Here is a 55,696-nt window from a genome sequence, read left to right as displayed (position 1 = left end):
GGAATCTCGACCGACGAGCGAGGCGAGTCGGTCGGTGACCCCGACCCGCCAAGCACCGCAACATGTGAGGAGCGCAGGTGCGGTCGCGGGACCGGAGCCCGCGGGGGCTTTCACCGCGTTCTCACGACCGGTCACCGAAACAAGCAAGCAGAGCCAGAGACCAGTCGAGATTCGTTCAATCCGCCCGCGACCAGTCTGCCATCTGCCTAGACACCTTGGCCTTGAGCTTCGTACGAGTGAGCCCACCGTTGTCGGCAAGCCGATGATGGTTGGGACAGAGGACGATCAGGTTCTCGGGCTCGTTTGGCCCACCCTCGGCACGCGGTTCGATGTGATGGACTTCCGGATTGTCCGTGTGCTCCTCGCACCACTCACACTGCTGGCCGGCACGATCGAAGATCAGCTCGTTCTTCAGGGTCTCCGGCGTTGGCGGTGTCCGGTCCGGGTCGTCGGCATCCGTTGCTCCCGACCCATCATCATCGCCAGTCGTCACGAGGTAGTCCAGAGCCGCTCCAAACCCGTCCTGCTGATACTCACGGTATGCCAGCCCGGAAACGACGATACCAACCCCCAGCAGTCCCACGCCAAGGAAGAAGACCGGATTGCTGGTATCGAAGCCGGTCTGTGAGAGGAAAAGACCACCGGCGATCACCCCGACCAGGAGCACGCCGCCTGGTGGCAGATCCTCCCAATCCGCGTCTCCCTCACCCTGTGACAAATCCAGATCGAGGCCACTACTACCGGCCATCGGTTGCGCAGTACCGAGTCCACCACCCGCGGACCGGCCAGCAACCATGTCCTCGAACAGTGCCTCGGCGTCATTGAACGATGACACCTCACGCACTGGAACGGTCATATCGTCCCGGGCATCGCCAACGCCAGTCGGCCGGTAGTCGTCGGTGACGATCTTCAGTTCGATACGGTCCTTGTGCGTCACTTCGTAGACGCCCTCAGCCCGTTTGTGCAACCGCCACTGACCCTCTCGCCGAACGACGCCCATGCCGGATACGTGTCTCTCACATTGATTATTCTTATGTCACAATCGGGCAGTGATACCAATCGAGAACCGACTACTCAATACAGGGGGATCAATTGGGACAGAATGTTTTTTGAAATCCAAGTTAGACGTGGCGTGTGAGCACTCTATACACATTCACTGTCGAACTCTCTGACCCTGGTGCTGCAGAGGATGTTGTATCTTTTGTAGAAGAGTGTGATGAGCTGGTTCGCCCAAAACAGCCAGACGAGTGTCATGTAGTTATTCATTCAGGTGTCCATCCATCTGACAACCGGTCTATTGTTTCTGACTTACTAACCGTCAGTAATGCTGTCTCAAGAGTTGGGTTCATGTCGTCGTGCGATACCACAGATACAGCATCGGGAAGCGTCTACTGGCTAGAAGATGGGGAACTGAAGCGATCTAAAATCCACCATGATTCACCTGAAGATGGGTCCTTAAACGAGCAACATGGTAGTGGTGCGGCCAGGCGTATCAGAAGACATCTTGATTTTGAGATCTACTCATGGTGGGACTATTCGGTTGGTGGTATGGAAAAACGATATCATCGATATCTGGTAGAAGATGTTCATCAAGAAATGGTCGAGAAAGGATTACTCTGCAAAGATGACGAATCAGGTAATGGTCTGTCTTGAAGGAATACTATGTGGAAGATTATTGAGATATGCCATATACGCATACCCAGTGAACACTCACCTTCTGCCAACTAGTCTTCAAACATAATCTCTCCCAACTGATCGCCGAAACCCCTCCGACCAACCACCGTTATTACCAGCCACAGATATATCACCACTAATGGCAGACGGCGCGGGTACCGACGACCCTCACGACGACCAGCCCACGCTCCCACCGGACGTCACCGACGACCTCCCCGACGACGCCGACGTCGTCACGGTTGCCGAACTCAGCAAGCAAGTCGAAACGCTCGTCGACACCAGCGATGGCCTCCACCACGACTACATCCTGGGCGACATCTCCGGGCCCTCCGAGAGCAGCAGCGGCCACCTGTACTTCACACTCGAAGGCGAGAACTGCGAACTCCAGTGTGTCGCCTTCAACTTCCGCCGTTCACAGCTCTTCGATGACCCCGACGACGACATGCGGGCACTCGTCCAGGGCGACCTCCAGTACTACGCTCCCCGAGGACAACTCTCATCGCAGATATTAGATTATTACGCAGTCGGGGAAAGCATCCACGCTCAGGTTTATACGTGATGACGGGCACAATGATGCCCGGGACGGTCTTACGGCACGTCCTCGGTTGAATAAAGAGATCGAATTACCAACAACTTGGCGACGATCGACGAGAAGGTGGCCCGCGTCGAGGAGATCATCGACCAACTGGAAGCCGGGGAGGTCTCGCTGGGCGAGGCCAAGCAACTCCGGGACGAAGGCAAGGAGCTGCTCGCGAGTCTGGAAAGCGACCTCGATATCGGGGATGCCGAGATTCTGGAACAATAGCAACCAATGGCAGGAGAGGTGCTGCCCGCACTGCGATGGGAATCTCGGAAGCCGATCGAGGAAGTACCGCTGTTACCGCAATGCACCGTGAAGGTCGACGACAGCCTGCATCTCTTCGCTGTCCATCTTTGCGCGGTAGTAAGATGCGCCACCCTTATCACCAGTATGCTCGATGAGATTGTGCTCAAGCAGGATATCACGACAGTTCCGAACTGTGTTCGGCGAAACGTCTGCCTGGCGGGCAAGCGCACTGACGGACATGGCCTCATACGCAGGGATCAACACCGAGAGGATTTTCGAGACCGCTGGCCGTGAGAACACGTGGACGAGTGGTTCATCTGCTAAGAGTTCCGTCCGTCGCGCCTCGATTTCGTCCCGGGTTGGATCCGCGCACCGATCAGCATTCGACATACGTGAGACATTGCTCGCACCCCACAAAGGTGTTACTCAGGTGCCACAATTGAGTGGGCAGGCTTTAACAGGGTTTTAGCTCGTCACAGCACCGAGGAAGGCTGTACAACGAAGGAAAGAGTGCATCGAGACGGCTTTGGAGAGTCGTTCCCGGACACACACATCACCTAAAGAGGATATCAGCACTTACTCCTCGTTTGACGACGGCCGTTCGGACAACTGGTCGAAGCGCGACTGTGCGTCTTCTGCCCGCTCAGTCGTCTCCGCCTCGTCGTACGCCACGTCGTCCAGCTCCCCGTCTTCAACAACCACCGTCAGGACTGCATCGACGTGCTGCCCATCGGCGGGCAACGACTCGGTCTCGACCACCAGCTCCCCGACCAACTCCTCCTCACCTTCCACAAGCACCACTGCCAGATCCTCCTCGAAGCGATCCACCACCGCCGTGTACGTGCCATCCGTAATCTCGGTCATGAGTAGCTCTCCTCGATCACCACGTCCCCGTTCGCATCGCGAACGGTCACCGTGTCACCGCCGTTGTTCCAGACCGGCGCGTCCGATCCCCAGTACAGGTCGGTCGCCGAGTCCGTCCCGCTCCCCGTATGGACGGTCACCGTCGCACCCGGCTCCAACACGAACCCATCCGGGAACGTGTAGACGTGATCTGCGTCGTCCGACAGCGTCCACCCGGAGAGATCCACCGACTGCTCACCCGTGTTCTCGAAGACGACGTACTCGTCGTTCAAATTGTCGTACTCGTCACCCGAAGCGTCCGCGTGGATCTCGGCGATCGACAGCGCTCCCGACGGGGCCTCATCGGTCGACGGTGCCAGCTCAGTGGGTGTTGCAGTCCCGTCCGCATCCGGTGTCGCCGTCCCCCCGTCAGTGACGACCTGCTGGCCACCAGCGACGTCGACCACCGTCCGCACCGTGACGTCACCACCCGTCTCCGGTTCGATCGCCGACCCGTCCCGCAGGTCGAGCGGCGCCGTTGGCGCCTGCTGCTGGGTGGCCACCGAAATCGCCGAGCCGTTACTCGTCAGCACGATATCGCCGTGGGTCGCCGTCCAGTAGGTCGTGACCGACCGGGCCGCCAACCGTTGGAGGACTTCCTCGTGGGGATGCCCGTACTGGGAGTCGTACGGACTCGAAATCACCGCGACGCGTGGCGCGACACCGTCCAGGAACTGCTCGCTGGAACTCGACTTGCTCCCGTGGTGGCCAGCCAGCAACACGGACACGTTCAGTGCCGTGCCGTACTCCGACGTGAGATACTCCTCGCCGTCCGTCGCTGCATCCCCGGGCAACAGGAAACTCGACTGGCCAAACCCGAGCCGGAGGACGATGCTGTTCTCGTTGCGGTCCCCGCTCGCGAGAGATGGCTCCGGTGGGGCCAGTACGTCCAGCTCGGTGCCGGCCATGGGGATCGAGTCACCGGCCCGCGTCTCGTACAGCGTCACGTCGTACTGCTCGATCGCGTCGAGATACCGCTCGTACGTCTGCGTACTGGCCGTGATGCCGGGATCGTACACGGCGCCGACGCCCTCCCCTTCGGTCTCGACGTACTCGATGACCGCCGCTTGCCCGCCGATGTGGTCCGCGTCGGCGTGGGTCGACACGAGGTAGTCCAGGCGATCGATGTCGTGGGCCTGGAGATACGCGAGGACGTGCTCCCCGTCGTCCTGCCAGTCGCCAGAGTCGATGAGTAGCGTCTCGTTGGTCGGCCCGACGATGAGCGTGCTCGTCCCGAGGCCGGTGTTGATAAAATGCACGTCCAGTGTGCCGTTCGGCTCGTGTTGTATCAAGGGATTCACCGGCGCCGTCGGTGTCCCATCGCTGGCCGTCTCCGCTGGTGTCGTGGGTGCCGTGCCCGGTGCGGTCGTGGTGGGCGCACCCGGATCACCAGCACAGCCAGCCAGAGCGACCACCGCGACCATCGCAACGACCACGATTGCACGTCTCGACATGCGTGGTAGTTGAGGCCGGCGCGAATAGGTTTGACGGAGGCACCATCCAATACCGCATATGGGATTTTCAACCCCGATAGCCTCAGAGGCAGCACAGTATGTCTGCTTACTGAGTATGTCTATCTACGGGTTCCAAAACTTGGTAGAGATGGGTCGTCTGTCTCAAGAATCAATTCGAGTACAGTGAGGAACACGAGGACTGTTCCAAAACCGAATAGATAGACACCAAAACCAGGTTCCATCCATGAGGCCAGAGGCAGTTTCGTCACTCCATGGATTTTGTCATAGGCCGTCACCGCGACGTAGGAGTTCGCAAGCCCGACGAGACTGAACAGACCAATCAAAAGAGGACGCCATGTCACACGGAGGACTGCAATTCCGGCGACCACCGCCAGGAGTGCCAGCCAGAGGCCATACTGTTCATGAAGGCCAATCACGGTTCTGTGACCGACACCAACGTGATACCGCCAGGGCACTAGGAGACTGATCAAGATCACCAGACATGCGATAATCCCGGATCGCTGGCCAGAATCAAGCGAGTTTGGCAATCTATCATTTAGCAGCATTTTATGGAAAATGAGAGAGGTATCATTTGACTGGCGAGTGTTTTCCTTTACGATTCATGAGTAATGTCGGTACTTATGGTATTGGGTAGCAGTACTAATGTCAGGCCTTCAACTTCAACGATCCGCTGTTGGAGTACTCATTGAAGAACCTATACTGAGCGCGTCAGCAGAGGTGAACCGGCAGTTCTGAGTCAGTCGATGCACTCCACGTGCCGACCAGGAGTGCCGAAGCCGTAACCCGAACGTGCAGAAGACACTTATTGAATAACCAACATTCCCCGATACGCATGTCTCGCACCGCGGCTCCCCTCATCCTCCTTGTCACCTTCGTCTTCCTGCTCGGCGCTGCACCTGCCGTCCTAGCCAGCCCGCAGCCAGACCCGGTGTGTGGCGCATGTGGCTCCTCGTTCGAAGAAATCGCCGACGAAGAGGCGATCCAGCTCAACGTCACCCAGAGCACGGCCACCATCACCGTCCACGAGAACGGCTCGGCCACCTGGGTGGTTCGAAACCGACTGGCCGCCGCCAATGCCACTCGTCTGGCCGACCATCCCGACCGCGTCGAGTCACTTGGCCAGCGGGCAGCGGCCGACGGCTGGGGCCTCCCACACGTGTACGAAGAGGGGACCGTCACGTTCCAAGGCGCCCACCTCGCGAACCGAACCCTTACGATTCGGTTCCGCGATCCCGACGCCGGGACCCGCCACCTCGGCATTCTCGTCGTTGACTACCTCCATAGCGACGGGATCCGTGGTGGCTGGCTCTCGACTGCTGACCGGTTCACTATCGTCGGGCCACCCGGAACAGCCGTCGTCAACAACCCCCAGGCACCGTTCGAAGGAGAGTACAGCGAGCCAGAGAGCAAACCTACGGTTGAGAATCGAACGGTGACCTGGCCTGGCGCCACAGGTGACGACCGGTGGGGCTTTTATGAGGACGTCTACGTCGCGTTCAGTGACCCGTCGACGCACGCCTATCACGCTGACGCAGCGCTGGCGCTTGCGACGGCCCCCATTTGGCTGGATAACGTGATGGCGTTCGTGCTGCCGGCGGCCGCCGTCTACGCCGGATTGCTCGTCGGCGTCTCGGCTCTCACCTGGCGAGTCCGAGCGAGTGCCATCCCGCAAGACGAATTCGCGCTCGGGATCGTCGGGCTCGGTGTGCTCGGGCTGGTTATCGCCGGGTTCGGTGCTCTCGATAACGGGCCGGTCTGGGTGGCCGGCCCGGCACTGATCTACCTCATCACCGGGAGCGTTGCAGCCGTCCGCCCAGCGTGCTTGCGAACGCTTCGTGGCTGTCTGGGTGTCGCGGCTGCCAGCATGGTCGGCGTCATCGGACTCACCGTTGGCTACGGCCTGGGTGATCCGGCGACCGAGAAGGTCATTTTAGGGGCGCTCTACGGGGCCACCTTCCTCCTGCCAGTGGTCATCGCCCCTGCATTCGGCCTGGAGATCGCCCGTGACCGGCAGGTGCACGCCATCCTTGGCGGAACCATCGCCTTTGCACTCGCCGGCATGGTGTTCGTCCCCTACGATTCACGGCCATGGATGCTCGTCCTCATGCTCACGGTGGGAGGGGCCATCGCCGCGGCCGTCCTTTCCCTTCCGCTCGCAGCGCTCACTGCACGGGTGTCGACGGCCACCGAATCGAACCCAGAGAGCACGACCGACGAAGCCACCGCTGATTGAAACGTCACCGGCGGCAGTGACGCCAGTGCGATCCCGTAGTATGTCCCCTGTTCAGTCTAGAAAGAGCCGGTCGTTCGGTCCCTAGATCAGGATTCGACACCCGTCACTCCGAGCCCAACACCTCGGCCTCGAACTCGCTCGCCCGCACCCGCAGCGGGAACCACCCTTCCTCGTCGATCCCGAGCAGCGCCTCGGAGTAGTTGTCATCATCGTTGCCCGCTTTCGCAGTCCGGACCCAGTTGACCTCCCGCTCACTCAAGCCGAACCACTCGGCGACCTTCTCGGCCTCTTCGTTCACGCGATGAAGCAGCGTCATCGAACAGAGGTTCGCGATCGTTCGTGCCTCCGGGGTCAGTGTGAACTCCCCGCCGGTCTGGGTGATGAACTGGATCGACAGGTCGTAGTGGCGACTGTGCCGGACGGCCATCTCCAGGAACTCCAGGGAGGTGGCGTCGTTCATCAGGTAGTGGGCCTCGTCGATGGCGAACAGCACGCGCTTGTCCGTCTGCTTGGCACGCTCGTACACCGCGTTGAACAGCACCGACATCATGAGGCTGGTCTCGGTCCGGCCACGCGCACCCTCCTCCTGGTGGAGATCGAGATAGATCACCGGCGCGTCGAGGTCGAACTCCGTCTCCCGCGCGAGGTTCGCGAGGTCTCCATCCTCACGAAAGGACGGCCGCAGGTCGGTCAGCAACGACTGGGCGTCGCTCCGGACCCGCTCCTGTTCGCCCGGCGTCGGATAGCCGAACGCCGTGGGGTCGTCGAGCATGTCCTCCAGCACGGCGATGACGTCCCGGACGGTGGGTGAGTCACGATCGTGCGTCGACGGATCACGCGTCAACCCGCGGCGCTCGTACGCCTCTTGCACTGCGCGCCGAAGCGTCTGCTTGCGCTCACCCAGCGGGTTGCTCGCGACGTGTGTGAAGAACGTCTCGAAGAAGGTTAGCACCCAGGCGATCTGCTCGGCCCACGGGTCCAGGTCCGGCACGTCCGCCAACACGTCCTGCGGAGTGGCCTGCAGATCCAGTGGGTTGAACCCGCGACGCCCGCCGACGGTGATCCGTTCGCCACCGAGCGCGTCGTTGACGCCGTCAAACCCGCGCATTGGGTCCAGCATGACGAGGATCGTGTCGGGATCGTACATCGCGCGGCGAACGAGCTGGAGTTTCGTCGAGAAGGACTTGCCTGCGCCGAGTTGGCCGATCACCATCGTACAGTAGCCCGTCTCCCGGTTGAATCGATCGAGGATGAGCGGGCTCTCGTTCAGTGCGTACGTTCCGTACTCGATCCCCTGCTCGGCGAACGCCCCGGAGATGAACGGAAACATCGCCCCCACAGCACCGCCGAGCATGGGCGTCGTCGCATCAACCGACTCGTTCAGTTTGTCCACGCCGATCGGGCTCGTCGAAACCAATGCGTCACGCTGTGACCACCGGGGCGTCACCGGCGTCAGGTTCGCCGGAGCGCGCCGGGCGGTCTTCCGGACCGGATCGGCATCCAGATCGTCGCGGTCGTCACTTCTGACGGTGAGGTACATCGAGACGTCGAACGCTCGCATCGACGTGTTCCGCAGCGTGTCGTACAGGTCGCGATAGTCCTCCAGATCACGTTGGATGCCACGGGCACTCGCCCGGTGTTTCTCCTGGAGGTACTCGTACTCGGCCTCCATGTCCTCCAGGCGATTCTCCAGGGAGGCGAGCGTCGCCTGTGTCTCACGCGGGTCGATGTGAATCGAGACGTCCGTCGACCGCGTCTCACCCCTGGCGTACAGTTGTTCGAGGAAGCCATCGGCCGGGGCGTCGGCGAACTCCCCGATCCAGAGCGTTCGCGTCCAGTCCTGGCCGGTCCGCACCACCCCTGGCTGGACGTCCAGCGACGAGGGTGCCACCACCGAAGCGTGCGAGTCCGACACCGACTCCAGCCCCGCCGTGGAGAAGTCGTAGTCGAACGAGATGGACGGCGACTCGTCACTGACGTCCTCGGGAATGGGCGACTGACTGCCCCTCTCCGCGTCGTCCTCCACGGACTCCGCTGGTTGTTCGTCCTCGTCGACGGTTTCACCGTCTTCCCGCGTCAGGCCGTCACTGCTCATTGTCGACCACCGCCGACGATCGGTTGCGAGCGGATCACCTGCTCGGTCGCATCGTACCGGACGTCCTCACCGGCCCAGTAGGAGGCGAGGAGTTCGGTGGCCTCCGATGCAGCGACGCGACTTGACCCACAGCCGTCGATCTCACGCAGCCCTCGCCGCACGCGATCGACCCGCTGGCCGAGCTCCTCGATCATGGCCGCCTGCTGGGTTTCGGCGGCAGGCGCGAGTGCGGCCCGTACGAACAGTCCCACCACCGGCAGCCCCGCGAGGTTCCAGAGGACGCTCGCCCGGTCGAACTGCACCTCGTCGGGCGTCACTGGTACGATGACGTAGTGGTCGCGGATGGTCATCTGCCGGCGTTCCAGATCCGCTCGATACCACTCGACGTAGCGGTCGATCAGCGCTTCCAGCTGTGGGTTCGCCTCGACGTCCGGATCGTCGAGGCGGGCCTCGTAGTGGGCGAGATACTCGTCGACGGGGAACTGCTGTGTCGTCGAGTAGATCTGGATGGGGAACTCCACGACGGTGTTGAGGAACTCCTGGAAGGCGGTCGCCTTCTGGGCCCACTCCTCGTTGGTCGCTAGCGCCATGTTCGGTGGGTCGACGTGGACCAGCGCGACCAGCGCGCCGTCCGTTCGTTCGATGGCGTCGTGGTCGGGATGGATTCGCTCGACCTGCGTGGCAGCCGCCGCCTCGTGGTGCTGCTGGTCCGTGTCCGAGCGAACGTACCCGAGCAGCATCCCCAGCCAGTCGAGACTGTCCGTGTAAGTTGGCGTCGCCGCGACGAGGATTGCCCCACCGGCGATCGCCAGCCCGGCGACCGGGAGCGTGAGTGCCTGCACGGGGTAGCCCGCCACCTGCATGCCAGGCGGCAACACCACCTGCGTACAGAGGACGACTACCACGCCAGGCAGGAGGGCCACCGCCACGTCACCGAGTGAGAAGCGGCCAAATACCCTGGCGTCAGTGTTCAACGAATTCGGTACGCGTTTCGCAGCAGAACGATCCTGTGACATCAGTTGATGTAGCGCGGTCGGTCGTCGTCCGCCCCGTCGCGGCCGCCCGAGCCGCCACGGTCGCGGAGCGTCTCGAAGTTGCTCGTCCGATTGTACCCCTGGCCGTCCCCAGCGTCCGTGCCAGCCGTGCCATCGCCGCCACCGGTCCCACCCGAGCCACCGGAGCCGTCGCCACTGTCGCCATCCTGATCGAATACCGACACCAGCCGCGTCGTCGACTGCGACACTTTCGCCCCAGCCGCATGGGCACGGGAGTCGCCGTGGTCCAGCTTGTACTGGCCGTCGCGATCGACTGCCGGTTTCCCCTGTGCACCGCGGACGAAGTTCCGGCCGCCCTGGACCGTCTCGGCGCCTTTCTCCCGGGCCCGTGCCGTTCGCTGCCGAGCGCGTTCTCTGGAGAAGTGCCTGGACGCCCGGTCGGCGACGAAAAAGACGGCCCCAGCCTGCCAGACCAGGACGATCGGCGAGAGCACTGCAAGGAGTGGGATAACCAGTGCCACCAGCCACTGGCCGACGCCACCCATCGAGAGGTCGGCCCCCAATCCAACCAGTTCGCCCAACCGGAAGAGGACCGCCACCGGCACCGTCATGAACAGGAACGGGACGTAAAATCCCGCGAGCCGGCGGACGAATCGCGAGACGAGCGTGAACGGACCGACCCCTGGAATCCACAGCGCGATCAGGATCGGCATCAGCAGGACGAACAGATAGAGGACGAGTTCGCGAGTGAGATAGATCAGGCCTAACAGCGCGAAGAGGGTGAAATCAGCCATCAGCGCAAAGACCGTCCCGAGGACGCTCATCGACGTGAACGACAGTGTCTCGAACAGCGTGACGTTCGACAACTCCGGAGAGATGAACGTCGCCAGCGCACTCACGAACCGCAGCGAGAGTGCTGCCATCCACCACCAAGCGAGGATACCTAAGAGCCCAGAGAACGCCCGCTTCTTGAGTTTCGTGCGGTGATAGCTGGTGAACAGGTGACTGGTTGACTCGAAAAAGATGACCAGCCCGATCGACATGGCCCAGAGGAACAGAGCCAGCGGGATGATCGAATCCCAGTAGTAGGTGTAAATGCCGGGCCAGGATCCGTTTGACGGCGCAGTGTAGATTGCGTCTGGATAGGGCGTGTCTACGATTAATTCGACTAACTTGCTTACATGCTGTTCAATAACATTCGTGACCGGATTGAACAACTGCGTGAGCAGCTCTTTTATTGCCGCGACAATCACGTCGCCCAGGGCACCAAAGTCAGGCATATCAAGAGTCCCCGGTTGTCGGAAGGAGCGTTACCTCGTTGTCGCTGCAAGTGAACTGCCCTCGAAATCCCGTGGAGATGTCAGAGCCACCAGAAGATACCTGAACCTGTCTCTGAATTGCACCTCCAGACCCAGTCCCGACGTGAATTGTCAATTGATAGGAGCCACTGCCACAGGATGAATGGTCTTTCTCAGAGAACAGGAGTGGCGTCGATGTTCCAATATAGCTCCTGGTCTCCCCAGGTGGAATAATCAGCTCAGTCGGCTCTCTCGTCTCCTCGAACGTGATCAAACCCGGGTTATCAGCCAGGTCATGGTTGGCGCCATAATATGGAGCATTCGAGTATTCAACGTCGTGGACCCACGTCGGTGCACTGCCTCGGTTCGCGACAGTCACGGCGAGGCGTCCAGGATCGCCAGAATACTGCTCTCGCTCCGGCTGTTGGACATCGACGATCTCCAGATCAGGTTGCAACTCGATCTCGATCGACTCGGTCTCGTCACCAGAGACGAGGACCAGCTCGTGGGTCCCGGGCGTGTAGTGCTCCGAGGTTGCCAGGTCAGGAATGACTTCCATCAGCTGGAGGCGAGCGGTCGTCTCCCCAGTTGCCACGAAAGTCTGCGTGTACAGACTCCCATCCGGGCCGATCAGGTTGAGCTTCGACACCGAATGGTCCTCACGAAGCCGGACGACCAGCTGCTGGACGTCGAACTCGATGGCCTCGATCACGTCCGGCCGTGGAGCTGTCGTCGCGGTGGCCGACGAGTCCGGCGAGTCACCAGAACAACCGGCCACCCCGCCAGCCACCGCCGCTGCACCGAGCCGCAACAGTGACCGCCGGGTACTGACGGGCGCACCGTCCAGTCGTCGATTCCCGTCCATCTTCAGACACCCCGCCACGGTGGCCAGATCCGCCACCCGGTGATCCGATCGATGAAATACACTCCCAGCAGGAACATCCCCACCGGAACGAGGAACTGATACAACAGGCGCAGCCAGGCGAGGTCGCCCGTGCCGATAGCGACCACGTCGGAGGCAGCCGTGTAGCCAGGCGTGTTGCGCCACCAGGCACCGGGCTCGTAACGGGCCGACACGGCGTCGGTCGACGCCGGCACCACGACCCGAACGGTACCATCCGCACTGGTGTTGACCCGCTCGCCGGCGATCACCAGATACCCCTCACGACCACGCGTGTCGATCGGCGCACCGGTCGCGGCGTCCACCAGCGTGGCTTCGACCGTCCGTCGCTGCTCCGATCGGTTGACGACTCGCAGTGTGAGGTTCGTCCGGTTGATGGCGAGGTCGTCGAAATCAGCGGGCTGTGCCTGGGCGGTCACCCCGCGCACCAGCCCCGTTGCGACGACGGTCGACAGGTTGTGGTCGGTCGTCTCGGTCCGGCTCGCCAGCCCGTACGTCGCCGCATAGCTCTCGTTCAGGACGTCCAGATTGACGTGTTCGGGGAGCGTCGGCGGGGTCGTGGTGACACCGTAGCTGGCGAGCAGGGTGATCGTGTCGCGCTGGGACGGCGTCGGCCCTGGCTCGAAGGGATAGGCGTGCACCTGGAGGGGCTGCAGTGGCGACGCCCGCTGTGACTGCCCGTTCGCTGTATACCTGCGCAGCGTATCCCAGCGGGCGTCCCGGGCCGCGTAGAACCGCCAGACGCCGCGGACCCAGCCACCGGGAAGGGAGTGCCCCAGCCACGGCTGGTTCTTGTAGACGACCAAGCCGAGATCGCCGTTCGGATAGCGGGCACGGAACCCGGAGACCGCCAGATCGTACGGGACGACCGTGACGGTGTCGTTGACGGTCACCGATTCAGTGACGACCGTCACGTTCCGCTCGATGTCCGTACACGTGTCGTTGTCCCACTCGTCGCAGGTCTCCGCGGTGCGTTCGAGCGTCGCCTCGACGTCTGCGGCGAGCGTGAGTCGGCGTCGATTATCGACGTGGCCCGGGAGATGCGCATACGCCAGCGCCGGCGTCCGCGATCCTTCACCGGACGCGACGACGCTCCCGTTGACGAGCAGCCGTGTGTCGGTGATGCTGTGGTGCAGGAGCTGCCAGCTGACGCGATCACCCGGCTGGCCCGTCGTGGCAGGTACCGAGACGCGGTAGTCGACGGTCCCACGAACCGTGCCGTTCGGGGCGACGTACAGCGGCTGCTCCGCCGCCGACAGCCGCGCCCGTGTCGAGGGCGTCACCGCGAAGATGGTGGCGCCGGCGTCCCGGATGAATCGCCCGTCGGTAAGCGACGCGTGCGGCGGATGCACTGCCGCGGTCCGCCCCGTCGCTGGGAACTCGTCGTGATCGCCCCGATTCCACTGGGCGACGGCCCCCGGTGGCCGGTCCAGAGGGATGTCCGTCCCGTTGGCCAGCGCGGCCAGTGCCGAGCGGTTCGCTGTCAGCATCTCGTCGGACACGTACTCGTCGCGGTCGCCGGCCCAGAGCGTGTGGAACGTCTCGTTCGAGACGCCGTGATCCGTCTCGTTCGGTGGGCCGCTCGCCGCAGCCGGGACCGTCATGGCCCCACCCACTGAGCAGACCACCGTCGTTGTGCAGGCAAGCATGAGCAGTGTTAGAACCCGCAACTCGACCCACCTGCGACGACGTTGTTCAACAGGAACTGCAGGATGACCGTCGCGAGTGGCGCCACGAGCACACCCCAGACCAACCCCTGGTTACGGAGTTCCTTGAACTCCTTTTTCAGGTCCGACCGCCGGACCACCGGGATCGCCACAGTCGCTCCGAGGAAGACCGTTCCCCCGATGAGCGGTCCACCGAACTGAATGACGGTGAAGACGTTGCGGGCGGTCTCGGCCATGTCGGAGGAACAGAACGCCGACCCGGTCGACTGGGCCAGGACAGGGTCGACTGCGAGCACCCCCAGGAGGAGCCAACTCAGGGCAGCGGTCCGCCCTGACCACTGGAGGCGACGGTCAGTTCGGGCTGCGGTCGATACGACAGCAGTTGAGAGGTCACTAAGCGTGCGCATGGATAGACTTGGTCGCTCGCGTCCCCCACCCACCTCGGGGTCCGATGCGAGCGCACTCATTATTGTACGCCCACATATTGGGAAATAAATCTAACTGTGGTGGTTGTATTTGAGGGAGTTTCTGCGTTTCGCCGGAGAGTGGCAGTTGGCGACTGGGGTGTCGGATTCAGTGATGAACGAGAGAATCAGGCTCTCACAGGATGGGGCATGACTCCATAACAGCGTCGTGAATACGGACTTTCTAGTCATGGAGTCGAAAGCAGTGCTCGGTCAGTACTAGACACGGGACGAAACAAAGCAGCATGTCGTAGAAAGCGTCCCGCGAAATCCTTGAGGCGATCAGTACAGACCGTCAACGTATCAGAAAGTACGCCTGGGCACAAATTCACTATTCGTGTGACGATGGATAGATACGAATTGGTCCAAGTCCTTACGCTCTGGTTCGTAGTTATGACCTTTATTGTGACAACCCCCGGAACTGACAATCCGGTATTCAGCGCAATCGAAATCGGCTCAATTTTGCTAATGTATCTCCTTCCGTTGTGGATCATCATCGAACTCATTTCGGACTTCGTTGGGGATCAGTGAATCGGCGGCAGTGGTGTTCAATTCGCAGGCACAGTGAGCAGTTCCAGATCACATCCGGTTCTTGGGCGAGGACGGTCAGTACAGAGGTTCTATGCAGCAGAGTACTTACAGCAGGTCCACGGTTCGATTGGAGAGATTTTCTCAGTGCTACACTGAGCTCATCATGACATCCAAGATCCCGATTGCAAATCCAACTGCTGTTGCCTCAACAGCAAGGGAAGATCCAAGACCGGCAACAGAGACGAGATATAGACCAATCATAGCCACTGAAACAGCGGGTACTAGCGCGCGAACCATCACACGGTGGGTACGATCGTTTTTCGGGTCAGTCTTCCCCCTGGCCAGTATGATCCCTCCGATAAGGGCAATGAGAAGCGATAGACCAGCGAGAAATATACTAGCGAGACCAAGAGGCGGTTGGAGGCCAATAACGGATGGTGGGTATGCGATGACAACTGCAACAATTGCAACCCCAATTACTCGTCGGCCGACGAGACGTAGTTGCTGCTTCGTCTCATCTGCCCCACGTTCGGTCATGTTGGAGAATGAATATTATCCAGCGATAAGCTTTGTGTGATCACTACACAGTCTCTACTGACCGAATCAGACGACCCCGATTCTCCGTATGCGACATGCTGAATACGCACGCATATTGAGCACCGGATCTGCTGCTCGCCTGGTCAATATAGGTAGTTCTCATTACACTTGACGAATCCAGATAGAGGACAAGATACTACATCACTGAAACGACAAAGGTGAGTGAGCTTGTATGAATTGGTACCTCGGCCTGAATCGAGACATCCGCTGGCGGAGGGCGGGGATCCTTGGTTTGTTCAGTGTCTCCTGTCTCTATCTACTGTCTATTCTCCAAGAGCCACTGTCAATTGTTGTGGTAGCTTACACAATCTTTACGCTTGTTCTGTTGAACATCATAGGCGAAGCCACCGGATTCAACGAGTGGTTTCGAGACTTGCCGAATACAACACAGTTCCCGCTCGTCCTGTTATTGATAGTGGTCTTACAGGCGTTGGACTCGATGGCCCCCGATGCTGTATCGTACAGCGTGGCTGTGGGAATTGCTCTGATACTGCTGGCTGGAACTGTCGCGAGAGTAGTTGTGTCAAAACATATGAAGACGGAGACAGCGGATTCGGTCGTGGATTAAGGGCCACTCGGACTGCTCTCACTCTCAGTGGACAATCTACTTTGGTTGCTCAGTACGCAGCTCTATTGAGCAGTTCCAGATCACACCCGGTTCTTGGGCGAGGCCGGTCAGTACAGCTCATGTACCGGTCAGACCTTTGTCTTTAAACTCCAACGAGCAAAATGTCCGGTCATGAACCGGACTGCATTGTACACGATGATCGTTGGATTATCGCTTAGCCTTGCAGTTTCAGGAACCAGTGTCTCTGGGGTTTCTATGTCGACCGCCCTCCAATTTATCGGAGGATTACTTGCTGTCGGCAGTGGCGGAGTTCTCCTGAGAGGGGTATTCGCGCAGTCGACGACTGGCGAGTGAGCATGCGAACTGCGCGGAAGAGTCCGTTTTTCCTTAGCTATTAGTAAGCAAGAGTTGAGAAAATGCCTATGGAACGGTTGTACGTCTACAACAGCGCACTTTCAGTGATCGGACTTTCACTGGGGTTCCCAGCAGTGCGATCGCTCATTGCTGGCGACCATAGTATTCCGGTACTGCTTATGACAATCGGTGGGGGTGGGATGATTGTCAGTGCTGGCTACCAATCACTGCGAACCGATCCTGATGAGTTTGAAATCTCCGCTGCTGCCCTATTTACGTTAGTCGGTGCCGCCTGTCTGACTCTGCTCGGAACTGTTCTCTCTGCGGTGCCTGGCATCTGAACAAAATGTATTGATTGGACAGCAGCCAACCCGGTGCTTAACACGCACGCATAGTGAGCACCGAGGCTACTGTCCGCCCGGGTAGTTCAGTGTGACTACGTGGTGTCGGCGCTCTCCACTGCACGTTCAATTCCGCGGAACAGGCCTGTCACGACGAGATACGACCCAATCGCAAACATCGCGGTAGCCCCCAGTGCGCCACCTGTGCCCGTGTTCCCGAGCCGAGACCATGACGGGAAGTAGGTGACAGCGAGATGTTTCACAGTTGTCAGCGTCACGAACGCGATGAGAAGGAGTCCACAGACAACGCGGACGGCATCTGTATCCACGGGAAGCGGGAACTCATAGGGCATGGAGCGTCTGTTCTCGTCATGTGAAAGTACGTGTTTTGATTGACTCATCCACAAACCAATTGAGCAAGTCCTCCGGCCGTGTTCTGAATCAAGAAATTGTACTCACAGCAACTGAAAGGGACTGGTCGGGGGCCGTCCCCGCGACGAGTGTCTCGGTCGTGGGACGGCCACGCCCTGGGGGCTGCCCGGGCGAGGGGTGCGAGGTGTGACCGGTGCGAGGTGCGAGCACAGCGAGTACCTCGGCATGGCGAGCGGGACAACCGCGAGCCACGGGAGCACCTCGCTGCGAACGGGGAGCGACAGCGATCCGTAGCCGCTCGCGCCATCGGCGCGTCGCTGGACGGGCCCTCTCCGCGCCAGCGAATATCTCGTCCAGCGGCCGCGAGCACCCCGAGGGCGGGCCTCGACTCTGCCCTCCCACACATTTATTTCGTTATTTAATTTCAGGCAATAAATGAGTCCAATCCCTGGCCTTATCTCGTCGGTTATGGACACTCTCGACTGACACGACGCAGCAATGGCTCGCCCGTCATCGAATCCGAACCCCGACGACCTCCCCGTACCGGCCACAGAGGACCGCCCGTACCTGAAGATCCAGCCAACAGCGACACCACTCGACCCACAACAGGTCGCCGCCCAGGCCCGCAATCTCCACGGGCTCGACACCGGGGCCGACGAAGGGGTCCTCTCCCGGCTCCGTGGCTCACCACGACCGACCATCGAGTTCCTTCTGATCACCGACCACACGGCCAGCATCGAGTACTACGTCGGTATCGACCCGCCCGAAGCCCTGGACGCCCTCCGATCGATCCTCCGGCGTGCGTTCCCACCCTCCTACGAGGTGACGCGGACGAACTGGCACCCTGATCACCTGCCGACAGCCGGCGAGCACGTCGCGACCGTCGAGTACCTCGGTGATCCGGACCGCACCAAGGACTGCTACACGCAACTGACGCCGTTCGCGGAGTTCACGACGAGCGAACAGGCGACGGTACCGCTGGCAACCGTTGCCGAGGCGATGGCCGCCAGTGACGTCCCGATGGTGTACCAAGCGCTCATCGAACCACTGGCAGACCAAACCGCCGACGCCCAGCTCCGCGAACGGGAGATCGAAGCCGGGACCGACACACTCGGGGGCCAGCTCGTTGAGGTCGTCTTCGGGCCACCCGACGAGGAGCTGGATTTGACGGCGGCGGAGGAACAACGACTGGAAGAACTCCACGAGAAGGAGCTCCGGCACGCGTTCGCCGTCAACGCGCGTGTCATGGCGTGTGCCGACTCCGAACCGCAGGCCACCCACGCGGTCCGCCCCTGTACGTCCGCGTTCGGTGACGTCAGTCACACCTGTTACACCGTTACTGGCACCCTCGGCACCGACGAGGGGCTCGCCGACAATCCAGTGTATCAGCGCCTGCAGGATCGCCAGCTCGTCGGCGTCAACGAGGACGGCCTCCCCGCCTGGCTCCCCGGGACGACGACCCGCTCGCGTGGCATCCTCGCCGATCCGACGGAGGTGGGCAACTTCTGTTTCCTCGCCGGTGATGCGGTCACCCCGGACGCCAAACGGGCGCTCGGCACCGTTCCCGAGTCCCAGACGAGTGTCCCCAGACCACCGGCGGCACAGCTCGAACCGTTCCAGCAGCCGGGGCAGGCACTCGGCTACCCGCGCACACATGACGGGGCGCTCACCGAGCCGGTCGCCATCCCGCCGGCGCTCCAACCACTCCATTCGATCCTCATTGGCGGCACCGGGTCCGGGAAGACTACGAGCGTGATCAACATGAGCCTCGCCAATTTCCACGCGACGAGCGGCCCGGAGATCATCATCGACCCGAAGGGTGGGTCCATGCCCACCGAGTATCTCCGGAGCTACTACGAACGCTACGGCACCCTGGAGAACGTCCTGTACTTCGACTGCGCCGAGTGGCTGCCCGCCCTCTCCTTTTTCGACATCCACGCCGAACTCGAGGCGGGCGTCCCGAGAGCCGTCGCCGTCGAGGATCGCGTCGGCCACTACCAGGAGGTCCTCGCCCAGCACATCGGGCAGGAACAGTACGAGCGCGCCCTGCGGTCGACTGACATCATCGAGAACGTGCTCCGCGCGCTGTACGACCCGGTCCACGGCAACGACGTCCTCTCCAACCGGGAACTCCACGCGGCGCTCCGGCGACTCCACGATCGGGAGACGCCACCGGCGGTGGGTGACAGCGACCTCGAAGAGCGCCTCGACAGCATGGTGTCGAACGTCAACTCCCGGACGTTCAACGACATCATGCACGGTGCGCTCAACCGCGTGGAGAAACTCAGTACGCCGACCCACCTGAACGAGATCTTCAACCACCGGCCCAGTGGGATTCACGCCGACCAGTCCATGTTCGATTTCGCCGACTGGCTCGACGAGGACGTCGTCATCATCTTCGACACCGGCAGGTTGCGCCCGGGTGTCAAACAGGGGTTGACACTCACGCTGCTCTCGAACCTCTGGACGGCGCTCCGACGACGACGCCGTCGGAATCCCGAGGCGGACCTGCCGCTGGTCAACGTCTATCTGGAGGAGGCTGCCAGCGTCGCCCCCAGCCAGCTCCTCCAGCGCCTGCTCTCCCAGGGGCGCGCGTTCGGGTGTGCCCTGACGCTGGCGATGCAGTTCCCCGGCCAGGTGGCGGAGGCGGATAAAGAGGTGTACAGGGAACTGCTCAACAACGTCGGCACGTACGTCACCAGCTCGGTTGGCGTCGATCACGATCTCGCCCACCGGTTCGCCACGGAAGTCATGGGCAAGGAGACGATGGCCAACCGCCTGCGCGGGCTCTCCCGTGGGGAGTGGCTGGTGAACCTGCCCGGTGAGTTCGGGGGCCGGTCCCCCCAGCCGTTCGTCGTCGAGTCACTGCCACTTCCCGACGGCCATCCCGAGAGTACGGCCCCACGTCCGACCGGCTATGACGACGCCTACGAGGCCATGTGCACGCGGACCCGGACGGACTATGGACTGTCGATCGCTGACGAGCCGGGCACCGAACCCAACCACGCCGAGACGGGACGCGACGCCACGCCCGACGCGACCACAGCCGACGAGTCAGACGGGACGTCCGAGTCCAGCGGCCCACCGACGGTGTTCGACTGGACGACGCGAATGCCCACGCCAGTCACCTACGACGACCAGACGGAGACGCTCCTGTGTCTCACGTGTAACAGCCGCCACGACCCGTCGGTCGCTGGCATGCAGCAGGCGATCGAGTGTTGTCACAGTCTCGACGAGGTCGACCGTGACAACGTGCCGATCTGCGGATGTACGCTCAAGCTCGGGCCAGCCGAAGTCGCCGCCAGCGAATGGAGTCGCCGGCAGCTCTGCTTTCTGCAGGCGGTGTGCAATGCCCATCAACAGCGGTACGACCCGATCGAGTACGACATCGTGCGCGACAGCATGATCCGGCTCAAGGAGTACCTCGACGTCGACGAAACAGCGATCGACGAGCTGCTGGATGCAGACCTACTGCGACACGACGGCGATCACCCCCATCGCCTGTACACCGTGACGGCGGCCGGCCGGGACGTCATCGCGGAACACCAGCGCCAGGGCGTCGAGTACGGCCACGCCAAGGGCGATCTGGGGGAGTCCAGCCAGCACGTGTTCATGGTTGAACTCGTGCGTCGCTGGCTCGTCCAGAAGTACGCAGAGGATTCGGACTCGGACGTCGAGGAAGTCGTTCCCTATTACGAACTCCGGCAGGGCAGTGTCGACACGGCCGCGTTCATGGGGAGTGAGGAGGACGTCGAGGAGGCCACCCAGGACTACGAACACCACCGGCTCGATCTGGTGGGGCTCGACGCCGACGGGGAGATCGTCGTCACGGTCGAAGCCGAACGGATCAACAACGACGTGAACCGAGCCGTCCCGGAGGACTACGACAAGATGGCTGCCTGCGACCCGAACGAGGCGATCTGGGTCGTCATGACGCGTGGGGATGGCCATACGGTGCTGGAAACGCTGAACGATCCCCCTGCGGAGGAGCCGCGCGTCGAGAAGACGTACAGTGAGAACACGCCGCCGCGCCAGTTCAACATCGACGAGCCCGGGTTGACCGCCGTGTACCCCGTCAAGTACATCAGCCAGCAGTTGGACGAAGAGGAGTAGTGCGAGGGGACCGCAGTCGTCTCGGTGAACGGTCCGTGGACTACGCCGCCTCGGAGGAGCGGAGAGAGAGAGACGAAAGTGGCCAGTACAGGCGATCGATTCAGCAGACCGACTGCTGACCGCGCAACAGGGTATCATTGAGACGGTGGTGAGGACGGATCGCCTGCTCAGTAGACGTGCTTATCGACCGGTTTCGGAATTATTGAAAACCAAGTTCGAGAAGAGGTTCCCAACAAACACTCCAACTGATATTACGATAGTGAGTTGGACGTACGTTGCTGTACCAAATACAATCTGTTCAGCCATACCCACCATGAAAGTTCGTTTCAATTATAAGTTCCTCATCAGAGCCCCTCCAGGATAGCTACACGATAAGTTCCTGTACTGAGCGAATCGGGGAGCGAAGCACAGCTATGTGAGCCGTTGTATGACTCCCTCGAGACACCAGAGACGAGGTTCGACCTCGTGCTCGGTGAAAGGGTTCCCAGGCAACTAGCTCACCGACCGAGACGCACCGCGGAACGGACCGGACGACAGCGCAGGCGAAGGTGTTTCCGTTCCATCGTGTTCGATTATCTATGGGTTGTGCACGAAGCATAACTGTCCGTCGCACCCAGCGGGAAGTCCCGGGTATGAAGACAGAGTTACACCGCCTGCCGAGTCACGATCGCTCGGACGCACGTCGGGAACGGTGCCGAGCAAGGACACGTTAGTTCTGTCCATCGCGCACAAGTCCGCGAGAGCGCAGCGCAAGCGCGGGCGGCGTCGCTCGATGGCGCAGTCTCCCTGACGAAAGCCGAGTGTGAACGGCGCCATCCCCGCAACCCCCCTTCGTTTCGTGTCCACACTGCGTTTCAGTACCACGCACACCAGGAGCGGCGCGCTCCCGACCTGTCGAGGGCGCACGGTGAGTTCACACACGGTTCACACGGCCGGAAGAAGACGGTGAACGGTGCGATTCACCCGTGTGTGACCGGCGTGTGTGACCGAACGGCCGACGTCCGGGCGGAGTGCGAAAGTGCCGATAGCAGGCAGTTCAACCCGTCTGTATGGCGAGTCGGCGAACCAGTAGCGGCACCACGACACGTGGGATTTCCACACGCGGTTCGAATCGCCAGACGGCAACCGTGTGTGAAGGTTCGGACGAGGGGACAGTCCCAGGCACCACGCCCAGTGGGTCGTCAGCCACACTCGGATTCCGAGGGTTCAGCCCCGCTATTGCTGTGTGTGTCGGGTGTGCTATTCGGACGGGGAGTTCCCCCTGTCGCGCTCGGGGACTTCACACACGGACTGAAACCAATGACACAGGGTTTCTTCCGGACGAAAACACCGAGTGTGAAGATCCGGTTGGCGTTCGAGACGACACGAACACCGCTCTCACGTCCCCTCAGTCGCTGACCAGTGCTGTTGAATGACGGCCGTCAGGACAGTCCCTGATCTCCTCGTTCGTGGCATCGGTCTTGTATGAACCGAGCAGGAGCGGGCAACCATTCATGGACCACGACGGGACCGCACAGTCCCGTGGCCAACGATCACACTGGCGGCGACGACCCAGGCGTATCGGACGCGGTGACCAGTCAGCCAGGACGCGATCCGGGCAAGCCGGACGGCGGAACCACAGAGCAACTGTCAGAAAGGCTCACAGACACGTCCGGGGCGTCGATGGTGCCTGGCATCCGGTCGTCGACCGCCGGAGTGCTGCCCGCTGGAAACCACCGACATGAGAACGTGTGGGGGATCTGATTTCCGTCGGCAACCGGTCCCGGCACGTGCCAGCAGTACGGCTACACAGCCCAACCACAGACTGTCGAGAGATGGCCATCACACGCGGCAGGGACGAACCGAACACGACGAACGTGGACGCGGCGATCGAAGCGGTGAACGAGCACGCGCGACCGCTGTCCGACGCCCAGTTGGATCAGCTCGTCGAGCGATTCCAGGATCGCCAGGTGATCTGCATCGGCGAAGCTTCCCACGGCACGAGCGAGTTCTATCGCTTCCGGGCGAGTCTCACCGCGAAGCTCCTCCGGGAGTGCGAGCACGCGTTCGTCGCCGTCGAAGGCGACTGGACGGACTGTTACGAGGTGAACCGCTTCGTCAGAGGCCTGTCGGACCACGAGGACGCCCTGGCAGTCCTCTCGGAGTTCGACCGGTGGCCGACCTGGATGTGGGCGAACTGGGAAGTCCAGGCGTTCGTCAGGTGGCTCCGCGCCGAAAACGAGGATCGTGACGGGGACAGTCAGATCGGCTTCTACGGGATGGACGTGTACAGCCTCTTCGAGTCGATGGCGGCGGTCGTCGAGTACCTCGACGCCAACTACCCGGAGGCCGCCGAGCGTGCGCGGGCCGCCTACCACTGTTTCGAGCCCTACGGCGAGGACGCGCGGGCGTACGCCCGCTCGACGCGGCTGGTGCCCGAGAGCTGCGAGGACGAAGTCGTCTCCGTGCTCGCCGACGTCCGCAGGAACCGGCCGACGTACGACGCGGATCACGACGAGGCACACTTCAACGCGGAGCAGAACGCCCTGGTCGCAGCGAACGCCGAGGAGTACTACCGGGCGATGGTCCGGGGAAACGTCTCCTCGTGGAACGTCCGCGACGAACACATGGTCGAGACGCTGGATCGGCTCAGAGACCACCACGACGACGCGACGGCGATCGTCTGGGCGCACAACACCCACGTCGGCGACGCGCGGGCGACAGACATGGCCGCCCGGGGCGAGGTGAGCGTCGGCCAACTCGTCCGCGAGGCGTACGGCCCCGACGACGTGGCCCTGGTCGGCTTCGGCACCCACCGCGGGACCGTCGTCGCCGGCGAGTCCTGGGGCGCTCCGATGCGACGGATGCGCGTCCCGCCGGCGCGCGAGGGGAGTTACGAACACGTCATCCGGCGCGCGGACCAGACAGACTGTCTGCTCGTCAGCGACGACGTCCGCGAGACGGCCCTGGACGACGTTCGCGGCCACCGGGCCATCGGCGTGGTCTACCACCCCGAGCGGGAGTTTGGTAACTACGTCCCGACCGATCTCCCCGAGCGATACGACGCTTTCCTGTTCGTCGACCAGACCGAAGCGCTACATCCCTTCGACGTCGAAGCCGACCAGCGGGAGGTTCCGGAGGCGTATCCCTGGGGTTTCTGACGCGGTGCCGTCCGGCACTCAGGCCTCCAGCCACCAGCCGAGGAGTTTCTCCTGTGCTTCCCGATCGCGGTCGGAGCGGGCGCGCGTCTGGGCGTGTTCCTTGTCGTCGAGGACGGCCCGCTCCAGGTGATCGCGGGCCTCTCGTATCGAGGGGGCGGCGCCGTACGCCTCGCCGGTGCCGGAGAAGCGACCGCGGTCGGTGAACAGCCGGATCGTCGTGCGGATGAGCGGCATGCCGCGGAGCGTCTCTTTGTGCTGGTGGAGGATGACGTACGCCTCGATGACGTCCATGTCCGCGTACTTCTCGTCGACCGCCTCGATCATCTCGGCGACGTCCCGGCGGCTCACGCCAGTGAGCAGGTCGATGCCGAAGATCTGGATGCGAATCGACTCCGTTTCGGTCCAGGTCAGCGAGCGCAACACGTCCGTCAGCGTGACGATGCCCGCGGGTTGGTCGGTCTCGTCGACGACGACCAGCGACGCGTACTGTTTGTCGAGCATCTCGGCGGTCGCGTCCCCGAGCGAGGCGTCGAAGGACACGGTCGCCACGGGGACGTTCATCACGTTGCGGGCCGGCAGGTCAAGCAGTCTCGCCTCGAAGCCGGCGCGCTCGCCGTAGCCACCGTGGGTCCGGAACTTCGGGAACGATCCCTCTCCGCCGTGGAAGTCGAACCCACCGGAGTCCCCGCCTTTCTCCTGTGTGGTCTCCCGGAGGATGAACGCCAGGAGATCGTAGATGCTCACCATGCCGAGCGCCTCGCGGGTGACGCCACCGCCAGTCGACGCCTCGTTGATGACCGGGAGCCGCGAGATGCCGTGTTCTCGAATCCTGTGGAGCACTTCTCCCAGCGTCGTGTCGGGGTTTGCAGTCACCAGGTCCTGGGTGTACACGTCGGCGACCTCGAGCGCGTCCAGGTTCGAGCGGACTGCCTCGGCAATTCCCCGGGCGGTGACGACCCCGTCGAACTGGTCGCCCTCGAACACCGGGAGCAGCTTCAGCTGGCTCTCGACCATGAGCCGGGCAGTCTCGCGCACGTCCTCGGTCCGGCTCACTCTGGGCGGATCGTCGCGCATGACGTTCCGGACGCGCTCGTCCGGCGCGTGCCGGGAAGCGAGCAGCTGGCGGTGCGTGACGACGCCCGAGAAATCGCCGTCCGACGTGACGACGAGGACGCGACGTTCCTGCTCGGCGAACGCGCCGAGCAGTTTCGAGACGCGCTCCGCCTCGTCGATCGTCTCGTACTCGGTCGTGACGATTCCTGTAATGTCCATTGTGAACGTCTGGCAGGCACGGCGTTTCAATTCGCTGCCGTCGCATGCAAACACACCCAGCCATCGCAGGCAACGTGACTAACCTCGACAACTGCGAACGTCCCGCTATGCACTTCGACCAGTTCCTCGGCGCCGTCCAGAACCGCGCGCAACTGGATTCGAGCGGGCCGGCCCTGCGGGCGACGCGGATCACGCTGACGACCCTGAGCGAGCGCATCCAACCCGACGAGGCCGACGACATGGCGGCCCAACTCCCGATGGAGATCGACCGGTTCGTGAGCGAGGTCGACACCGTCGAGTCCTTCAGCTTCGATGAGTTCGTCGACCGCCTGCTCGAGCGCGGCGGGTACGACGACGACGAGCGCGCCGACGCCGTCTTCCACGCACAGGCCGTGATGGCCGTCGTCAGCGAAGCCGTCGACGAGAACGAACTCCAGCAGGTTCGGGACCAACTGGCGGAGAAACAGGGCTGGGACGAACTGTTCGAGGTCGCAGAGCACGAGGAGGGTCTCAGCCCGGGAGAGGGGTGATGAACCGAACCCCTCGACGCCATCGCCGACCACGGCGGCCGTGCGGTGCTCCAGGACGCCCGTGAGCAACTCCCCAACGAGTTCGCCACCATCTTCGAGACTGACGATCGACGAGGGGAGTGAGCACCCGGCTCGACGGCCTGCACGTGCCAGCCAACTCGTTTTGCTGCCACCGCCCCAACGGCGACCATGGCCGAAGACCTGCCGACGCGCGACGAAATCGACCGGGGCATGACCGTCGAAGTCGTCCAGGAGCAGGACAACAACCCGGGCGAACCGCTCATCGGCGACGTGCGCGTGATCTTGACCGACGAGCACAGCCACCCGCAGGGCATCAAGGTCGAACTCGACGACGACGTGACGGGGGGCGTCAAAGAGATTCACCCGGACGAAGACGACCGGGACCTCCCCCAGGGCGGCGGGTAAGAGCGTCACGGAACGGGGTACGCGCGCGCCAGTCCGACTGCCGGCACCAGAAACGCGAGCGTCGCGAGTCCCCAGAGCGGGGCAGTCACCGCAGCCAGCGCTGCCTCCAACACGACGAGTGCGAGCACGCACGACTCGCCTGCAGCCGTGACGATCGCAGGGAACGGTGCGACGTACGCGGTGACGATCGTGCGAGCCGTCCACAGGAAGAACGCCAGCAGAAGCGCGAACGCCGTCGCCGCGCTGAACAGCGATGGCGTGCGCGCGGCGACGTACCAGCCGGTCGCGACGGTCGCCGCGGCCGCCCCCAGCCCAGCGACGACGATCGGACCGCGGTGGCGCCCGTCCGGCTGGCGTCCAGCCATCCCCGTCACCGCGGCGGCGTACCCGCCCGTCACTACCGGCGCGACGACCAGTGGCCAGGGCAGCCCTGCTGTTCCGCCGGCTGTCACTCCCAGCACGACGTTCAGTCCACGTGTCGTCCCCATCCCCAGCGATCCCAGCGGCGTTCGGATCAGGAAGCCGTCGTAGAGGACGACCGTTGCCACGAGGAGGGCGGTCACACCGGCAGCCAGCGGCGAGACTGCTCGCGCGCCCAGGACCGCGGCCGCGAAGAGCACCCCGCCGAGACCGAAGCCGGCCCACCGGGAAAGGTACCCCCGAGGGATGGGCCGTTCGGGGTTCGCGACGGCGTCGCGTGGCGCGTCGACCGCGTCGTTGAGCGTCGCCCCGCCGGCAGAGACGAGCATCGAGACGGCGATAACGCCGACCAGGTGTGTGAACGGCACTGATCGACCGGCAGCGACGACGAGCGCCGCCCCGAGCACCACGTCCGGCGGCGCCGTGAAGAGAGTCTGGAGGCGAACGAGCGAGGCAACGGTGACGACCCGCCGACGCAACCGCTCACCGACTGCCACCCTACTCCCACCCGCGTTCGTCGAGCCAGCCCAGTGCGTCACGAACAGTGAACGCTCCCTGTCGAGCCAGTTCGACGCCGTCCTCGCCCGCCGCCTCGGACTCGTCGACGACGTCATCGCCTCCCCGGCGGCTCAAAATCGTATGCGAGTCGATACTCATCGTGCCTGCCGACCCCACTACACAGGCATCGTGTTTTGTTATGGTGAGCTAGGGAAGCGTTCGCACCAGTAACCACACCTGAAAGCGGTCGGTTCGCAGACACTCCGACGCGTCGCTGTCGCGGTCGGGACCGAAGCCCGAGCGAACGGCAGCGCGGTCGGCCGTCAGTCCCGCTGCGACGAGGATTTCGTCGCCGGAACGATCGGATTCACCCCGGTCGGCCGAGCGTCGCGCGGCGAGACGCGCGGGCGGCGTCCGCACGACCGGACACAGACGGCCGCTGTCCGGCAGTTTCACTTTCACTCCGCATGGCTCGGTTACAAATCCCTCCACCTCCCATACACGTGTAGAGGGCGATCAGCCCTCCTAGTGTCACACGCTCCAATTCCCCTTTTCCCGGCCCGACGTCACCGAGAGCCATCAGTGGCCGGTGCCGTCTCGCAGCGAGATTGAAATGCGAGGCCGACGTAGTGACACATAGTCGTGAGCTCGCCCTCCCATCGGTGCGACGGCTGCGGTGCGACGCTTCAGTCAGTCGACGAACTCGACAGACGATCCGGCACTGCGGGCCGGTCGTGGTCGTGTACCTACTGCGGCACGTCGGTCCCGGCGATCGTCGCAGAGAAACTCAGCCACCACCGCGACGGCTCCGCGACCGACCGCCGGTCCTGAGCGCCACCGCGGCGCTGTCGGACAGGACGCCCCTCGTTCATTCGCACGAAGGAAATAAGTAGGACGCCCGCGAGATGTCATTCGAAATGGCAGAACCAGGTCGCGAGACGGAGTTCACAGAATCGGAAGTGATCGATGTGTTCAAGACGCGCGAGGATTACGCCGAACCGCTCACTGCGACCGAGATCGCGGACCGGCTGGACTGTTCACGGCGGACCGCACTGAACAAGCTCCACGCACTGCAGGAAGACACCGACATCACGAGCAAGAAGGTCGGCGGACGGAGCCGAGTCTGGTGGATTCCAGTGCCCGTCGATCAGTGAATCGATTCGCCCCCAAAACCGCGAGCCGCTCCGTCTAGTACGCCCAGTCCCCGTGTACGTCCCTGGCGTGTTCGAGGAGTTCCTCCGTCGTGTCGAACTCCTTGCCACAGCTACACGTGTGGTATGCCGCCGACGGCTGGCTTGTCGCCATGACCACTACAACGGTTCGGAACCTAATAATTGTTTACGAGGTGCGTGAACGCAACGCACACCTATCGCGGGAGCCGAGCGGCGGGACTGCGGGGAGGAGCGACGCTACTCGCAGACGTCGTCGAGTCCCCACGCTTCCGCACGTTCGCGGGCTTCCTCGCGGGCCTGTTCGCGGATGGCCGCGATCTTCTCTTCGTCGTCGAGGAACGCCTCGACAGCGCTCGTGGACCTGTGTCCGTCGTCGTTGTCCTCGGTCGTCCGGGACCGGTCAGTCGGTGCGAGTTGTCGCGTGCGCTCGGCGAGCGATTGGTCACCCGCCAACCGCTCGGCGGGCATCCCCGGCGGCACCAGGAGGTCCGTCGTCTCGTGGAGGTCTTCGACCGTCGCGACCGGGAGCGAGACGAGTTGCAGCCGGTAGGGACCGGGAACAGCGAGATCGGCCAGGGCTGCCGGACCGCCGCGATCCGTGTCCGTGTGATAGGCCAGGACGGGCACGCCATTCTTCGTAACGGGGTGCGCACCGACTGAGATTTTTATGAGATGACGGGGGAAGGGTGCATCATCATGGGAAAACCACGCATGTCGGCGGATCCACGGGATCGAATGGGCGTATACAAACGAATAGCGCAAGTCCCCGACCGCTATCGGCTTTCGAGTTACGCTGCTGAGTACGAGGGGAGAGAGACCTGGGCCGAATATGTGGACGAGGAGATACCGGACGACCGGCGAGAACGGTTCATGGACGACACTGAACGGGTCGAACGGCGATGGAAATCACATATGGAGAGCCGGGACCGTCACCATGCGCTTGCCACGCCAACGGATGTAGAACAGTGGTGTTCCTGGTTAGTTACTGAATTCAGTATCGGGCATGCCTACCATCCATACTGGTGTCGTGTCGAGGAGTTCTATGACTATCTGTATTGGCACACGGATCATTCCCATGTCTACAATCCGTTCCTTATGGCCGCTGCCGAGTATCCAGCAGCGGGACGGATCTGGGAAGAAAAGACGAGTTCTCTCAAGTGGGTGGCCGAAGATGAGTGGTGAGACTCCTTCTGAAGACGGAGCGCGCGCTCGCCAAGATCTGGCCGACGCAATTGGACGATGTCTCGACCCGCTCGCCGAGTTTGAACAGGAGATCAAAACGACATTCGCGACACGGGAAATCGACCCGCTTGATATTGCGCAGACCAAGGTGGTGGAATCCCGCTGCTTGACAGAGCGTACCCGAAACGAGTACGACCGTGTATTCAGACAGTGGCGCGAACACATGCACCAGCAGGGTCGATACCTAGCCTGCCCGAGCGAAGAGCATGTTCACGCATTCATCGAACGTGAGCGTGAGACGAAGGGAAACGCCGACAAGACGGTTATCTCCAAGTTAGAGCGTCTAAACGTCGCGTACGAATACTGGCAGAATGATCCAGCGTTCCCCCACTCGCAGGAGTACAATCCCTTCCGACTCGCGAAGCAGCAAACCGATTTCTCGGGGGACTCGCCAAAGGAGGTACCTCGAATTCCCATCACGGAGTTGCAAGATATTGTCGGGGCCGTGACCGACATTCGCGATCTGGCGATTCTCACGCTACAGTTGAAATTGGGACTGCGAGCCACAGAATTGTGTAATCTCCGGCTGAGCGACCTCTGCCTCGAACACGATGAGCTTAATCGACATTACGAAAGTCTCGGCGAGTGCGCTGTGCTTGAAAACAGACAGAATGCGGTCTACATTCCACACGACCGTGATGGCAACAAATCCCCGTGTCCCCGGATTCTTCCGCTCGATAATGAAGTCCGTCGAATAGTGAGTCGGTATCTATTGCTCCGGCCGACAAGAGACACGCCCGAGATATTCCTATCGAAAGCCCGACATCTGCCACTGAACAAGCAAGCAGTCAACGACGTGTGGAAAGAAACGTTCCATCCAACATACAGTGAGACCGACGAGTACAGGGCCGTCACCAGTCACTTTGGACGGCACAGATTTACAACGTATTGGCGTGTTGAACAGGGAATGAACCGCGAGCTGATCAAGTATATGCGTGGGGATCGTTTCGGGAGTACCCAGGCTGATGATCGAGCAAGTATCCATGACTATATTCACACCTATTATGAGGATATCGAGCCGATCTATCGGGATCAAATCTTTACTATAACAGAATAAGGAAGGGACTGCGTAACGAGAGGTACTCAGTGCTGTTTTGATGGATTCTACAATATATGTCTGGGTGGGATGTGATGGCTACAGAGGGTGAGTTCAGCACCTCGACTTCATTTCTTTCAGCTCCTGCCCAATGAATCGGTTGCTCAGTGTGCGTGCGGGCTGAGAATCATCCACTGTAGCAATCGGTAGTTTGCTGTATGGGCTTACCCGGTGACGACATCTGCCCGCTATTCCCCTTGAATGATACTCCGTAGTGCCGTCCCAGTCCCGAACCCAAGCAGTCCGACGACTACTGTATTCGGGAGATCGATCCACACTATCTGCCGCAGTATCGTGACCACTCGCCTCAAGAGTGGAGTACTGGTGAGAAACAGGCCATACTCAACTGCTGCTGGGAGAAATACTGAAAATGCGACGACCAGGCTGATGAGAACGCCGCCGCGTCGGTATGCAACAATCCCAGCCGCGACATAGGCAACACTGTTCGCCGCCACGCGGATCTGAAGGTACCCTCTCCTGAGCATTGGACTGGGTGCGACGATGTAATACCCTAGAAATGCGGTGAAGAGTATGGCTGCGCCGATGAGGTGCCTTTGCCGACGCTTCCCGTGATTTCCAATCAGTACTCGCTTCCAAGCGCCACCCATGTCTGGACTCTCATAATGAGCGCTATTCTTTCGTTATCAGCCTATTGTTGTACGTCGGTGAGATATTCCCCCTCTACTGAGCGAAATTGAGTGGGAACTAGCTGGTCGAACTGCCCAGCGCGTCTGCAGATATATTAGATAGATGCTCGATATGCAGTGAACATCCTCCAGAGAAACACGCTGAGGACTGCCAAGAATACTGGACTGCTTAGGTGTAAAAATGCGAGAAATCCAGTGAATTCTGGTTGAATACTTGCTGTCAGGAAGAACCAGAGAAGCCCCCAGAGAAGCGTTGCACCGAGAATCTGCCGTATGGCACTCATTGTTTGCGCGGCTTTATCCGCTGGGGTCAACGAGTCGGTCGCCATAGTGTAGATTCACGATTGTCAACAATAACGCCATCGCCTTCCTCGGTTCGGGACTACTGTTCGTTCTCCCTGTACTGATCGACCGGAAAACATACCATTTAACCGGAATTAAAGCGCTGCCGTGAAGCGTTCTCGCCGTCAGATCCTTGCGCTCTGCATGGGTGGGGCGACAGCCCTCGCTGGCTGCCTCTCATTCGCCAGCGGTCCAGAACAGACTCGACTCCGGTGCTTAGAGGTCAGTAATAATCACGCTGACTCCCACACGCTCCACGTACGCGTCACGTCCGACGGTGAAGTCGTTCACCGCTCCACACATGAGCTCCGGTCGCGGATGGGGCCAAGAATCGCGGTCAATCAAACATGGCCAAACGAGTCCGGCCAGTACTCAGTATCTGCGCGTCTTGACAATCGCTCGGAGTGGGTTCGTACCAATCTCACACAGGACCAAACGGAGGACGGACATCACATTATCGTGGAAATCAACTCCTACGACTCAGAGACTACCAGTGAGCGAGCAACTCCCGAAATAATGCTGTGGGACTCGGAAAATCCCAAAGAGACCTGCGAAGACGAGGTGTAAGCCTCGACAGGCTGGACGCTGCCAACCAGTATTCTTGATGAGTGGTCTGACTGATCACCGGCTATTCATTCTGATCGGCAATCTGGCGTGCTGACTATGCGCCCTGTTTAGCACATCAATTCTTACAGACATAATACAGGTTGCATGACCTGTGCCCTATAGGGAATGTTGACATATCCCGACGGACGAACTCATCACATCGGTCACGGACCAGGATTGGGCTCCTTGGGAATGACGGCACTTCGGAAGCGGTCGGCGACGGCCCCCGCCTCCCCGGCGCGGACGTCGAGCGTCCGGGCAGCGTTCCGATAGGCCTCGGCGGCGGCGGTCGCCGGCGCGTGCGCGAGCAGCGGTTTCCCGGCTCTGCGTGCCGCGCGGACGGCGTCGCTGTCCGGAACGGTCGCCAGCGTCGGGCCGTCGAAGTAGCGCTCGCTCTTCTCGGCGACGCGCGTGACGTCCTCGGAGTCGCTCACCTTGTTGAAGATCGTCCCGGCAGTGTCGGTCCCGTAGGAGTGGGCGTACTCCTGGACCTTCAGCCCGTCCGAGAGCGCCGGAATCGTCGGCTGGAGGACGACCACGACGCGGTCGGCCAGCACGACGGGGAGGACCGCCGACTTCGAGGCGAGCGTCGCGGGCGAGTCCAGCAGGATGACTTCGGTGTCGGCGGCCAGCGTCGCCACCACGTCGCGTAACCGCTCTGGGTCCGCGGCCTCGAACCCCGCCAGACTCGTCCCGCAGGGCACGACGTCCATCCCGAAGCGCTCGTACACGGCCGCCTCCGCGGGCGCGCCGCCCGCGACGAGCACGTCGTGCAGCGTCGTCTCGACCGATTCCAGCCCGGCGTGAAAGAGCAGGTTCGCCATCCCCGTGTCGGCGTCGATGACCGTCACGTCGTGCTCTTCGGCCAGTGCCATCCCGAGCGCGAGCGTGCTCGTCGTCTTGCCAGTTCCCCCTTTCCCACTCGCCACCGCGAACGCCTCGACCATTCACCCAACTGTCTGTGCGATATCAGATTTAAACCTGCGGTTGGCCGTTCAGAATCCGAGCGGGTCGAGATCGACGTTCGCAGCGACGAGAGCGGCGGCGCGGTCGTACGGGTCGTGCGCGTCGCGGTCGCCCTCCGGACGCTCGCGATCGGCAGCCGCGAACACGTTCTCGACGAACGCCTCGCGCACGCACGCGTTCTCGAAGATGCCGTGCAGATACGTTCCTACCACGCGCTCGGTGGCGGCGCCCCCCGGATCGTCGTTACGCGCAGCGGGAAACGGCCGGTCGATCTCGCCGATTGCCGTCGTCCTGCCCATGTGAATCTCGTACCCAGTGACGGGACCGCTCGCCCCCGAGAACGGACCGACGCCCGCGAGGTCTCGCGTGACCGGATCGACCTGTTTGTCGCGTTCGAAGTGGGTCTCGACGGGCAACAGTCCGAACCCGTCGACGGTCGTCTCGTCGCCGGTCCCCTCGACGTCGGCGTTCGTGATGCGTTCGCCAAGCATCTGGTAGCCGCCACAGAGCCCGACGACGATTCCCTCGAAGGTATCGATCGCGGCGTCGAACCCGGCCTCGCGGAGTGCCAGCAGGTCGTCCACGGTGTTTTTCGTGCCGGGGACGACGACGGCGTCGGCAGCGTCCAGGTCGGCGTCCAGCGGCAGGTACGCGACGCGGACCCCGGGAACCCGGGCCAGCGGTTCGAGGTCGGTGAAGTTCGAGACGCAAGGGAGCCGCGGCACGGCGATCGTGACGGTCCGGTCGTCGGGCGCGCCGTCGTCGGTGCCGTGGACCGCGCGCCGTCCCGCGGGCGGGAGCGAGACGCTGTCTTCGGCGGGCAGACCGGGATCGTCGTGGGGAATCACGCCCAGGATCGGCACCCCGGTTCGGTCTTCGACCTCCGCGATAGCGGGGTCGAGCAGCGAGCGGTCGCCCCGGAACTTCGTGATGACCGCGCCCACGAGTCGGTCCTGGAGGTCCTCGGGGAGCAGTTCCACGGTGCCGACGAGCGAGGCGAAGACGCCGCCGCGTTCGATGTCCGCGACGAGCAGCACGTCGGCGTCGGCAAACCGCGCCGTCTCGACGTTCGCGAGGTCGCGCTCTCTGAGGTTCGGCTCCGCGATGGAGCCGGCCCCTTCTGCGACGATCACGTCGTACCGGTCAGCCAGCCTCTCGTGAGACTCCCGGGCCGCTGCCAGCGCCCGCTCCCAGTAGTCCTCGTAGTACTCGCGGGCCTCGTAGTGAGCCACGGCCGTTCCCTGGATCACGAGCTGGGACTCGCCCTCGCCGCGGGGCTTGAGCAAGACGGGATTCATGTCCGTCGTGGGCGAAACGCCCGCCGCCTGGGCCTGGACGTACTGAGAGACGCCGATCTCGCCCGTGTTCCCGTCCGGGTCCGCGACCGCGCGGGCGTTGTTGCTCATGTTCTGTGCCTTGAACGGTGCCACGTCCACGCCGCGGTCGCTGAGCAGCCGGCAGAGGCCAGCGGCGACGGTGCTCTTTCCGACGTGGCTGGCCGTCCCCGCGATCAGGAGCGTCCGACCCATTCGTTCCGTCCGTTCTGACGCGTCGGCGAAGAATCTGCCGTCCCGGCCCCGGCGCGGCCGAGGGTCCGGTATTCATAACAGCGGGCGGCATACTCACCGGTACACCCAGACGGGACGACGATGACCCTCCAGAAAGACTTCGAGACGCACCTGTCAGTCGGCGACGTGACGGTGACCGAACGCGACGTCGAGATGTTACGCGCCATCGACCGCTACGGGTCGATGCACCGCGCCGCCGAGGAACTCGGGCGGTCCTATCCGCACCTGCAGCGGCGTCTCGTCGAGATCGAGGACGCCGCCGGCGAACTCACCGAGCGCTCGCGCGGTGGCGAAGGCGGCGGCGGAACGACGCTCACGCCGGCGGCGCGCGACCTCACTCGCCAGTTCGCGCGCCTGCACGCCGAACTCCACGGCGTCGCGTCCGTGACCGAATCGGTCCTCGCCGGCACCGTGACCGATCGCGACGGGGAGATCGCGACCGTCGCGACCGACGCCGGCCCGGTGGCCGCACTGGTTCCCGACGAGGCGTCCGACGTGGAAGTGTGCATCCGCTCGGACGCCGTCGTCCTCCGTGACCCCGACGGCACGACCGACGCCGCCGACACGAGCCTTCGCAACGATCTCACCGGAACCGTCACCGGCGTCGAAACCGGTGACGCCGTCGCGCAGATCACCGTCGAACTCGACGGGACCGACAGTCCAGAACTCGTCGCACTGGTCACCGAGCGGAGTCGCTCGTCGCTGGCCCTCGAACCGGGTCGCCGCGTCGTCGCGTCGTTCAAGGCGACGGCCGCTCGGGGGATCGACGCGACGGCGTAGCCACTCGAAAGGTATCGACACTGAAAGGGAACTGTGTGTGACTCCTGGGGACCAGGAGCGTGTGACCCATCCTCCATCTGCAGCCGGAGAGGGGATCAGTAATGAGCTTTCTGGTGGCGTTCGCCGCCCGTCGGACGGTCGTCTGCCGGGTTCGCTCAGAACTCGGTCCCCTTCCGCGCCCGCTGGCCGGCGTCGATCGGATGGGCCTCCTTCCTCACGTTCGTCACCAGGTCGGCGTGATCGACGATCGCCTCGGGTCGCTCGTGGCCGCCAGTCAGGACGAGTTCCATGGTCGCCGGTTTGTCCTCGATGAGAGCGATCACGTCGTCGGGGGGGATCAGGCCGCGGTTGGCAGCGTACAGCACCTCGTCCAGAATCAGCATGTGGACGCCGTCCTCGGGGTCGCCGTCGAGCGGCAGTGGCTCGGTGAGGGCCGCCCGGGCCGCTCCATCGATCAGCTCGCGTGCGCGGGCGAGCGCACCCCGGGCGCGGGCCTCGTGTTCGTCGTCGTCGCTCCCGTCGAGGAAGCCGTGCCAGCCGTAGTGGCCGGCGTTCTCGTAGCTCATGCCCGGCATCGCGGCGATCGCGTTGTACTCGCCGCGGACGTCCTCGACTGAGGCGGTCCCGCCCTTCATGAACTGGAGCATGTGGACGCGGTAGCCGTGTCCGGCGGCACGGAACCCCATGCCGAGCGCTGCCGTCGTCTTGCCTTTGCCGTCGCCCCACCAGACCTGCACGAGGCCGAACTCGTCGGGTGCGGCGGCCTCGATCGCCCGCGCTTCGAGCGGCCTCGTCTCGTCCGCGTCGTCGGCGTCAGTCATACCTCGATTTCGGGGCGCCGGCACCTATGTCTCCCGGTGTTCCGTGACCCTCAGACGGTCGCTCGATCTCGAATCGCGTCGAGTTCCGCCCGCGTCACGCGGACCTCACCGAGCCGGTACTTCCCCGAGTCCGGACCGTGGCAGTCCGAGCCCCCGGTCGCGAGCAGATCGTTCGTCTCGGCGAGGTCGGCAGCCGTCTGGACGCCGACCTCGTTCCGTTTGGCAGGGCCGCTGTCCCCGCCGTACGGGTACGCGACCTCGATGGCGTCCAGTCCCGCGTCGGCGAGGGTCGCCACCAGCTCCGGGACGCCGTCCGAGCGGATGCGACCGGGGTGCGCGAGCGACGCCACGCCGCCGGCAGCGTGGATCGCGTCGATGACCGCGGTGTAGTCCTGCCGCTCCATTTCGACGTACGCGGCGCTGTCGGTGCCCAGATACTCCGCGAACGCGGCGTCGATCGAGTCGACCAGCCCGGCGTCGACCAGCGCCTGTGCCACGTGCGGGCGGCCGAGGCTTCCCCGCGCCGCTGCCTGCAGGTCGTCGTAATCGAGCGAGAGCCCGGTCGCCGCGTTCAGGTTCTCGATCAGCGCTTCGTTTCGCTCGTGGCGAAACTCGCGAGCGCGGGCGAGCAGCTCGCGTAACCGTTCGTTCTCCGGCGAGACGTAGTAGCCGAGAATCTCGATTTTCGTTCCCTCGACGTCGGCTCTGGCCTCGACGCCGGTGACGACCTCTAACCCGTCCCGGCGGGTCACCGGCTCGGTGAGCGTCTCGCTGATCGCGTCGTGGTCGGTGATCGCGATCGCTTCCAGGCCGCGGTCGGCCGCCTGGGCGACGCGTTCCGCGACCGAACTCGTCCCGTCGGACGCCGTCGTGTGTACGTGCAGGTCGGCGATCCCCGCGCTCGGCTCCATAGAGCCACTTTCGGACGCTCCGGAAAAACGACATCGGCTCGCCCGTCTACGGCTGGAAGACGTCGGCCGTCCGCTCGGTCCGGACGCCGTACTCGGCGTCGGCCACCGACCCCGGACGCGTGCGGTCGGCGTACCGCGCGTCCAGACTCGCACGAAGCGCCTCGCGGACGCACGCCCGCGTCGCCGCCCCGACGGGGGTCGCGCTCCCCGCGAACGCGGCCCGCTGGCCGGTCGGGTCACAGCCGACGACGACCGCGTCCGAGGTCGTCCCCGTGAAGCCGGTCTCGGCCACCAGCGTCGCGGTCTTCGCCTCGACGGCGGTCGACAGCAGCGTCGCCAGGGCGCCGTCGGACAGCGCACGGGTCGTCCCGACCAGGAGGTTGACCGTCCCCGGCGGGGCGGGGTCCTCGCCGGGGGCGCTCGGCTCACCCGTGGGCGCCATCGGCAACGCCGCGGGATTCGAGACGCCGGCAGTCGCGAGCACCGTGACCGGGCCCGCGCGTGCGCCCCGAGCGTGCGTCAGGTCGACCCCCGTCAGGAGCGTCGGCCCCGCTGTCGTGAACCCGGCGTGCTCGCGGCGCTCGGTGCGGTAGGCGTCGAGGTCGGTCCGGTCGAACCCCTCGGGCACGGAGACGTTGTAGGCGGCGTCGGCGGTCCGGTAGCCGCCGTCGTGCCCGGTCGCGAGCCAGCGCGTGTCCGGTCGGTGGGCCTGCAGAACGCCCGACTCGACGGTCGTCGCGAACATCAGACGCCCAGCGCCGTCAGGAGCCGATCGTTCTCTTCGGGCAGGCGCACCGCGACCCTGAAATGCGAGTCCAGCCCGCGGAACGTCCGGGCGTCGCGGACGGCGATGTCCTGCCGGCGGGCCCGCTCGATAGCCTCGTCCACGGCGTCGCTCGACCCCGCATCGAGGAGGAGGAACGGCGCGTCCGACGGCCGAACGTCGAACCGGTCGGCCAGGCGGTCGGCCATGCGAGCGCGCTCGCTCGCCACCCGTTCGCGCGTCTGTCTGACGAACACGGTCTGGTTCATGCAGTAGGTCCCCACTGCTTCGGCCGGGACCGACAGCGACCAGGTCCGGCGCGCCGCCGCCAGTCGGTCCCGGAGCCGGCCGGTCGCGACGGCGAAGCCGGCGCGCAACCCGGGCAGGCCGAACAGTTTCGTCAGCGAGCGCGCGACGACGACGCCGTCCTCGCCGGCGAGCGACGGCTCGTTCGTGAACCCGAGAAAGGCCTCGTCGGCGAGCACCACCGTCTCCGCGTCGCGACACCGCTCGGCGAACGCGCGAAGCGCCGCCGGGTCGTAGCTGTCTCCGGTCGGATTGTTCGGGTTGCAGAGGATCACCATCGCGTGGTCGGCCGGGTCCACCGAGAACAGGTCGTCGTGAGCGTGGAAGACGGGTTCGGCGCCCTGGAGTCGGACTTCCCGCGCGTACTCGCCGAAACTGGGCGTCGGGACGACCACCGACTCGCCGGATCGAACCGTCGTCTGGATCGCCAGTCGGATGGCGGCCAGTCCGCCCGGCGTCGGGACGACGCGCTGTGGGTCACAGCCGACGTAGTCACCGGCCGTGATGCGGTAGGAGCTGTAATCGTCGGCCGGGTAGCGCCGCGCCGTCGGCAGGACGGTCTGGTACACTCGCGTGGCCCCCTCGGGGACTTTGGGGTTGATATTCGCACTGAAATCCAGTATCTGGGGGTCGTCGGTGCTCCCGTGCGGGACGCGCGCTCCCTCAGCTAACGAGTCGTCACCGGTGTCCGGGCCTCCCTCGGCATCGAGGAGCGAGTCAACCGCGTCGGGGTCCATCGGAGTAGGATACACGAAGACACCAACATAATACTTTAGGGTCGTGACAACGGCCGGACTACTCCAGCAACCGTTCGGCGACCGACGCGTCGGCGGTCCGATTCACGTTGACCGCCAGTCGCGCATCGTACGACAGTCGGACGGCGTCGCCCGCCGATCCGACGACGTTCAGCCCGACGGGCGCGACGGTCCGGCCCTCGTGCGGTTTCGTCGTGTCCGAACTGACGCCCAGACACTCCTTGAGCGCGGCTGGGACCGCGACGGTCAGCGATTCCCCGTCGCGGTCGTGCGCGGCAGCGAGCGTCTCGTCGACGAGGGCGGGCGCGAGCAGCGGCAGGTCCGCGACGCACGTGAGGACGGGTTCGGCGATCCGGTCGTCGTCGAGGACGGTCCCGAGGTCCGCTACGTATCCCTCGCCCGGCGTCTCGATAATCGTACAGTCCGTGCGCTCGCGAACGTGCTCGCGCGTCGCGGGCGCGTGCGGTGAGACTGCAGTGTAGACGGAGTCGGCCCGACTCGCGGCCAGCGCGTCACAGACCCGGTCGACCATCGGCCGGCCTGCGACCTCGAACAGCGGTTTCTCCGCGTCGGCGCCGAGGCGCGTGCCGCGACCGCCACACATCACGACAGCGTCCACGCCATCACCCCCGCGTGGAGCGCGACCAGGCGCGCGAGTTCGTTCGCCGCCCCGAACACGTCGCCGTTGACGCCGCCGAGATTGGCGGCGGCCCAGCGTCTGAGTGCGAGGGCGGTCCCCACGCCGGCGACCAGCGCGACGAACGCGACGGGCGTGGGAACGGTCGCGAGGACGGCCGGAATCGCCACCAGCACCGGCTCCAGCAGGTCGTCCTCGTCGGAGACGCGGGTGAGCTGTGCGCCGAGCCCGTCGAACGGCGCCTCACCCAGACAGGCCAGCGTCGCCATCCCCAGTTTCGCGCTCACCTCGCTGGCGACGACGAGCCCGATCGCCTGGAACGTGGGCATCCCGGCCAGTGCCAGCCCGGCCAGGACGAGACCCGCGACGAGGCCCGCGAGGGCGATCGTCCCGCCGACGCCGACCGCGCTGTCTTTGAGGACGCGGCGGCGCGCGGCGAGGTTCGCGTCGTCGGCCGCCTCGCCCTCCTCGTGGACGACCGCCGCGTCGGCGAGGTCTGCGACGCCGTCGGCGTGATTGATCCCCGTCACGAGGACGAGCGCGATCGGAAAGAGGAGTGCGACCGTCGGCGCGGGCAGCCCGAGCGCGAACGGGACGGCGGCGAGCGCCCCGACGAGATAGCCCACGGGAACGAACGCCGCCGGCCGCCGCCGGAACGCCTCCCAGGACTCCAGCTCAGTTCCGACGGGAAGTCGCGTGAGGAAACCGAGCGCCCCGCGCGAGGCCAGCGCGAACCCTTCGCCGACGCTATCTCCCGAGTCGAGCGTCTCGTCTCCGCGTCGCTCTGCCCGATCGTCCGTTGCTCGGTCGCCGTCGGACGGGGAAGCGCCCGCGTCGTCCGTAGTCGGTCCGTCGGTCACGTCCTCGGGCCGGTCAGTCACGAAAGCATCACCTCGGGGAGGGCAAGGACGGCGGCGGCGACCACGTAGGCGAGCAGGCCGGCGACCGCGACGGTCCGGACGCCGCGGCGCGCCAGCGCGACCGACGGTAGCGCCCCGTCGGGGTTGAGGACGTAGACGCCGGGTTTCTCCAGTCGGACGTCGAGCGCGGCGGCAAGCACGCCCATCGGCCAGCCGGAGTTGGGCGACGGCACCCCTGGCACCCAGCGAGACGCACGCGTCAGCGACGTCGGCGCGAGCGCCGCCGTGGCCAACAGGAGCGCGCTCGCCCGGGCGGGCACCCACATCACGAAGTCGTCCAGCCGCGCCGGCGCCCAGCCGACCGGCTTCGAGCGATAGCCCAGCATCGAGTCCATCGTGTTGACGGCTTTGACCCAGACGGCGAGGGCCGCGCCGGTCGCCAGCGCGAGCGCGGGCGACGTGCCGATCGCCAGCGGAATCGCACCGCCGACCGCGAGAGCACAGAGCGGGGCGACCAGGCCGTCGGCGAGGTTCTCGGCGGCGCTCTCGACGGCCGCGCTCCGAACCTGGCCGGCCGACAGCGAGGACGCGTCCCGCCCAGCGAGCGCGCGGAGGTCCGCTCGCGCCCGGGACAGGTCCGTGTCGGTCGCGGCGCTCACTGTTCCCGCCGTCGTCAGCAAACGCCGGAAGCTCGTCGTGAGAAACAGCGCGGTGCCGGCTCCGGCCGCGCTCGCGAGCAACCCGGAGCGGCTCGCCACCGCGACGACGCCGCCGACAGTCCCAGCCGCACCCAGCGGCAGGACCAGGGCGCCGAGCAGTCCGAGCAGTCGCGGGTGCGCCCAGTCCCGATCGAGGGGCGCGACGAGCCGACCGAACCACGCGACCGGATGGAGCGCCGTGGGCGGCTCGGCGACGACCAGGTCCAGCGCGAGCGCCAGTCCGACGACGCCCGTACTCGCGGCCACCCACTGTCCGGTCACGGCGACGCCCTCCGTTCGAGGGCGGCAGGGATCTCCGACAGCGGGACCTCGGTCAGCAACAGTGCAGTCCCACCGGCGTCGGCCACACCGCCGTCGGTCGGCGGATCGTCGCCGACGTGGACGAGGTCGGCGGGGTCGACGTCCAGCGCGTCGGCGAGCGTCTCGAAGGCCCGCGGGTCGGGTTTCCGCCAGCCACTCCCCACGCTCGTGACGACGGCGTCGAACGCGTCGGCAGGGATCGGCGTGGCCGCGAGCGTCCGTTCGACGAGCCCCGGGACGCTGCAGTTCGAGAGCAGTCCGACGGGACCGTGCTCGCCCGCAGCAGCGACCGCGTCGACGGCCCCCGGACGGACGGACACTGGCCTGTCGAACGCAGCGAGCACGGCCTCGCGGGCGCGCGCCGTGGTGATCGACACGGTCCGGCTGGCGAGCGCTGCTTCGACGTGATCGACGAGAGAAACTTCGCCGCCAGTCGGTGCAGTGACGTGGGACTCACAGTAGGCCTGGCCCCAGTCATCGGGAACGGCGATCCCGCGCGCCGAGAGTTCGGTCGCGACGGCAGCGGCCGGATCCGACGGTCGCTCGGCGGCGACGAGCGTTCCGAAGAGATCGAACGAGACTGCCACGGTGGTTGCATTCGGACAAACACACTTGAACACCGCGATCAGCCGCGTCGCGTGGAGCGCTCGAAAGTGCGTCCGACGATCGTGTCAGACACTGGTACCGCGCAGGTGCGACCCCGTGTCTCGGGAGCCATCACGCGGTTGAACGGTCAGCCCCTTTCACTACCCTGGGACTCGTCTGTCCGAGACATGACTGCAGCCGGGAGCCAGAGGCAACGAGCACGGGTGAGACGGCACGGCGTCGGCTCGGTTCGCGACGGGGGACGGTGAGATGGGGGCGCTCGTCCGGATAAAGCGGCTCCTACGGGGAGCCGACGGGTGCCAGCGCCGCCAGTACGAGTGTCTCACCTGCCACGCCACATTCGAGTACCGACGACAAGCTTGTCCGGAATGCGGCGGCTACGACATCCGTTCGACCGAGTGGCTCGACGACGACGAGCGACGACTGCCAGAAAACCATCGGTGATCGAGCGCGATCGCGCGGAACGATCTAGACTTCTTCTCGGAGTTCGACCTCGCCGTCGCTGTGGATGATGACGAGGAGTCCTTCGTATGCAAACGAGAGCGATCCGTGCGTCCCTGCCTTCGTCGCCGTCGGCCCGAAGATCGAGTTGAGTGCGTCAGGATCGACGTACTCGTCGAGCGGATCGAGATCCGTCGGATCGACGTTCCTGATCGCCGCGACGGCTTCGAGGACGCGGACGCTCAGGCTCTCGGCTTCGATGTCGTAGGTCGTCCGATAGATACCGGTGTCGGCGTCGTATTCGATATCCCCGTTCTCAGCATGTTCAGACATGTCCTCCCTCCAGATTGCTGGCCGCCCTTATCTCACCGCCAACGGACGGAAGCGTCAGTTATCCGTACTAGTGGGTCGCCCTACATAAGAGGTCGCATACTGACCAGCAGTGAAAGGGTCAGACCGACGCCGCTGCGTGAGGTGTGCGCTAGTTTCAGAATCGAAAGTGGTGACGAAACGTGGACGACAACGCCGAGACTCGAACGACGCCATACTCGGAGTGAAACGGAAAATACCGTCGCAGAGAGCGAGACACCAAAATAAACAGCTCACACACGTGTCGAAGGTTCTCTCTACGGCCCGTCAGGAGGCGACTATCAATAGTCGAAGTCGGCGATGACCTTTTGTATGTGTGTTGTTAACGAGGAGGCAGTTGGTCGTGTATGAGTTTGTTTCCCACGGAGCAGTGGCTTGACGAGTACAAAGCGCTGTTGAACGAGAGTAGCGCGCTCGACGACGTCGCCGCTGGCTGGGGCGTCGGCTTCAACGGCGCGATCCTTCTCGCGATTACGGACCTTCCCCTCGACGACACCACGGTCCGGGAGCTCCCGGAGTCAGTGCTCGCCGACGTGCCCGACAGCATCTGCGAGGGGCTGACAGGCCTCACCTACGAGGACGCGCCGGCAGAGATCGACGACTCCGTTCGCGCGGAGCTTCCTCCGGTCGTTCAGGATCTGCTCACACAACTCGAGAAGAACGTCGTCGGCGGTGCCGTCTACGCCTACGTCGAACTGGAGGAGGGGACCTGTAACGAGGCCGAGATCCTCGAAAACCCCAACGAACGCGAGGTCGGCGCGGTCATCCGCGGCCCGTGTTCGACCTGGCAGCAGATCATCGACGGCCGTCCGACGACCTCGGCCGTGCTGAGTGGCGACCTCGAGATCAGCGGCAACGGACTCCTCCGTCCACAGTACACCGCCCTCCTGCAACTCCTCGGCGACGTCGCTGCGGACGTCGAGACGACGCATCTCTTCGAGGAGCCCGGAACGTCGTTCCAGGACTTCGTCCTCGACGAAGCCGTCAGACAACCCATCGCAGTCCAGCGCTTCGCCTACCAACAGGCCGCCTGGGCGACGCGCATGCTCAGTCTCTTCTGATCCGACGAGTAGCGATTCCCGCGAGCCGAATGATTCGCCTGTCGACTTCGAGCCGTCCCTCTTGCTGTGGTAAGCGTATGCTACCTCCAGGGAAAGCAGAACATACGTTCCGATCCGGCGCGCGGCGGGTCACCACGACGAGCAGCCGACGCTCGCGAATCGCACCGGCCGGACGAACTGTCCAGGGAGACTGCCCGACGAACCCGGTCGGTCACGGTCAGACGTCGTCTGACAGCACAGGTCGTCGCGGCTGGACGGGGAACCACTCACAGCGACGGAAGGGAGATCGCTACCCGTTCGACCGTACTTCGACGAAAAACCGAGTCCGCCCTCCCCAATTTGAACACTGTGAGACGTGCTCAGTTCGTTGTGCGCGACTCACAAGCTCAAATCTGCTCGGGTGGGAATCCACACGCGGCGCTCGAAAGTGAGCGCCGCGAAAAGTATCCGCCCTCCCCGATTTGAACGGGGGACTGCGGCGCGATAACAGGGTGGCATCGGGCAATCTGCTCGGCTTCCCCGACCGACGTCGTGGGTTCGCGGAGATGACAACCGATGACCCAAGACCTCGAACCCATCGCACCACAGAAAGCAGTAGACCTCTACCTTGCACAACGGGAAGACGACGCTTCTGAGAGAACCGTACAGGCCCACAAATACCGTCTCAAGCACTTCGTGCGCTGGTGTGGACAGGAAGACCTCACCAACCTCAATAACCTCACTGGTCGTAGACTGTACGAGTATCGGCTCTGGCGGAAGGACGACGGCGACCTCAACCCTGTTTCGCTCCGAACCCAACTCTCGACTCTCCGTGCCTTCGTTCGATTCTGCGCGAGCATCGACGCCATCGAGTCGGGCACGCATGAAGAAGTTCTGCTCCCGACCCTCGATGCCAACGACGACGGGAAGGACGAGATGTTGGATGCAGAGCGAGCGGAGAAGAAGGGGTAACCCAAACCCTGTGGATACTAACCATACCACCACTGTGGTATTCCGCCGGTTCTCCTATGCCAACCCTTTCATATAACCCTATGACAATCGGGAGCGGTCAGCAATTGATGACTGGACTTTGCACGAAATCTGAGATACCATATATTCTTGTTATTGTGACTGCGTTTCTCTCATATGTACGACCTTGGTCAGATGAAAACCGGCCTACTGAACCCAAATGAGGCTATTTGGGAACTACATTCAAAATTGTCAAGATTAATGTTCAACCGAAACGACGAACCGATTCCTGAGCGAGACTGGGATAACCTCCTACTGTTGGATGCCTGCCGATATGATATATTTGAAGATGCCAACACATTATCTGGCAACCTTGAAAAATACTATTCTGTTGCATCTAATACTTCTGAATATGTTGTGAAAACTTTCAGAGGAGAAAAATATCCGGAAATGGTCTGTGTGACTGCAACGCCAAAATATTACAAGCCTAATGTTGAAGATAGTTTTCACGACGTTATCCACGTCTGGAAAGATGATTGGGATGAAGAATATGGGACAGTACTTCCAGAAGTTATGAATGAGCGTGTCCTTGAGGTAACCAAAAAATATCCCAATAAGCGCATTTTAGCCCATTACATTCCTCCACACCAGCCATTTATCGGTGAAACTGGACAGTCGATCCCACACGGAGGGAAATTTTCTGGTGGAGTAAGAGAGTATGATATAGACGACCCAAATATTTGGGATGCTCTTAGGGAGGGGAAATATGATAAAAACAAAGTTTGGAAAGCATATTTGGAAAATCTCAAAATTACTTTACCTGCTATAAACAAAATTTTGGAGAAGTTACAAGGAAAGACTGTCGTAACTTCTGACCACGGTAATGTATTTGGTAATGTGTCTGAATTTAATCTTATTGGCCATCCTTCAAGAAGGCATATTAAACCACTTATCGAAGTCCCGTGGTTAGTTAATCAAAATGGGGACCGGAAAACTATCGAACGTGGCCATATAGGCGATATGTCTGAAGATATGGATGATACTGAGGTTCAAGAGCGTTTGACAGACTTGGGATATTTAGAGTAGTATTAGTATCCTCCAGTGGTGTGTTATTAATTCCTCCAAGAGGTGTGGTGGGTGACCTCCACGGGGATATTCCGAGATAGAACCTATCTCGAAGCCAGCCCCACTCACTCAGAAAAGGCCTACTCCACCAACTCGTCGGCTTCCCAGTTCTCCTCACGTGGAATGTGCTGTATCTCGAATTGCTCGAACTCGTCAGCCAGTTCCTGTACGCGCTTACGCAGTGGGCGGAGTTCTGGCTGGTTCACCCCATACTCACCACGAACCTGTTTCACGATTACCTCGGAGTCACCTCTCGCCTCGACCTCGGTGCATCCCTTCTCGGAGGCGAGTTCTAACCCTTGGATGAGAGCGCGATACTCGGTTCGGTTGTTGGTTGATTCCCCGATGTGTTCGCTCCGCTCCTCGGTCCAGTCGTCGGTCTCGACGATGTATCCGATTGACGAGGGACCGGGATTATCTGGACGAGTCCCCTCCATCGAATTTCACGACAACAGATGTGGTCATCTCGACAACCCACCTGTATTATCTCGTCTGTTGTTCGTTCGATACGTGACTCTCTGCGTTTCTGATTGCACCATCATTTCCTCTCATATAATGGTATGACGATCGGGCGACCTCCACAGGGTTTTTCCCATATAGAGCAACTGGTCGATTCTGGATACTTGAACCACCCTGTTCGCATATGGCTGGACGCATATCTGAGATATTTCCAGAGTCGGGATGGCCTCTTTCTATGGAGCGAGTTCTGCGCGCTCTTAAAAAGAAAACACGCCGTTCAAGTCTTGTACGCACGACTAACAGCAGTATGAGATTTCGGGCCGAAAGGTTCTAATTTCCCCGAGACGTTCGGCTATACGCGAATGCACGACGGCGGAAACCTGAGTCAGGTGACCTGTTCAACCCAAACACGTCGAGATGGAATCGCACGACGGCGTGGCTCCTCTTGGCTATGGTTCGACAGGTAAGAAAATCCGCCCTCCCCGATTTGAACGGGGGACAAGTCGATCTACAGTCGACTGCTCTACCAGTCTGAGCTAAGGGCGGTTGCAACTCAACGTAGGCCCGCTGTCGGACTTAACGGTTATCATTCGGAGCCGGTCAGCGGCGGAGCCGACGGCCGTCAGACAGGCGGGAAGATTCAAATACCTCCGATACCAAACGATATGACAGGTCAAGATGAGCAAAATAACGTTCCGCGCGGACGACGAGCTCATCGAGCAGCTCGAAGCGTTCGACGCATCCAAAAGCGAGGTGATGCGAGAAGCCCTCCGACAGTTCCTCGAAGAGCCGTCGGAGAGCACCACCGCTTCCTCGGCCGTGCCGTCAGACGCCGACGGCAGCCTCGACGAGCTCATCGCGGAACGCGTCGACACTATGATCTCCGAGCGGCTGAACCAGTCGTTTACGCCACACACAGCCCACCAACCGCAGGATATCAACGTCAACATCGCGCTCGACGGTGACGGTGCCACGAGCGAGACCGCAAGCGGGGTCGAACGTAAGACGCGTGTTGACGACGCCGACGACGACGTGTCCGACAGTGCCGACGACGACCGGCGCCCGTGCCAACAGTGCGGGGAAGAACTGTCGTCTTCGCACGTCTACTGCCCGAACTGCGGAGAGAAGGCGTCTCGGCGCGTGTTCTGTGAGTGCGGTGACGAGCTTCGATCGGACTGGGCGTTCTGCCCCGGTTGTGGCCGCCGAACCCCCGCAGCCGACGTCCTAGATCAATCCTAATCCCCCGTAAACGAGCGGTAGAGCCGCGTTTACTTGCGTAAGGCAGTCCTGTCTTACGGTAGGGGAAACTTTTATATTCCAACAACCAGATGTAAACTCTGCGTAAGACGGTGCGTCTTACACACCGGATTCAGGGCCGACACCCCGCCGCCGTGTGGCGGTTTTCGGTGTGTAAACACACGGGGCGCGGTGACACACCCCTTCGCCGTCTTACCCCAAAGGGGAACCAAAATATGGAGCGTGTGACACTACGGATTCCGAAGCAGCAGATCGAAGAGGTCGAACAAATGGTCGAGACGGGCGAATACCCGAACCGCAGCGAGGCGATTCGGTCGGCCGTTCGAGACATGCTCAACGAGCACGACAGCAACGAGGAGCGGTCCTCGGACAAGCGCAAGCGCACGTGGGCGAAGGTGTAGACGATGCAGGACCTCGTCAAGTCGGCGCTTGAGAACGACGAAGAAGAGAAGGCCAAACAGCAGGAGATGGACGACGGCGAAGGGTTCGGTCAGCCCCGCATCGTCATCGTCGGCTGTGGCGGTGCCGGGAACAACACTGTCAACCGGCTGTACAACATCGGTGTGGACGGCGCAGAGACCGTCGCGATCAACACCGACCGCCAGCACCTCGAAATGATCGAAGCCGACACGAAGATCCTCGTCGGGAAGTCCCTGACGAACGGCCTCGGCGCGGGTGGCGACCCCAACATGGGCGAGCGCGCGACCGAGATGGCCCAGGGCACGATCAAGGAAGTCCTCGGTGAAGCGGACCTCGTGTTCGTCACCGCGGGCATGGGTGGCGGCACCGGCACCGGTGCAGCTCCCGTCGTCTCCAAGATCGCCAAAGACCAGGGTGCGATCGTCGTCGGCATGGTCTCGACGCCGTTCAACGTCGAGCGTGCCCGCACCGTGAAAGCGGAAGAAGGGCTCGAACGCCTCCGCAACGAGGCCGACTCGATCATCGTCCTCGACAACAACCGACTGCTGGATTACGTCCCGAACCTGCCCATCGGCAAGGCGTTCTCCGTGATGGACCAGATCATCGCCGAGACCGTCAAGGGCATCTCCGAGACGATCACCCAGCCGTCGCTCATCAACCTGGACTACGCCGACATGTCCGCCATCATGAACCAGGGTGGCGTGGCAGTCATGCTGGTCGGCGAAACTCAGGACAAGAACAAGACCGAAGAGGTCGTCAAGGACGCGATGAACCACCCGCTGCTGGACGTGGACTACCGCGGTGCGTCCGGTGGCCTCGTCCACATTACGGGAGGCCCCGACCTCACACTCAAGGAGGCCGAGGGAATCGCCCAGAACATCACCGACCGACTCGAGGCCAGCGCGAACGTCATCTGGGGCGCGCGCATCCAGGAGAGCTACAAGGGCAAGGTCCGCGTCATGGCGATCATGACCGGCGTGCAGAGCGCCCAGATCCTCGGTCCGACGACCCAGAAGCAGGCCGACAAGTCCAAGCAGGCGATGAACAGTGGTGGCAACGAGGTCGACACCGCGCAGTTCGACGCCAGCCAGAACGTCGGGAACTCCCACGGCGACGGCTGGGCCGACGGCGGTCAGGACGAGACGACCAAATCCGACAGCGGCCTCGACGTCATCCGGACGAACTGACGCAGTACCGACTTTCTTTTTTAGCTACCTCGAACAGCGGTGGCTCGTTCCGTGAAAACGCGCGTTTACGTCGGGCGAGCGTCTGCTTCTCGGCAGACGGTCGTCTGACGATCGTCAGCAGAAAGACAGTTAGTCGGCAGCGTGGACCGCTTCGACGAGCGCGCACTTCCGGCAGTGGTCGCGCGTCGTCGCCGCGCCGCAGCGCTCACACTCGCCGAGGTCGGGGCCGTCGCCGTCGCGGTAGCGGTCCGCGGCCATCCGGGCGAGTTCCTCGTAGCCGGAAATGATCGAGTGGCGCGCGCCCGGATGGCGGTCTTCGAGATCGAACAGGAGTTGCTGAATCTCACCGCGGTACGCCTCGCTCGAATGCGGACACTCCGTGATGTGTGCCGGGAGGTCCCGCAGCTGGGCGTACAGTGCGACTTCCTTCTCGGGGACGTCCCGGAGTGGCTTGGCGCGTGGGACGAACGGGCCGTCCGCACCGCGGACGCGAGCCGGCGTCTCCCCACCCGCCTCGAACGCTCCCAGGCTGGCGTCGAAGTGCTTGGCCATCTGCTCGACGTCGCCCTCGAGGAAGTTCATCATCGCCGTCTGGGCTTCGTCGTCGAGATTGTGGCCGGTCAGCAGTTTGTCGGCGTCGTACTCCTCGGCGTACGTCGAGAGGAGGTCCCGCCGGAACACGCCGCAGTAGGCGCAGGCGGCCATGTTCTCGGGGTCGTCCTCGACGACGTCGTCCATTCGGAGGTCGAACTCCTCCTCGTAGCTGACGACCTCGTGGCGAACGTCCAGCTCGTCGGTGAGTTCGACGCAGGCTTCGAGGGACTCGTCGCGGTAGCCCTCGATGCCCTCGTGGATGGTCAGCGTGACGAGTTCGACCCGCGGGTCCTTGGCGAAGGTGTCGTGAAGGATCTCCGTGAGGACGACGCTATCTTTCCCGCCGGAGAGCCCGATGAGCCAGGTCTCGGGGTCCTCCGGGGTCGCGTCGTCGGGCAACAGATCGTCCTCGCGGACGCGCCGTCGGACGCGCGTCTCGACGGATCGGCAGAAGTGGTCGGCACAGAGGTGCAGCCCGGAGTAGGCGGCGTGCATGACCGCGTCCTCGCCGCACTTGTCACAGTCCATTACCGGAGCGTTGGCAATCCGGGCGGTTGACCGTTTCGAATGTGAACCTATTTCGGGACCGACCGATTCGAACCGGACATGTTTGATAGGTTGCGAACCCGGCTCTGGAAGGTGCTCTTTCGCGTCCACCCGGCCTACCGCGGAACGGGGGGTCGCGTGACGCACATCGCGCCCGACTGGTCGGAAGTCCGCGTCGAAGTGCCGCACAACTGGCGGACGAAAAACTACATGGGCACCATCTTCGGCGGGTCGATGTACGGCGCGGTCGATCCCATCTACGCGATCATGCTCATCAAGCGCCTCGGCGACGACTACGTCGTCTGGGACAAGGCAGCCAGCATCGAGTTCAAAAAGCCCGGCACGGAGACGCTGACCGCGACGTTCGAGTTGTCCGACGACGAGGTCAGTGACGTGAAGGCCGCGCTGGACGGGGAGACCGATTCGATCGATCGGGAGTACACCGTCGACCTGGTCGACGACGCGGGGACGACGCACGCGACCGTCGAGAAGACGATTCACGTCTCGACCGACGCGTCGAAGAAAGCCTGAGCCGAGCGAAAAGCGTTTTCGGCGACCGGCCAGTAGGGACCACCGATGGACGAGTTCGCCAGGACCGAGGCCGTCGACCGCGTCGAGCAACTGGTCGACGCCGTCGCGTCCGATCCGATGCCAGTCCCCGTCCGCGAGGTGTGGGTGTACGGCGACGTCGCGCTCGGGCTCGATCCCGTCGAGCGCCTCGACGTGTACGTCACGAAAGACATGCTCTTCGGTCGCGACGGCGACCGCGAAGCCGAGTTCCGCGACTCCCACGGGATCGAAGGCGTCGGCAAGACCGTCGACGCCGACTGGGCCGACCAGTTCCCCGAACACCTGCGTGCGAACGCCAGCGGCCACGCCGCCCCCGAGAAGTGTCTCGCCGCACACCTCATCGACGACGACGAACCGATTCACCTCGAAGTGTGCAACGCGTCCTTCGAGGACAACGTCACCCAGCGACTGGACGGCGCGATGGCCCGGGAAACCTACGAACAGATCCTCGATCCACGCGGCGTCTGCCTGTGGGCCGAGGGCCAGCGCAGCGACGAGGCGCTCCGGAAGCTCAGGGAAAGCGAGTTCGCCTTCCCGCCGCTGTCCGGTGCGCTGGAGATGCTCGGTCTCGACCCCGACGACGCGCAGACGGCCGCGACGGCAGTCCAGACCTACCGGGAGGAACAGGAGGGCGCGACCGTCCGCGGGGACGTCCTCTGATCAACACGTGAGCTTGCGAGGGACGGCCGAGCACTGATAGGGATAGCCGGTGAACCCAGCCTGTGCCTCGACAGCTCCAGCGACGACGGTTCGCTCAGCTCGGCGCGATCGCACTGCTCGGATTCGCGGGGTGTGGGAGCCCCGGTGAGGAGGAAGGAGAAGATGGTGACGGTGAAAACGGCGGTGGAGACGACGGCGAGGGCGATGGCGGTGGCGAGGAAGAAGACGCACTGGCACCAGATAACCGGTAGTTAGCAGTCAAAATCTGCACTGGACGACACGCACGATCGACGCTCCCCAACTACTGACCGTCGCGTCGACCCTGATTTGACGGGCGGGACGCATCAGTCACGAACTCGTTGTCCTCACGAATCCACGCGACCCACGGTGACGTAGAAGGGGACGACCTCTCGCCGTCGATACCGCTCGTCCTGCATCTGTTCGATGACTTCTCGACCCATCGCTCGCCAGTCAGCCCTGAGTTCGTCGACGTCCTCGGCCGTGGCGTCCCCGGCGAGCATCGTCTCGCGATCCGACGCGAGCCCCTCGCCCGTCGCTTTGCGCCGCGCAGCCTCGACAGCCGACTCGCTGTAGGGCGGATCGGTCCGTCGCTCGTGGTCGTACCGACGAGTCGAGACGTCGCGGAGACCAGCCGCCTCGAACGCGCTCGCTGCATCCGCGCCGAGGGCCGCGTCGGTCTCGCTCCCGGCCAGGTACAGTTCGCGAGCGCGCTTCGCCAGCCGTGCCTCCGGGTCCGCCGTCGACGTGATCGACACGGCCGCGTTGTCCGGTTCGACCGCCGCGACCAGCTCACGCGACACCCGCCGGAACTCGGCGACGGCCGCCGCTGGGTCTGGAAGGTTGACCAATAGCGCCTGGCAGACCACGAGATCGAAGGCGTCGTCCGGAAACGGGAGTTCGAGTGCGTTCCCCTGCACGATCGGCTGGTCCGCATGAGCGAGCAAGCGTCCGTCGGCGTCGAGCCCGATCACCGTCCCGTCCGACTCCTCGCGAAGAACGCTCGTGAGTTCCCCCGTCCCACAGCCGACGTCGAGCACCTTCGACCTGCTCTCGAGTTCCAGCGGTGCCAGCGCTTCCCGGGAATCGTCCCACATCCCCCGTCGCGTCGTCCGGAGGTACTCCGCACTGAATTCGCGCACGAACACTGGTTCGTCTCACGAAATCAAAGCGTTTGGTTCCGTCGAATCGGCTCGTGGCAGATACCTACGTAGGAACGAATTAGTCCCGGAGCTCTCTCACGCGTTCGATGTTCCAGGCGAAGCTCTTCCCGTCCTCGGTCGGCGTCTCCAGCACGAGGGGCACGTCCAGGACGTCGTCGTGGTTGATGAGCGCGCGCATACCGTCTTCGCCGATGAGCCCTTCGCCGATGTGGGCGTGTTCGTCCTTGTTCGTGCCACACTCGTGTTTCGAGTCGTTGAGGTGGATGCAGGCGAGGTCGTCGAGTCCCACCACGTCGTCGAACTCGTCGATAGTCTCCTCGACGCCCGCCGGCGTCGAGAGGTCGTAGCCCGCGGCGAACATGTGCGCCGTGTCGAGGCAGAACTCGACGTCCTGGGCCGAACGGTCACGGACGGCTGCCAGATGTTCGAACTGGCCACCGAGTTTCGTCCCGCTCCCCGCGTCGCTCTCGACGAGCACCGTCACCCCGTCAGGGACGTCGAGTTCGTCCAGGGCACTCGCGGCGTTGTCGAGTCCTTGCTCGACGCCCGCACCAGTGTGGGCACCCAGGTGAACGTTGACGTACTCGATGTCCAGGGTGTCTGCCGCGTCGACTTCCTTTTGCATCGAGTCGATCGACTTCTCGCGGAGGTCGTCTTTCGGCGTACAGAGGTTTACGAGATACGACGAGTGGATGACCCACGGTCCGACATCGTTCTCCGCAGAGACCGACTTGAACTCGTCAGCGTTCTCGGGGTCGAGGTTCGGGTCCTGCCAGACCTGCGGCGAGTGAGAGAAGATCTGCCCGCAGTTACCATTGATCTCGAGCTGTTCGTCGACGGCATTGTGGACGCCGCCGGCGATAGAGGTGTGTGCGCCGACTCTGAGCATACCGGAGGCAGGGAGGGCCACCTCAAAGCCGCTTCGATGCTGACCGTCGCCCAAGACAACCCGGCACCGCCCTCCCCGCGTCGGCAGATCAGACCGGATCGACGCGGTCACGGTTCCAGTCAGTGGACGCGTACTTCGTCTGTGCGCGCTCACGTGCGCGCGCGAGTTCATCTTCCGTCCACTTCCCCGTCGTCGCATCCGCCCAGTCGCCTAGCGTCGCTTCCAGCGTCTCGACCGCGTCGGTCCGTGAACCGCCAGCCTGTTCCCGAATCGAGGTCACCCGCTCACGGAACGATGCAGGAGAGAGGTCTGCAGTAAATACCGAGAGGTGACGGGACGGCCGTGATTCGTAGGTGAGCGATCCGTGCTGGATGACGCTGTCGCGCTGGCGGTACTGCGCGTTCCCGCTTATTTTGCGACCGTCGCCGGCGACCACGTCGTGTGCCGGATTGAGTTCTCGCAAATAACACGCCGGCTGGTAAATCTTCGGCCGCTCCTCGGTCGCGAAGCCGGCGTCGACGCCCATTCCTTCGAAGGCATCGAGGATCGGTTCACAGAGCAGTTCGTACGCGTCCAGCAGTTTTCCCGGCAGTTCCGACGCTGGTGCGATGATAGAGTAGGAGATGTCGCCGCGAGTGTCGTGGTAGATCGCTCCGCCACCGGTCGGGCGGCGCGTGACGGTGATCCCTTCCCGCTCGCAGTACTCCCAGTCGATCGTCGCCGGGTCCTGTCGATACCCCAGCGAGAGCGTGCTCGGCTCCCACTGGTACACCCTGACCGTCCGCGGACCACCATCGGCCGCAGTTTCGGCAGCGATCTCGTCGAGCGCCATGTTCATCGGCCCGTCCCAGGCCTCCTCGCGAATCAACCGCCACTCCCGCGCGGCGAGGTCAGTCATGGACCGGGGTAGACCCTCCGGGAGCAAAGCGATTGTGTCGCTACCTCATCCGAGACTAGCGGTCAGCCCCAGCGACGGTAAGTATGCCATCCAACACCAGACTGGGGCGCAGCATCCACGACAGTTCCGACTGGCATCGTCACCCCGATGATAAAACTGGAGATGTATCTCTCGGAATCGAGGGGTCTGCGACTGTCGGCACTCTGTGCATGGTCTGAAAGCCCAGCGGATGCTGGGCCGTTCGAAATGAACCGACCCACACCCGGCCGCTGCCGGATGAGGGTCGAAGGTATGAATGGAG

General features: G+C 63.1%; 58 protein-coding genes and 1 tRNA gene. 25 read left to right on the top strand and 34 right to left on the bottom strand.

Features of this window, described 5'->3' with window-relative positions:
• Positions 1 to 175: 175 nt before the first annotated feature.
• Entirely contained in the window at positions 176 to 1,000 is an 825-nt protein-coding gene (locus tag ACFR9U_RS14160; protein ID WP_247381769.1) for an HNH endonuclease signature motif containing protein, read from the bottom strand.
• A 134-nt stretch (positions 1,001 to 1,134) separates the two neighbouring features.
• Between ACFR9U_RS14160 and ACFR9U_RS14155 the strand changes: the two genes are divergently transcribed.
• From ACFR9U_RS14155 to ACFR9U_RS14145, 3 genes are all read left to right on the top strand, one after another.
• Positions 1,135 to 1,653: a hypothetical protein gene (locus ACFR9U_RS14155; protein ID WP_247381771.1), complete on the top strand. Its 519-nt coding sequence runs from the start codon at positions 1,135 to 1,137 to the stop codon at positions 1,651 to 1,653.
• 160 nt (positions 1,654 to 1,813) lie between these two features.
• A complete protein-coding gene (locus ACFR9U_RS14150) occupies positions 1,814 to 2,233 on the top strand; it encodes an exodeoxyribonuclease VII large subunit (RefSeq protein WP_247381773.1) in 420 nt (139 codons plus the stop codon).
• 75 nt (positions 2,234 to 2,308) lie between these two features.
• A complete protein-coding gene (locus ACFR9U_RS14145; protein WP_247381775.1) occupies positions 2,309 to 2,479 on the top strand; it encodes an exodeoxyribonuclease VII small subunit in 171 nt (56 codons plus the stop codon).
• A gap of 72 nt (positions 2,480 to 2,551) precedes the next feature.
• Here ACFR9U_RS14145 and ACFR9U_RS14140 read toward each other — a convergent pair whose 3' ends face one another.
• The 3 genes from ACFR9U_RS14140 to ACFR9U_RS14130 form a co-directional block, all read right to left on the bottom strand.
• Positions 2,552 to 2,890: a helix-turn-helix domain-containing protein gene (locus tag ACFR9U_RS14140; protein ID WP_247381777.1), complete on the bottom strand. Its 339-nt coding sequence runs from the start codon at positions 2,888 to 2,890 to the stop codon at positions 2,552 to 2,554.
• A gap of 186 nt (positions 2,891 to 3,076) precedes the next feature.
• The gene (locus tag ACFR9U_RS14135; protein ID WP_247381778.1) at positions 3,077 to 3,364 is read right to left on the bottom strand and encodes a DUF3006 family protein; all 288 of its coding nucleotides are present in this window, start codon (positions 3,362 to 3,364) and stop codon (positions 3,077 to 3,079) included.
• Positions 3,361 to 4,857 carry a lamin tail domain-containing protein gene (locus ACFR9U_RS14130; RefSeq protein WP_247381780.1) on the bottom strand — a complete coding sequence of 499 codons (1,497 nt, stop codon included), beginning with the start codon at positions 4,855 to 4,857 and terminating at the stop codon, positions 3,361 to 3,363. Before ACFR9U_RS14130 ends, ACFR9U_RS14135 begins: the two co-directional genes overlap by 4 nt.
• Positions 4,858 to 5,710: 853 nt before the next feature.
• On the opposite strand from ACFR9U_RS14130, the gene ACFR9U_RS14125 reads away from it, so the two are divergent.
• A complete protein-coding gene (locus ACFR9U_RS14125) occupies positions 5,711 to 7,111 on the top strand; it encodes a hypothetical protein (protein WP_247381782.1) in 1,401 nt (466 codons plus the stop codon).
• A 103-nt stretch (positions 7,112 to 7,214) separates the two neighbouring features.
• Here ACFR9U_RS14125 and ACFR9U_RS14120 read toward each other — a convergent pair whose 3' ends face one another.
• The 7 genes from ACFR9U_RS14120 to ACFR9U_RS14090 form a co-directional block, all read right to left on the bottom strand.
• Positions 7,215 to 9,206: a VirB4 family type IV secretion system protein gene (locus ACFR9U_RS14120; protein ID WP_247381785.1), complete on the bottom strand. Its 1,992-nt coding sequence runs from the start codon at positions 9,204 to 9,206 to the stop codon at positions 7,215 to 7,217.
• Complete coding sequence (locus tag ACFR9U_RS14115) at positions 9,203 to 10,222, bottom strand: hypothetical protein (RefSeq protein ID WP_282594427.1); 1,020 nt, start codon at positions 10,220 to 10,222, stop codon at positions 9,203 to 9,205. Before ACFR9U_RS14115 ends, ACFR9U_RS14120 begins: the two co-directional genes overlap by 4 nt.
• Positions 10,222 to 11,481, bottom strand: coding sequence for a hypothetical protein (locus ACFR9U_RS14110; RefSeq protein ID WP_247381788.1), 1,260 nt, complete (start codon positions 11,479 to 11,481; stop codon positions 10,222 to 10,224). The genes ACFR9U_RS14115 and ACFR9U_RS14110 overlap by 1 nt, the downstream gene beginning before the upstream one ends.
• Before the next feature lies 1 nt (position 11,482).
• Positions 11,483 to 12,211 carry a COG1361 family protein gene (locus tag ACFR9U_RS14105; protein WP_247381790.1) on the bottom strand — a complete coding sequence of 243 codons (729 nt, stop codon included), beginning with the start codon at positions 12,209 to 12,211 and terminating at the stop codon, positions 11,483 to 11,485.
• 155 nt (positions 12,212 to 12,366) lie between these two features.
• Positions 12,367 to 14,004, bottom strand: coding sequence for a DUF8186 domain-containing protein (locus ACFR9U_RS14100; RefSeq protein ID WP_247381792.1), 1,638 nt, complete (start codon positions 14,002 to 14,004; stop codon positions 12,367 to 12,369).
• A gap of 53 nt (positions 14,005 to 14,057) precedes the next feature.
• The gene (locus ACFR9U_RS14095) at positions 14,058 to 14,534 is read right to left on the bottom strand and encodes a hypothetical protein (RefSeq protein ID WP_247381794.1); all 477 of its coding nucleotides are present in this window, start codon (positions 14,532 to 14,534) and stop codon (positions 14,058 to 14,060) included.
• Positions 14,535 to 15,209: 675 nt separating this feature from the next.
• Complete coding sequence (locus tag ACFR9U_RS14090) at positions 15,210 to 15,599, bottom strand: hypothetical protein (RefSeq protein ID WP_247381796.1); 390 nt, start codon at positions 15,597 to 15,599, stop codon at positions 15,210 to 15,212.
• Between the two features lie 232 nt (positions 15,600 to 15,831).
• On the opposite strand from ACFR9U_RS14090, the gene ACFR9U_RS14085 reads away from it, so the two are divergent.
• Positions 15,832 to 16,227 (top strand): hypothetical protein, encoded by a 396-nt coding sequence (locus ACFR9U_RS14085; protein ID WP_247381799.1) that lies wholly within the window; start codon positions 15,832 to 15,834, stop codon positions 16,225 to 16,227.
• Between the two features lie 422 nt (positions 16,228 to 16,649).
• Positions 16,650 to 16,922 (top strand): hypothetical protein, encoded by a 273-nt coding sequence (locus ACFR9U_RS14080; RefSeq protein ID WP_247381801.1) that lies wholly within the window; start codon positions 16,650 to 16,652, stop codon positions 16,920 to 16,922.
• Positions 16,923 to 17,017: 95 nt separating this feature from the next.
• Here the strand turns inward: ACFR9U_RS14080 and ACFR9U_RS14075 are convergent, their stop codons facing one another.
• Positions 17,018 to 17,275: a hypothetical protein gene (locus ACFR9U_RS14075; RefSeq protein ID WP_247381804.1), complete on the bottom strand. Its 258-nt coding sequence runs from the start codon at positions 17,273 to 17,275 to the stop codon at positions 17,018 to 17,020.
• A 517-nt stretch (positions 17,276 to 17,792) separates the two neighbouring features.
• Here ACFR9U_RS14075 and ACFR9U_RS14070 point away from each other — a divergent pair.
• Together ACFR9U_RS14070 and ACFR9U_RS14065 are read left to right on the top strand one after the other, a co-directional pair.
• Entirely contained in the window at positions 17,793 to 21,407 is a 3,615-nt protein-coding gene (locus tag ACFR9U_RS14070) for a type IV secretory system conjugative DNA transfer family protein (protein WP_247381805.1), read from the top strand.
• 1,814 nt (positions 21,408 to 23,221) lie between these two features.
• The gene (locus ACFR9U_RS14065; protein ID WP_247381808.1) at positions 23,222 to 24,547 is read left to right on the top strand and encodes an erythromycin esterase family protein; all 1,326 of its coding nucleotides are present in this window, start codon (positions 23,222 to 23,224) and stop codon (positions 24,545 to 24,547) included.
• Between the two features lie 18 nt (positions 24,548 to 24,565).
• Here the strand turns inward: ACFR9U_RS14065 and ACFR9U_RS14060 are convergent, their stop codons facing one another.
• Positions 24,566 to 25,819, bottom strand: a complete 1,254-nt coding sequence (locus ACFR9U_RS14060) for a CBS domain-containing protein (RefSeq protein WP_247381811.1) — start codon at positions 25,817 to 25,819, stop codon at positions 24,566 to 24,568.
• Between the two features lie 107 nt (positions 25,820 to 25,926).
• On the opposite strand from ACFR9U_RS14060, the gene ACFR9U_RS14055 reads away from it, so the two are divergent.
• Positions 25,927 to 26,349 carry a DUF2267 domain-containing protein gene (locus tag ACFR9U_RS14055; RefSeq protein WP_247381813.1) on the top strand — a complete coding sequence of 141 codons (423 nt, stop codon included), beginning with the start codon at positions 25,927 to 25,929 and terminating at the stop codon, positions 26,347 to 26,349.
• A gap of 189 nt (positions 26,350 to 26,538) precedes the next feature.
• Entirely contained in the window at positions 26,539 to 26,775 is a 237-nt protein-coding gene (locus ACFR9U_RS14050; RefSeq protein ID WP_247381815.1) for a DUF2196 domain-containing protein, read from the top strand.
• A gap of 5 nt (positions 26,776 to 26,780) precedes the next feature.
• On the opposite strand, the gene ACFR9U_RS14045 is transcribed toward ACFR9U_RS14050, so the two are convergent.
• Genes ACFR9U_RS14045 through ACFR9U_RS14035 form a run of 3 tightly spaced genes read right to left on the bottom strand, consistent with a single transcriptional unit; the run spans position 26,781 to position 28,149 of the window.
• Positions 26,781 to 27,692 carry a UbiA family prenyltransferase gene (locus ACFR9U_RS14045; protein ID WP_247381816.1) on the bottom strand — a complete coding sequence of 304 codons (912 nt, stop codon included), beginning with the start codon at positions 27,690 to 27,692 and terminating at the stop codon, positions 26,781 to 26,783.
• Position 27,693: 1 nt separating this feature from the next.
• Positions 27,694 to 27,852, bottom strand: coding sequence for a hypothetical protein (locus ACFR9U_RS14040; protein WP_247381818.1), 159 nt, complete (start codon positions 27,850 to 27,852; stop codon positions 27,694 to 27,696).
• Between the two features lie 48 nt (positions 27,853 to 27,900).
• Positions 27,901 to 28,149, bottom strand: coding sequence for a hypothetical protein (locus ACFR9U_RS14035; RefSeq protein WP_247381820.1), 249 nt, complete (start codon positions 28,147 to 28,149; stop codon positions 27,901 to 27,903).
• Positions 28,150 to 28,335: 186 nt separating this feature from the next.
• Between ACFR9U_RS14035 and ACFR9U_RS14030 the strand changes: the two genes are divergently transcribed.
• Positions 28,336 to 28,524, top strand: a complete 189-nt coding sequence (locus ACFR9U_RS14030; protein WP_247381822.1) for a hypothetical protein — start codon at positions 28,336 to 28,338, stop codon at positions 28,522 to 28,524.
• Positions 28,525 to 28,610: 86 nt separating this feature from the next.
• Complete coding sequence (locus ACFR9U_RS14025) at positions 28,611 to 28,847, top strand: helix-turn-helix domain-containing protein (RefSeq protein WP_247381824.1); 237 nt, start codon at positions 28,611 to 28,613, stop codon at positions 28,845 to 28,847.
• Positions 28,848 to 29,102: 255 nt separating this feature from the next.
• Here ACFR9U_RS14025 and ACFR9U_RS14020 read toward each other — a convergent pair whose 3' ends face one another.
• A complete protein-coding gene (locus tag ACFR9U_RS14020; protein ID WP_247381826.1) occupies positions 29,103 to 29,492 on the bottom strand; it encodes a DUF8054 family protein in 390 nt (129 codons plus the stop codon).
• Positions 29,493 to 29,735: 243 nt separating this feature from the next.
• Here ACFR9U_RS14020 and ACFR9U_RS14015 point away from each other — a divergent pair, with 243 nt between their 5' ends.
• Together ACFR9U_RS14015 and ACFR9U_RS14010 are read left to right on the top strand one after the other, a co-directional pair.
• Entirely contained in the window at positions 29,736 to 30,047 is a 312-nt protein-coding gene (locus ACFR9U_RS14015; protein WP_247381828.1) for a hypothetical protein, read from the top strand.
• Positions 30,037 to 31,164, top strand: a complete 1,128-nt coding sequence (locus ACFR9U_RS14010) for a tyrosine-type recombinase/integrase (RefSeq protein ID WP_247381830.1) — start codon at positions 30,037 to 30,039, stop codon at positions 31,162 to 31,164. The genes ACFR9U_RS14015 and ACFR9U_RS14010 overlap by 11 nt, the downstream gene beginning before the upstream one ends.
• 1,798 nt (positions 31,165 to 32,962) lie before the next feature.
• Here ACFR9U_RS14010 and ACFR9U_RS14005 read toward each other — a convergent pair.
• Positions 32,963 to 33,745, bottom strand: coding sequence for a nucleotide-binding protein (locus ACFR9U_RS14005; protein ID WP_247381832.1), 783 nt, complete (start codon positions 33,743 to 33,745; stop codon positions 32,963 to 32,965).
• A 48-nt stretch (positions 33,746 to 33,793) separates the two neighbouring features.
• The gene (locus tag ACFR9U_RS14000) at positions 33,794 to 35,293 is read right to left on the bottom strand and encodes a cobyric acid synthase (protein WP_247381833.1); all 1,500 of its coding nucleotides are present in this window, start codon (positions 35,291 to 35,293) and stop codon (positions 33,794 to 33,796) included.
• A 120-nt stretch (positions 35,294 to 35,413) separates the two neighbouring features.
• Here ACFR9U_RS14000 and ACFR9U_RS13995 point away from each other — a divergent pair, with 120 nt between their 5' ends.
• Positions 35,414 to 36,112 carry a TOBE domain-containing protein gene (locus ACFR9U_RS13995; RefSeq protein ID WP_247381835.1) on the top strand — a complete coding sequence of 233 codons (699 nt, stop codon included), beginning with the start codon at positions 35,414 to 35,416 and terminating at the stop codon, positions 36,110 to 36,112.
• Between the two features lie 155 nt (positions 36,113 to 36,267).
• On the opposite strand, the gene ACFR9U_RS13990 is transcribed toward ACFR9U_RS13995, so the two are convergent.
• The 8 genes from ACFR9U_RS13990 to ACFR9U_RS13955 all read right to left on the bottom strand — a co-directional run bounded on the left by ACFR9U_RS13990 (position 36,268) and on the right by ACFR9U_RS13955 (position 42,771).
• Positions 36,268 to 36,933: a cob(I)yrinic acid a,c-diamide adenosyltransferase gene (locus ACFR9U_RS13990; RefSeq protein ID WP_247381838.1), complete on the bottom strand. Its 666-nt coding sequence runs from the start codon at positions 36,931 to 36,933 to the stop codon at positions 36,268 to 36,270.
• A gap of 50 nt (positions 36,934 to 36,983) precedes the next feature.
• Positions 36,984 to 37,844, bottom strand: a complete 861-nt coding sequence (locus tag ACFR9U_RS13985) for a PHP domain-containing protein (protein ID WP_247381840.1) — start codon at positions 37,842 to 37,844, stop codon at positions 36,984 to 36,986.
• Positions 37,845 to 37,890: 46 nt separating this feature from the next.
• The gene (locus ACFR9U_RS13980) at positions 37,891 to 38,589 is read right to left on the bottom strand and encodes an adenosylcobinamide amidohydrolase (RefSeq protein ID WP_247381842.1); all 699 of its coding nucleotides are present in this window, start codon (positions 38,587 to 38,589) and stop codon (positions 37,891 to 37,893) included.
• Positions 38,589 to 39,650, bottom strand: coding sequence for a threonine-phosphate decarboxylase (locus ACFR9U_RS13975; protein WP_247381845.1), 1,062 nt, complete (start codon positions 39,648 to 39,650; stop codon positions 38,589 to 38,591). The genes ACFR9U_RS13980 and ACFR9U_RS13975 overlap by 1 nt, the downstream gene beginning before the upstream one ends.
• Before the next feature lie 58 nt (positions 39,651 to 39,708).
• Positions 39,709 to 40,287, bottom strand: coding sequence for an NTP transferase domain-containing protein (locus tag ACFR9U_RS13970; protein WP_345893430.1), 579 nt, complete (start codon positions 40,285 to 40,287; stop codon positions 39,709 to 39,711).
• Positions 40,272 to 41,033 carry an adenosylcobinamide-GDP ribazoletransferase gene (gene cobS / locus ACFR9U_RS13965; protein ID WP_247381896.1) on the bottom strand — a complete coding sequence of 254 codons (762 nt, stop codon included), beginning with the start codon at positions 41,031 to 41,033 and terminating at the stop codon, positions 40,272 to 40,274. Before cobS ends, ACFR9U_RS13970 begins: the two co-directional genes overlap by 16 nt.
• A 149-nt stretch (positions 41,034 to 41,182) precedes the next feature.
• Positions 41,183 to 42,145: a CobD/CbiB family cobalamin biosynthesis protein gene (locus ACFR9U_RS13960; RefSeq protein WP_247381846.1), complete on the bottom strand. Its 963-nt coding sequence runs from the start codon at positions 42,143 to 42,145 to the stop codon at positions 41,183 to 41,185.
• Positions 42,142 to 42,771 carry an HAD family hydrolase gene (locus ACFR9U_RS13955; RefSeq protein ID WP_247381848.1) on the bottom strand — a complete coding sequence of 210 codons (630 nt, stop codon included), beginning with the start codon at positions 42,769 to 42,771 and terminating at the stop codon, positions 42,142 to 42,144. The genes ACFR9U_RS13960 and ACFR9U_RS13955 overlap by 4 nt, the downstream gene beginning before the upstream one ends.
• A gap of 268 nt (positions 42,772 to 43,039) precedes the next feature.
• Between ACFR9U_RS13955 and ACFR9U_RS13950 the strand changes: the two genes are divergently transcribed.
• Positions 43,040 to 43,234: a hypothetical protein gene (locus ACFR9U_RS13950; protein WP_247381850.1), complete on the top strand. Its 195-nt coding sequence runs from the start codon at positions 43,040 to 43,042 to the stop codon at positions 43,232 to 43,234.
• 24 nt (positions 43,235 to 43,258) lie between these two features.
• Here the strand turns inward: ACFR9U_RS13950 and ACFR9U_RS13945 are convergent, their stop codons facing one another.
• Positions 43,259 to 43,564, bottom strand: a complete 306-nt coding sequence (locus ACFR9U_RS13945; RefSeq protein ID WP_247381853.1) for a HalOD1 output domain-containing protein — start codon at positions 43,562 to 43,564, stop codon at positions 43,259 to 43,261.
• A 383-nt stretch (positions 43,565 to 43,947) separates the two neighbouring features.
• On the opposite strand from ACFR9U_RS13945, the gene ACFR9U_RS13940 reads away from it, so the two are divergent.
• The 3 genes from ACFR9U_RS13940 (at position 43,948) to ACFR9U_RS13930 (ending at position 46,695) form a co-directional block, all read left to right on the top strand.
• Positions 43,948 to 44,661, top strand: a complete 714-nt coding sequence (locus ACFR9U_RS13940) for a sterol carrier protein (RefSeq protein WP_247381855.1) — start codon at positions 43,948 to 43,950, stop codon at positions 44,659 to 44,661.
• A gap of 555 nt (positions 44,662 to 45,216) precedes the next feature.
• Positions 45,217 to 45,612, top strand: coding sequence for a site-specific integrase (locus ACFR9U_RS13935; protein ID WP_247381857.1), 396 nt, complete (start codon positions 45,217 to 45,219; stop codon positions 45,610 to 45,612).
• Positions 45,613 to 45,786: 174 nt separating this feature from the next.
• Entirely contained in the window at positions 45,787 to 46,695 is a 909-nt protein-coding gene (locus ACFR9U_RS13930) for a hypothetical protein (protein ID WP_247381861.1), read from the top strand.
• A 119-nt stretch (positions 46,696 to 46,814) separates the two neighbouring features.
• Here ACFR9U_RS13930 and ACFR9U_RS13925 read toward each other — a convergent pair whose 3' ends face one another.
• Positions 46,815 to 47,171 carry a ribonuclease HI family protein gene (locus ACFR9U_RS13925; RefSeq protein WP_247381863.1) on the bottom strand — a complete coding sequence of 119 codons (357 nt, stop codon included), beginning with the start codon at positions 47,169 to 47,171 and terminating at the stop codon, positions 46,815 to 46,817.
• A 494-nt stretch (positions 47,172 to 47,665) separates the two neighbouring features.
• Positions 47,666 to 47,739 (bottom strand) — tRNA-Tyr (locus ACFR9U_RS13920).
• 132 nt (positions 47,740 to 47,871) lie between these two features.
• Between ACFR9U_RS13920 and ACFR9U_RS13915 the strand changes: the two genes are divergently transcribed.
• The 3 genes from ACFR9U_RS13915 to ftsZ all read left to right on the top strand — a co-directional run bounded on the left by ACFR9U_RS13915 (position 47,872) and on the right by ftsZ (position 50,057).
• Positions 47,872 to 48,432, top strand: a complete 561-nt coding sequence (locus ACFR9U_RS13915; protein WP_247381867.1) for a double zinc ribbon domain-containing protein — start codon at positions 47,872 to 47,874, stop codon at positions 48,430 to 48,432.
• Between the two features lie 233 nt (positions 48,433 to 48,665).
• Positions 48,666 to 48,851, top strand: coding sequence for a ribbon-helix-helix domain-containing protein (locus ACFR9U_RS13910; RefSeq protein ID WP_247381869.1), 186 nt, complete (start codon positions 48,666 to 48,668; stop codon positions 48,849 to 48,851).
• A 3-nt stretch (positions 48,852 to 48,854) separates the two neighbouring features.
• Entirely contained in the window at positions 48,855 to 50,057 is a 1,203-nt protein-coding gene (gene ftsZ / locus ACFR9U_RS13905) for a cell division protein FtsZ (protein WP_247381872.1), read from the top strand.
• 129 nt (positions 50,058 to 50,186) lie between these two features.
• On the opposite strand, the gene ncsA is transcribed toward ftsZ, so the two are convergent.
• Positions 50,187 to 51,179 (bottom strand): tRNA 2-thiolation protein NcsA, encoded by a 993-nt coding sequence (gene ncsA / locus ACFR9U_RS13900; RefSeq protein WP_247381875.1) that lies wholly within the window; start codon positions 51,177 to 51,179, stop codon positions 50,187 to 50,189.
• 78 nt (positions 51,180 to 51,257) lie between these two features.
• Between ncsA and ACFR9U_RS13895 the strand changes: the two genes are divergently transcribed.
• The 3 genes from ACFR9U_RS13895 to ACFR9U_RS13885 all read left to right on the top strand — a co-directional run bounded on the left by ACFR9U_RS13895 (position 51,258) and on the right by ACFR9U_RS13885 (position 52,678).
• The gene (locus ACFR9U_RS13895; RefSeq protein WP_247381878.1) at positions 51,258 to 51,728 is read left to right on the top strand and encodes a DUF4442 domain-containing protein; all 471 of its coding nucleotides are present in this window, start codon (positions 51,258 to 51,260) and stop codon (positions 51,726 to 51,728) included.
• Positions 51,729 to 51,773: 45 nt separating this feature from the next.
• On the top strand, positions 51,774 to 52,427 hold the full coding sequence (locus ACFR9U_RS13890; protein WP_247381881.1) for a DUF7095 family protein: 654 nt from the start codon (positions 51,774 to 51,776) through the stop codon (positions 52,425 to 52,427).
• Between the two features lie 62 nt (positions 52,428 to 52,489).
• Positions 52,490 to 52,678, top strand: a complete 189-nt coding sequence (locus tag ACFR9U_RS13885; protein ID WP_247381885.1) for a hypothetical protein — start codon at positions 52,490 to 52,492, stop codon at positions 52,676 to 52,678.
• Between the two features lie 114 nt (positions 52,679 to 52,792).
• Here the strand turns inward: ACFR9U_RS13885 and ACFR9U_RS13880 are convergent, their stop codons facing one another.
• From ACFR9U_RS13880 to ACFR9U_RS13870, 3 genes are all read right to left on the bottom strand, one after another.
• A complete protein-coding gene (locus ACFR9U_RS13880) occupies positions 52,793 to 53,587 on the bottom strand; it encodes a class I SAM-dependent methyltransferase (protein WP_345893432.1) in 795 nt (264 codons plus the stop codon).
• A 79-nt stretch (positions 53,588 to 53,666) separates the two neighbouring features.
• Positions 53,667 to 54,497 carry a deoxyribonuclease IV gene (locus ACFR9U_RS13875; protein ID WP_247381888.1) on the bottom strand — a complete coding sequence of 277 codons (831 nt, stop codon included), beginning with the start codon at positions 54,495 to 54,497 and terminating at the stop codon, positions 53,667 to 53,669.
• Positions 54,498 to 54,585: 88 nt separating this feature from the next.
• Entirely contained in the window at positions 54,586 to 55,395 is an 810-nt protein-coding gene (locus ACFR9U_RS13870) for a lipoate--protein ligase family protein (RefSeq protein WP_247381890.1), read from the bottom strand.
• Positions 55,396 to 55,696: the final 301 nt, after the last annotated feature.

The organism is Halorientalis brevis, from assembly GCF_042678165.1.
GTDB classification, from domain to species: Archaea; Halobacteriota; Halobacteria; order Halobacteriales; family Haloarculaceae; genus Halorientalis; species Halorientalis brevis.
The sequence above is the reverse complement of the archived record's forward strand: the minus strand, read 5'-3'. Positions and strand labels throughout refer to the sequence as shown.

Coding starts and splice junctions, on each gene's coding strand:
- ACFR9U_RS14160 (WP_247381769.1), bottom strand. CDS start 1,000: ATGGGCGTCGTTCGGCGAGAGGGTCAGTGGCGGTTGCACAAACGGGCT.
- ACFR9U_RS14150 (WP_247381773.1), top strand. CDS start 1,814: ATGGCAGACGGCGCGGGTACCGACGACCCTCACGACGACCAGCCCACG.
- ACFR9U_RS14140 (WP_247381777.1), bottom strand. CDS start 2,890: ATGTCGAATGCTGATCGGTGCGCGGATCCAACCCGGGACGAAATCGAG.
- ACFR9U_RS14135 (WP_247381778.1), bottom strand. CDS start 3,364: ATGACCGAGATTACGGATGGCACGTACACGGCGGTGGTGGATCGCTTC.
- ACFR9U_RS14130 (WP_247381780.1), bottom strand. CDS start 4,857: ATGTCGAGACGTGCAATCGTGGTCGTTGCGATGGTCGCGGTGGTCGCT.
- ACFR9U_RS14125 (WP_247381782.1), top strand. CDS start 5,711: ATGTCTCGCACCGCGGCTCCCCTCATCCTCCTTGTCACCTTCGTCTTC.
- ACFR9U_RS14120 (WP_247381785.1), bottom strand. CDS start 9,206: ATGAGCAGTGACGGCCTGACGCGGGAAGACGGTGAAACCGTCGACGAG.
- ACFR9U_RS14115 (WP_282594427.1), bottom strand. CDS start 10,222: ATGTCACAGGATCGTTCTGCTGCGAAACGCGTACCGAATTCGTTGAAC.
- ACFR9U_RS14110 (WP_247381788.1), bottom strand. CDS start 11,481: ATGCCTGACTTTGGTGCCCTGGGCGACGTGATTGTCGCGGCAATAAAA.
- ACFR9U_RS14100 (WP_247381792.1), bottom strand. CDS start 14,004: ATGACGGTCCCGGCTGCGGCGAGCGGCCCACCGAACGAGACGGATCAC.
- ACFR9U_RS14095 (WP_247381794.1), bottom strand. CDS start 14,534: ATGAGTGCGCTCGCATCGGACCCCGAGGTGGGTGGGGGACGCGAGCGA.
- ACFR9U_RS14090 (WP_247381796.1), bottom strand. CDS start 15,599: ATGACCGAACGTGGGGCAGATGAGACGAAGCAGCAACTACGTCTCGTC.
- ACFR9U_RS14085 (WP_247381799.1), top strand. CDS start 15,832: ATGAATTGGTACCTCGGCCTGAATCGAGACATCCGCTGGCGGAGGGCG.
- ACFR9U_RS14080 (WP_247381801.1), top strand. CDS start 16,650: ATGGAACGGTTGTACGTCTACAACAGCGCACTTTCAGTGATCGGACTT.
- ACFR9U_RS14075 (WP_247381804.1), bottom strand. CDS start 17,275: ATGCCCTATGAGTTCCCGCTTCCCGTGGATACAGATGCCGTCCGCGTT.
- ACFR9U_RS14070 (WP_247381805.1), top strand. CDS start 17,793: ATGGCTCGCCCGTCATCGAATCCGAACCCCGACGACCTCCCCGTACCG.
- ACFR9U_RS14065 (WP_247381808.1), top strand. CDS start 23,222: ATGGCCATCACACGCGGCAGGGACGAACCGAACACGACGAACGTGGAC.
- ACFR9U_RS14060 (WP_247381811.1), bottom strand. CDS start 25,819: ATGGACATTACAGGAATCGTCACGACCGAGTACGAGACGATCGACGAG.
- ACFR9U_RS14055 (WP_247381813.1), top strand. CDS start 25,927: ATGCACTTCGACCAGTTCCTCGGCGCCGTCCAGAACCGCGCGCAACTG.
- ACFR9U_RS14050 (WP_247381815.1), top strand. CDS start 26,539: ATGGCCGAAGACCTGCCGACGCGCGACGAAATCGACCGGGGCATGACC.
- ACFR9U_RS14040 (WP_247381818.1), bottom strand. CDS start 27,852: ATGAGTATCGACTCGCATACGATTTTGAGCCGCCGGGGAGGCGATGAC.
- ACFR9U_RS14025 (WP_247381824.1), top strand. CDS start 28,611: ATGGCAGAACCAGGTCGCGAGACGGAGTTCACAGAATCGGAAGTGATC.
- ACFR9U_RS14015 (WP_247381828.1), top strand. CDS start 29,736: ATGGACGACACTGAACGGGTCGAACGGCGATGGAAATCACATATGGAG.
- ACFR9U_RS14010 (WP_247381830.1), top strand. CDS start 30,037: ATGAGTGGTGAGACTCCTTCTGAAGACGGAGCGCGCGCTCGCCAAGAT.
- ACFR9U_RS14005 (WP_247381832.1), bottom strand. CDS start 33,745: ATGGTCGAGGCGTTCGCGGTGGCGAGTGGGAAAGGGGGAACTGGCAAG.
- ACFR9U_RS14000 (WP_247381833.1), bottom strand. CDS start 35,293: ATGGGTCGGACGCTCCTGATCGCGGGGACGGCCAGCCACGTCGGAAAG.
- ACFR9U_RS13995 (WP_247381835.1), top strand. CDS start 35,414: ATGACCCTCCAGAAAGACTTCGAGACGCACCTGTCAGTCGGCGACGTG.
- ACFR9U_RS13990 (WP_247381838.1), bottom strand. CDS start 36,933: ATGACTGACGCCGACGACGCGGACGAGACGAGGCCGCTCGAAGCGCGG.
- ACFR9U_RS13985 (WP_247381840.1), bottom strand. CDS start 37,844: ATGGAGCCGAGCGCGGGGATCGCCGACCTGCACGTACACACGACGGCG.
- ACFR9U_RS13980 (WP_247381842.1), bottom strand. CDS start 38,589: ATGTTCGCGACGACCGTCGAGTCGGGCGTTCTGCAGGCCCACCGACCG.
- ACFR9U_RS13975 (WP_247381845.1), bottom strand. CDS start 39,650: ATGGACCCCGACGCGGTTGACTCGCTCCTCGATGCCGAGGGAGGCCCG.
- ACFR9U_RS13950 (WP_247381850.1), top strand. CDS start 43,040: ATGGGGGCGCTCGTCCGGATAAAGCGGCTCCTACGGGGAGCCGACGGG.
- ACFR9U_RS13945 (WP_247381853.1), bottom strand. CDS start 43,564: ATGTCTGAACATGCTGAGAACGGGGATATCGAATACGACGCCGACACC.
- ACFR9U_RS13940 (WP_247381855.1), top strand. CDS start 43,948: ATGAGTTTGTTTCCCACGGAGCAGTGGCTTGACGAGTACAAAGCGCTG.
- ACFR9U_RS13935 (WP_247381857.1), top strand. CDS start 45,217: ATGACCCAAGACCTCGAACCCATCGCACCACAGAAAGCAGTAGACCTC.
- ACFR9U_RS13930 (WP_247381861.1), top strand. CDS start 45,787: ATGTACGACCTTGGTCAGATGAAAACCGGCCTACTGAACCCAAATGAG.
- ACFR9U_RS13925 (WP_247381863.1), bottom strand. CDS start 47,171: ATGGAGGGGACTCGTCCAGATAATCCCGGTCCCTCGTCAATCGGATAC.
- ACFR9U_RS13915 (WP_247381867.1), top strand. CDS start 47,872: ATGAGCAAAATAACGTTCCGCGCGGACGACGAGCTCATCGAGCAGCTC.
- ACFR9U_RS13910 (WP_247381869.1), top strand. CDS start 48,666: ATGGAGCGTGTGACACTACGGATTCCGAAGCAGCAGATCGAAGAGGTC.
- ftsZ (WP_247381872.1), top strand. CDS start 48,855: ATGCAGGACCTCGTCAAGTCGGCGCTTGAGAACGACGAAGAAGAGAAG.
- ncsA (WP_247381875.1), bottom strand. CDS start 51,179: ATGGACTGTGACAAGTGCGGCGAGGACGCGGTCATGCACGCCGCCTAC.
- ACFR9U_RS13895 (WP_247381878.1), top strand. CDS start 51,258: ATGTTTGATAGGTTGCGAACCCGGCTCTGGAAGGTGCTCTTTCGCGTC.
- ACFR9U_RS13890 (WP_247381881.1), top strand. CDS start 51,774: ATGGACGAGTTCGCCAGGACCGAGGCCGTCGACCGCGTCGAGCAACTG.
- ACFR9U_RS13875 (WP_247381888.1), bottom strand. CDS start 54,497: ATGCTCAGAGTCGGCGCACACACCTCTATCGCCGGCGGCGTCCACAAT.
- ACFR9U_RS13870 (WP_247381890.1), bottom strand. CDS start 55,395: ATGACTGACCTCGCCGCGCGGGAGTGGCGGTTGATTCGCGAGGAGGCC.